Source organism: Evansella vedderi (genome assembly GCF_030813435.1).
Lineage (GTDB): Bacteria > Bacillota > Bacilli > Bacillales > Salisediminibacteriaceae > Evansella > Evansella vedderi.
This window is the reverse complement of record NZ_JAUSUG010000004.1, coordinates 57672-115342: the sequence shown is the minus strand read 5'-3', so window position 1 is coordinate 115342 and position 57671 is coordinate 57672. Positions and strand designations below refer to the sequence as shown.

Below are 57671 nucleotides of genomic sequence, written 5' to 3'. Positions count from 1 at the left end.
GATGGCCGGGGTACCTATTTCTCTTGCAGGAGCAATATTAGGCTGGGAACCTACCATGATGTTTGCCATATACGCCATTACTATATTAGCCTTAGCCTCCTATATAGGCCGGGCCACGGAAAGTTTATCGATCATTGCTGGACCGAGAATTGGAGGACTATTAAATGTTACCTTTGGAAACGCTGTTGAGCTTACCATCTCTATTTTCGCCTTAAAGGCAGGATATTTAACGATTGTACTTGCTTCCTTAACGGGGGCCGTTATAAGTAACTTGCTTTTAGTTGCTGGGTTATCCTTTTTTATAGGGGGACTTAGATATAAAAGGCAGAAATTTAATATTCATGATGCAAGACACAACATGGGCTTATTAATGTTTTCTGTTGTTGTTTCCTTTGTCTTTCCCTATATTTTTTCCTTTCGATTAACAAGTGGGGAAATATTAGCCTTAAGTATCGGGATTGCCATTATTATGCTACTCCTTTATTTTTCAGCCTTGTTTTTCCGACTTGTTACCCATCGAGGGGTTTATGCAGTGGAAAGTGAAGGGGAAGATGACGAAGAGCCTGAATGGGACAAAAGAAGGGCGATACTTATTCTAGCCTTAGCTGCAGTTGCTGTTGCCTTTGTAAGCGATCAATTAGTGGATACATTTGAAAGTATCGCAGAATCCTTTGGATGGAGCGAGGTATTTATAGGTGTTATCCTTGTTGCTATTATTGGGAACTCCGCAGAAAATATTACAGCAATACAAATGGCTGTAAAGAATAAGGTAAACATATCCGTTGAAATTGCGGTAGGTTCTACCTTACAAATAGCGATGTTTGTGACACCTCTTTTAGTTCTATTGTCGCTAATCTTTGCAAATCCAATGCTCCTTCTTTTCACAAGAGAAGCACTCATTGCTATGATACTATCTGTTTTCCTAATCATAATGATTATTAATGATGGTGATACGAATTGGTTTGAAGGTTTAACACTTCTTGCAGCGTATATCATAATGGCAATAGGGTTTTATTTTATGTGAGGTAATATTAGATGTTTTCGGATTTAAATGTCACGGAAGAAATTAATAAAGGTATTGCTTCGCTCGTCGCTCGCCCAACTACGAGAAAACCACTCGTAGTTGGGCTTTTTTAATGATTGCGACGGCTACTCAAATACTTTGATAGGGACTCAAAAGTCACCTTTTGAGTCCCTATTAAAAAAAGTAGACAAGTTTTCCCTACCTGTGTGCATATACATGAAGCGTAAAAGATTCATGGATAGGAAGGGGAGAGAAAATGAACTTCTTAGTAATTAAAAAGAAGACAATTTTAGCATTTTTTGTTTTTGGTTTAGCACTTGTTTCCGTTTGGGTGTCATCTACGATGTTAAGTTCCACTGATGTTCCGGCAATGGGTGGTGGAAATGAAGTAAGGGAGATTCACATGATAACTGGAGAATTCAAGTCCACTACGGAAGATGGGAAGGAAATTGAATCTTATCGCTGGGACCCAGGAACGATTTTTGTGGAAAAAGGGGAACGTGTTAATCTTATCATTTATGGTGTAAATGGAAAGGAGCATCCTTTTATTATTGAAGGAACCGATGTTGAAGGTGTAGTAAGAAAAGGGGAAGAGACGATTGTGCCACTTCAATTTAAAGAAAAAGGAGTATATCGTCTTATTTGTCCGATGCATGCTGATAAGGATAGCGATGGGCCTATGATAGCCTATATCGTAGTAAACTGATTAATAGGTTGCTTTTCCCACTGGAGTCGCCGCCTTCCGCTTCTCCAAGCTTTTTAAAAAGGTTATGAAAATAGCCACTTAAAATGACAAAAAGAGTGATGCATGGGACATCACTCTTTTTGTTCTGACAACGATTTATGTTCATTTGGGAGAACATACAATAGAAAATAAGTTAGATCTTTCAAATTTTAGGCCTTAGCCTTTTTTATTATGAGGAGTGTTCCCTAAATAGCAATTGGGTAGCCTTTAACTCCATTTTTAAATAATCATACGCTTTTTTATATTTACGTTGTTTATATAGGTGCTCACTGAATTCCTTAGTAATATCAAGTAATTCAAACCAATATTTGTTGTTATAGAAATAGTTAATGGATTCTTCTATTAATCTTTCATAATTTTTAATATTACTTGTAACAAGTTCACGTTTGGCTTCTAAAGCCTGTAAAGTGTATTTGTCTAAATCTCCCCTTATAACTTTCTTTGCTTCGGAGAGACAAGTATTACACTTTTCAATTTCGTGTGTTATTAAATAGATTTTTGCAATTGGTATATAAGAGAGAAAGGTTCCTTTTGGATCAAACAAAAGCTTTAATTCTAAGCTCTTTTCAAAGTATCCCAAGCTTGTCTCATAATCTTGTTGGTGAAAGTAGTTCATTCCTAAGTTATGAAGGATCTTTGCTTGGTCTGCTCCCATACCTTGCTCTTTAGCTAGGTTAAGCCCTTTTAATAAAACATCGGATGCCTTAGCATACTCTTTTACTTCCATATGAAGGATCCCTAAAAGTGTATAGGTGCTTACTGTTTCCTTCCAGAAGTGAAGGTCTAAGTAAATATTTTTTGCTTCAATAGCATATTGAAGTCCTTTTTGATTTTCGTTAGTGTTGAAACAGATTAAAGCTAGGTTGAATAGGATTTTCCCTTTATCCTGCTGTGTATTTGTATACAACAGGGATTTTTCGTAGAGCTGAAAGCTTTCCTTGAAAGACCGCTCATAATATTGTAAAAGTGCCGAAACATAATAATATTTAAATTTTGTTTCCTTTGGCAGGGCATCCACATTTTTCTCATGAATGTAGAATCTTACTTCATGATGAAGCTGCTTTGCTTTATCTATTTGTATTAGCTTGAGTTGAAGCTGGCAAGATAATATTAGGTATTCTACTTCCTGATGGATAGAAGGAATGTATTCCAGCTGATGCATATTATTTTCAAGAAATATAGCGGCTTCTTCCACATCTTGGTTTACTTTGTTTTCTAACAAAGCTAGAGTTTCCTTTATACTGTTTGATACTTTATGGATTTCTGTAAGATACCCTTTAGGAACTTCAAGCCTATTAGCGATTAAATCTAGTATATCCTCCGATGCTTCGTATCGTCCACTTTCTATGTTGCTATAATGGGAAGGAGAGACTATTCCTTTGCAAACATCTACTTGTGAAAGCTTTCTCAAACTTCTTATTTTCTTTAACCTATTGCCGATATGCAAAACAAACCACCCTGTTCTCCATTTGTATATTGTTTTTTTATAAAACTTTTATTTTTACTTTAATGGAAATCTGTTATTTAATATTAGAGTTCGAAAAGGGGCTGTTTTCCCCGTTCGAAAAGACTTGAAACAATAAGCGGAGCCGCTGCCGTCTTTTAAAGCCAACTAGGAGTGGTTTTCTCCTAGTTGGCGCGCAGCGAGTGGAGCTATTGCAAGACACTTTTTGAACACGCTCTATTAATATTTTATTTAATCTTATACTACCATATTTTAATCAAATGGATATGTAACATTTGATGAACATAAAAGTAAATAATAGTTTTCGAATACTTTTTAACAATCTGGTGAAAAACATTGTTAGTGGGAACAGAATAGTCAATAATATAGGGAGATTATTATCTTTGTATAGTAAATATTCATGTTTTTTCTACTTGGAGGTTTAGGATGACTAAGCTATTTACGGAAGCAAAAAATTTTATTGAAAAGTGTTATAAAGAATTAGGGAAAGATGAGGATATTCCAAATAGATTAGGGGAAATAAGGGAAGAAATAGAAGTAACAGGCACATATGAACATACTTTTCACGAATTAGAGATTGGTGCTAAAATGGCTTGGCGGAATAGTAATAAGTGTATCGGAAGACTGTTCTGGGACACACTCCACGTAAAGGATGCACGTCATTTGCATGACTCTGATAAAATATTTAAAGCTTTAAACCATCATTTATTAGAAGCTAGTAACGGAGGAAAAATTAGACCAACCATAACGATTTTTGCACCTAGAGGCAGGGGCGGCAAGGATAAATTAAGGATTTGGAATCACCAGCTTATTCGCTATGCAGGCTATGAAACAGAGGATGGTGTCATTGGCGACCCCATGTCTATTCCCTTTACTAAAGTATGTGAGCAATTAGGCTGGAGAGGCGAGAGATCTCATTTCGATATACTTCCCCATGTTATTCAGGTTTATGAAAATGAACCAGTATGGCAGGAGGTTCCTTCAGAATGTGTATTAGAGGTGGATCTTGTACACCCTGAAGTGGCGGGCATACAGGATCTGGGTTTAAAATGGTATGCACTTCCCGCTATATCCGATATGAAACTAGAGATTGGTGGTATTGAATATACGGCAGCCCCTTTTAATGGATGGTATATGGGTACTGAAATTGGTGCCCGAAACTTTGCGGATGCGGACCGTTATAATATGCTTCCTAAAATAGCCTCTATTATAGGCCTGGACACCTCCCGAAATTCTAACCTTTGGAAGGATCGGGCTTTGGTGGAGTTAAATCGATCAGTTTTATATTCATTTCAACAAGCGGGGGTAAGTATTGTTGATCATCATACTGCTGCAGAGCAATTTAAAAAATTTGAAAAAAAAGAGAAGGTCAGTGGCAGAGAATTAACGGGAAGGTGGAGTTGGCTAATTCCTCCCGTGTCTCCTGCAACAACACATATTTTTCATAAAAGGTATAAGGATGAATTAGTAACCCCTAATTACTTTCATCAAGAATATCCATATAGTCTGAGATAGAAATAAAATATAATCCAGGAATTTGCTGCGCAAATACTTAGAGGGGATCTCCAAAGGATAAAAAACATGCCTTTGGAGATCCCCTCATTTACATTTAGTTAGTTCGTTTTTTTGGTTGTATTTCTTCAAATGTGTTTTCTAATGAGGATAGATTGTTTACATCTACGTTAAAATCTTTAAATTTAATTTCATCTGGGTTTAATCCATTTCCTAAAGAACCAATGGATCTATTACCATGAGGATCGACCAATTCGCTATTATTAAAGTATAATCGTGGTGTTTTCCAAAGGGCTGCAAGAGCTTTTGTCATAGGCATTTCATGGTAGCGCTCTGGCCACATTTCTTTAATGTGTTCTTTAACCAATGGATAATATTTAGAACTCATTGCTGGAAATAAATGATGCTCCGTATGATACGAGAAATTAAAGTGTAGTACATCAACCCATTTTGGCACCGTTACTGTAAGGCTGTTTGCTAACGGGTCATTAACAGAAGTCAATGGGTTTAAACGATGGTTCGTTGAAATATAAGCCATAACAATAAAGTTTGCTATTAAAAGTGGCAGTAAATAGGCAAATATCCAATTATTAAATCCTAACACAAAGATGAGTCCAATCCAAGTAGCCCACGGAAGGATTGCTTGTAACCATACCTTTGGCTGTTTCTTGGGCTGAAATTCCCTAATGTATAACCCAAAGCATTTAAGTGAATGGGCTGTAAACTGTATCGCAAGGGATGCAAAGGCACAAGTGGAACGTACAAACAAAGGTAGATTATAAACCCAACGGAACATTTTCATTTTCGAAATTTTATCTAGAGTTGGCCAAGAATCAGGGTCTTTTTCGTCATCTTGGGTGTGAACATGATGGGTCATATTATGCCATTTTCTCCATAACTGTGGTCCGGTGGTTAATGGCCAAAAGGCAATAGCACCCAGCAGATCCCTCAACCAAGGTGTCCTTACAACAGTACCGTGAAGAATTTCATGACCTAAAAAGCCCATTCCTGCAAAACTCATTCCAATGATGACGGAGATGCCAAGGTTAACAATAAGGGGCAGGTTAAATAATCCTATCGCTAAAAATCCTGAGATAACAACAATTAAATAGGCTAGTCCACCTAAGAGGCGGGCAGGAACTGGATTAAAAGCCTCTTTCGGTAAATGCTTTGAAACTCGTGCAGCGTACCACCCAAAGGTATGTAAGTCCTTCATTTATAAAACTCCTTTTCTAATGTTTGAAATTTCTGAACCGGGAAGTTAATTAGTTTATGGAAGAAAGTCAATTTTTGAACATTCCCACAATGGTTACTTATTGATCCTATCAAGGTTATATCCTTAAGTCAATGGCTAATTATAACCAGGTAATAAAAGTAGGTTATAAGGAGGTGGGATTTTTCCTGATGCATGGTGATCAAGAGAGCCTCCACTTGTTATTTCCAATGTTTAACCAAAATATGTGTCCTACCCCGAAAAATTCGAATCAGGTTGTCATTCGCTACGGTCTCCAAGCAATCAGCGAAGCCGTTGCAAGTTTTTAAAGCCTGCTATGAGTGGTTTTTTCATAGCAGGCGCGCAACGCGCGGAGCGATTGCTATTTTCTCGGCGAAAAATATATGACTTTTTCAGTGGCCTCGTCATTCTCCCACAGGAGTCTCACGGACCTTCGCTCATTCCAATGCAGACTAATATTTTCATACTCCATGGTGCGAAATGACTATTGTATTGAGGTCTACGGGAAAATAATAAATTGTTTAAGCCTGAGTCTTTTTGTAAAATAGGTTGGAACATAACTAAAGTGTTTAATCGGAAATACGAACAATACACTACCTTAGGGAAGTATATTTCCAAAGCGGGTAGATTGCACCTACATCAAGTTTATTCGGATTTCTTATTAGTAAAAATACTTTTGTCCCAGCCTCATGAAACTTCTTCGGTGGATTGTTCTTGGATAACGACTCTTATGGCAAAGTAGCTTACTTCTTCTGGAAGTGCTTCCTTTAAAGGTTTAAGTCCCCCTTCTAGCCCCACGTCATTAATGACCTTTATGATTAACGCCTTTGTTTCCTCATCTAGCTCTCTTGTAAAGCTTACCTCTTGTCCTTCTGCTGCTGCACGAAGGAGATGTCCTTCCACTGTTTGGGTGCCAATATTCCGTAGTGCGGCGACTTCCTTAATACTTTTCCCGGCTTTATATAGCTCGAGGCTGAAGATGTGACTAGGTGTTTTATCGTTGCCACTGGTGGTGCTAGTGTCAAAGAACTTCTGATTTACAGTGGATGGGGTTTGATAATTTTCTGGCTTATAGTTTGGATTTTCCCCTAAGAACTCTTTAATCGTTTTTAGAAATTCTTCCCCGTAACGTTCAAATTTTTGTTCTCCCACACCTTTAACAAGGAGCATAGCTGAAGAGGTTGTTGGAAGTTTAGCACACAATTCGTTTAATGTTTTATCTGAAAAAATCATATACGGTGCCACTTTTGACTCTTTGGCTAATCTAGAACGGAGCTCACGGAGTTTCTCAAATAAAGGATGGCTTTTTACAACTTGAATTGGTTGTTTTTCCTGTTTTCGTTCAACTGTTAGTTCACCTTTTAATACATGGATCGCCTTTTCCGTTAACTGAAGAACAGGGAAACTCCCATCACTCAGAGCTAAAAACTGTGAAGCCACGAGATAATCTATAAATTGGCTTACATCCTTTTGGGTGCGATCCTTAAGAAGACCGTACGTTGATAGCTTTTGGAAGCCTAATTCCATAACTTTTTTGTTCCCTGAACCTACTAACACCTGTGCTACCATCGTTTTACCGAACCGTTCCCTCATTCGTTTTACACAGGAAAAAACCATTTGTGCTTCCCTTGTCACATCTTCGGATTCCCTGTCATCTACGCAATGATGACATTTCCCACAGGGAGCTGATCCTTTGTCACCAAAGTAATCAAGGATATACAATTGTAAGCAGCTTTCTGTATGGCAATAGTTTGCCATGGCCTGTAATTTACGATATTCATTTTCCTTTCTACCTTCACTTAAGTTGGATTGTTCTATAAGGAACTGTTGAATTCGTATATCCTGGGCTGAGAATAGTAGAATACACTCGCTTTCATCTCCGTCACGTCCAGCCCTTCCTGCTTCCTGGTAATAGCTTTCGATATTTCTAGGGAGCTGATAGTGGATTACATAGCGTACGTTAGATTTATTAATCCCCATCCCGAAAGCATTGGTTGCTACCATTACTTTAATGTGGTCGTAAACAAAGTCCTCCTGCATGGACTCCCGTTCGTGGCTGGTCATTCCTCCGTGGTATTTTCCAACGGAAATGTCCAAGGACTGTAGGAGCTCGTACAGCTTCTCTACTTCTTTTCGAGTTGCAGCGTAAATGATACCAGAAACATCTTGGTTTTTCTTAATGTATCGTTTTACATAGGCATCCCTGTCTAATCCTTTTAAGACATGGAAGGATAAATTTTCTCGGGCAAAACCTGTCTGGAATACGGACTCAGGGAGGATGTTTAAGGCATCACAAACATCGGCAGTTACTTCGGGAGTGGAAGTGGCCGTTAATGCTAATATCCCTGGGGTGGATTGAAGTCTATTAATCAATTCCGGTATTCGCATATAGCTTGGTCTAAAATCATGTCCCCATTGGGATAAGCAATGGGCTTCATCTACCGCAATTAAGGAAACCTCTAATCCTGACAAAGCATGGAGAAAGGATGGGGCCTCTAGCCTTTCTGGAGCAATATAAACCAGTTGATATTCCCCTAACTGCATTAGTGTTAAACGATCGTTTAAATCTTGTCCTGATAAGCTGCTATTTATATAAGTAGACGATATACCTACTTCGTTCAACTCATCTACTTGATCCTTCATTAAGGAAATAAGTGGCGAAATAACAATGGTTATCCCAGGGAGCATTAACGATGGAATTTGATAACAAACAGATTTCCCTCCCCCAGTAGGCATTATTCCCATCGTACGTTTTCCATTCATTACATTTTGTATTATATCCCCTTGTCCAGGGCGGAAGCTGTCATAGCCATAATGTTGTCGTAAAAGAGATTGGGCTTGGTCGAGCATTACGAATCCCCCTAAATTATCATTCACATATATTCTACCATATAAGAGGGAACAAAAATTAATATGAAAATATTCTATTAAAGTCTGTTCCAAAAGCTAAAAAACTAATCTTTGTTTTAATACATTGTTTATTTTTAAACGAAGTTGATTGAAGCGGAAAGCACGAGACTCCCGCGGGAATAGCAAGAGGCCACTGAAAAAGTCAATATAAACAGTGGCAATGGCTCCGCGCGTTGCGCGCCTGATATGAGAAACCCACTCATATCAGGCTTCGAAACATTGCAACGGCTGAAGCGTAAATCAACTTCAAATTTAGCACAGCCAAAAATAGTTTTCGTTTATCGTTGTGTCTATAAAGACATGGGAGTTTTGAACAGACTTTAAGAGAAATTATAGGGATTTGTATTTCTTTTATTCAGAAAATTATTGAAAACATACTAAAATATCGACATAATGGAATAAAATAACACTTTTAATATGTAGAAAAGGAAGATATTTGTTGGGGGGACTGTGACTATTGCGAAGAAATAAGATATTTGTATTATTTACCCTTTTTCTTCTTACAGTTCTACATGGTTCTACAGTCATAGGGGAGTCCAAGTTCCCTATTCACTTAACGGATAATACAGACGAGATAAAGGTACATAACTATATGAAAATATTAGAGGATCCAGATAAAAGTCTAAGTATAGAAGATATCTTATGGACAGATATTCGAAATTATTTTGAGAAAAGTACAGGTGGTATCCCAAATCATGGCTATACTTCCTCCGTCTATTGGGTAGAGGTAACGGTGTATAATGATTCTTCAAAAAGAAACTGGTTGTTGGAAATTGATAATCCTGCAATGGATTATATCTCTTTATTTTTTCCGAACAATGGAGGGTTTGACGAACGCTTAACAGGCGATTTACATCCTTTTAATCATAGAGATGTAGAACATAGAAGTTTTATTTACCACATGCAATTTCCACCTGGGGAAGCAACGGTCTTTTATCTCCGCTTTGAAACGGAAGGGGCAATGCAGCTTCCATTAAGCCTATGGGACCCCCATGCCTTTATTAAAAAAGTACAGGTGGAGTATTCATTGTTGGGGATATTCTATGGGATTGCTTTTGTAATGGCCTTATATAATTTATTTCTTTATTTTTCACTTCGTTATAATAGCTATTTATTTTACGTTATCTTTATTGTTTCAAACTTTTTTATTCATGTGTCCTTTACAGGCTCGGCCTATCAATATTTATGGCCAGATACACCTTGGTGGAACAATCGCTCTATCGTGTTTTTCATGTCTATTTCTAATATTACAGCCTTTTTATTTGCAAAAAGCTTTTTAAGCCTTAATAAGTATACACCCCGTTTTAATCTAGCATTCAATTATTTAATTGTTTTTAGTCTTTGTATCACTATACTGTTATTTTTCTCGTACAGTATGGCTCTCAACCTAATAGTAGTAAGTTCGTTTATCAATGTCATTGTTATCTTTGTTGCGGCTTTTATCTGTTATCAAAGAGGCTACCACCCGGCTAGGTATTTCCTTCTCGCTTGGACTATTTCAATTGTTGGAACAGCTATATCCCTTGGTGCTGATGCGGGAGTTATTCCCGTAACATTCTTTACGAAGTATGCGTGGCAAATGACGTCCGCCGTAGAATTTGTCCTATTTTCCTTTGCTTTGGCAGATAAGATAAATGTTATGAGAAAGGAAAAGGAACAGGCAGAAGCACAAAAGGATAAAATAAATCAGAGACTTCAGGAAATGAATGATAAGCTTGAGGAGAAGGTAAAAGAACGAACGGGCAAGCTAGAGAAAGCCAATATAGAACTTGAAAAAGCCAATGAACAGTTAAGGAAATGGGAAAAGTCCAGAAAACAACTATTATCGAATATCTCCCATGAACTGGGGACACCCATAACATTTTTACAGGGCTATGTACAATCTGTCCGTACTGGAATAATTGAAGGGAATGACCCAAAATATTTGCAATCTGTTGAAAATAAAATACAACTATTAGATCGATTAATTCAAGATTTATTCGATTTATCCAAGTTTCAAACTGGTACTATGAGATTGAATATAACCATGGTCGACCTTCGTAAATGGATGAATGAAATATATACGCGATTTGAAATGGATGTACCAAAAAAGAATATTACCTTTCATGCCCCTGTAATGGATTTACCAAAGGAAAGTCAAAGGGGATTTATCTATATTGATCAAGAACGAATGGACCAAGTTTTTACCAATTTAATATACAATGCAATGAAGTTTACAGATTCAGGCGGAGAAATTTCCATTTATGTAAAGGCTGTCAAGAAAGATACGAAAGACAGTAATGTGGATTTTGACGGAGAAGTCATGATTGAAGTGAAGGATACTGGACGAGGAATTAAACAGGTAGATTTACCGTATGTTTTTGATCGCTTCTATAAAGGAATAAATACGCGGGATAACAGCGGTTCCGGATTGGGTCTCGCCATTACGCAAGAAATTATTCACTATCATAAAGGGGAAATTTGGGTGGATAGTAAAGAAGGGGAAGGCACTAGCTTTTATTTTTCATTACCAATTTCTTTTGAATGAGAATAACCTTAATGGATGCAAATTTTCTTAAGCTGGGAGATGAGTCAATTATGTCTGACGAAAAACTTTTAATTGTAGAAGATGACATGGATATACGTGAGTTAACAGCCCTTTACTTTAAGAAAAAAGGTTATGATGTTTGGACAGCGGCTGAGGGGTATGAGGCATTAAAACTAGTAAAAAAGGAAAAGCCCCAGTTGATTTTACTAGATGTAATGCTTCCTGGAATTGAAGGGTTTGAGCTATGTAAAAAAATTAGACTGTATACAGATGTACCTGTATTGTTTTTAAGCAGTAAACGAGACCCTGTAGATAAAGTGTTGGGGTTAGAAGTGGGAGCCGATGATTTTATTACAAAACCCTTTGATTTAATGGAGTTAGAAGCTAGAGTACGGGCTAATTTGCGAAGGAATAGTATGGTATTATCGGAACCAAATCGTAAAAAACGAGTATTTACCTATAACCATCTTGTTATTGATTTAGACAGCTATGACGTATTTGTCCGTGGAGAAAAAGTATCCCTTTATACGAAGGAATTACAGCTTCTTATTCTATTAGTAGAAAATCAAAATCAAGTATTTAGTGCGGAACAATTATATGATTTAATTTGGGGGGTTGATAGCTTTGGAGATTTAAAAACGGTGCAAGTTCATGTTAGTAACCTTCGGCGAAAAATAGAGGAGGACCCTTCCAAACCAGCACTAATACAAACGGTTAGGGGGTTTGGTTATAAATTTAACGTTCAAAAGAAGATAGAGTCTCATTAGAAGGCTGATAGGAATGCTTGCTTAGAATAGCGAGTATTCTTTTTTTGGCTCTGTTAAAGGACAAAGTTGATATTTAAATAGCGTTGATTGAAGCGGAAATCAACATCAAAGTTTAACAAAGCTATTTTTTAAAAGCCCCCATACAAATTTCCATAATTTCAAATATATTTTTAAGAATAATGCAAGAGGTTATCATTTTTTTACTAGTATTTAACCTTTATATAGTATATTTTTTATTAGCTTATCTATAGGTTTATGCTTACTAGGGTTTACGGGAAATGATAGAGATTTGATTGATTTTTACTGGAGAGAGGGTAGAGTTATGACTAAGTGGAAGCCGTTAGATTGGAGTGAATATAAAATAGATTTTCATTCAATGTATGGTCCCCATATCTTTCAGTTAAAAACTGGGACTGAATCATTTACTTATTGGAAAAGTAATTCATCATTTGGATTATCAAGCTTTAAGAACAAGATGGTCGGGCTTTTTGTAAATAAAAATTGTATGATTGAAATCGATCAATTAGAAGATTTCGCATTACTTCTCTTTAATAAAGGACAATTTGATTATTTGAAATCTTGGAATCCGTTCGAGAAAGTGGATTTTTCAACAAGCCCTTGTTTGCTGTTTATTTATGTACATCTGCTTTTGTTAGAAGAAGAGTACCAACAAGCAATTGAATTTCTAAGAGCTATAAAGCAGTCAAATGAGTATCTTTTCAACAGAAATAAACTTTTGAGAAACGAAATCTCATTTTTGGAATCTGTACTTTTACATATAGATGGACACCCTACTGGCCCTTTCGAAAGCGTAACTTCCAATAATCAGTTTATGAATAATAATAATAGTCTTTTCAAATTTCCTTCAATTAATGTTGGCCATGCTTCTTTGCTTCAGAGCCCAATATGCTACAAAGGGAATATAGGACAAGCGAAAGATATATATTCAAAACTGCTGTTAAAAGTGGGACTAGCTCGGATTGCAATGTCTTCCATGTCCTACTGTAATATAGCAATGGGTGAAATTTTTTATGAAACAGGTGAAATAAATAAAGCTTTAAAGTTCCTTCCGGTCACTTTATGTTATGCAGAGAGGAATAAAGATTTAGGAAATATTATTCCGATAAAGCTTATTCAAGCTAAAATACTGACAGCACATGGTGATTGCATAGATGCTCTTTCCATACTAAACCAGTTAGAGAGTGATTTAAGGAAAGATAAGCATTCCCACTGGATAACGGTTATTCAAAGCCAAAAAGCTAGGATATTAATGGCGGACGGAAATAAGAAGGAACTCCTTAATTGGTTAACGAGCCAATCAACGGTTATTTCAAAGGCAGCAGTATCAAACCTAACGCTCTTTTCCTTCCTTACTTTAACCCAAGTCTACGTTAGTTTAAAAAAGTTGGAAGAAGCTAACGACTTGTTAACTAAAGTAAGGAATTTCATTGAAAAAAATAATGAAGAAGGTATTGGAATGAAAATAGAGATGTACGTTTTACAAGCAATTTGTAATCGTCATTTAACCAATCCGCTTCAATCAGATGTACAGCTGTTAAAAGCATTATCTTTAGGGAATAAATACGGATATTACCATACCTTCTTAGACATGGGGGAGCTCTTAATTCCATTATTAAAATGTTGGTTAAAGAGAAGTTCCAACACAAAAATTTGTGACAGAAACTTATTGATTTACGGAGAAAAAATACTGTTAGGGTTGTTAAAAAGGCTCTGTTAAAGGTCATTGTTGATTTTTAACAGGGTTGATTGTAGCGAGCGTCCTGAAGTGAAAATCAATATCAAAGTTTAACAGAGCCTAAAATAAAAGGAAAATATAAAAAGGGTGTGATAGAAGGTCATAAAACGATGTTTTATCACACCCTTTTTTATGTTTATGTCGATTAGTGTGGAATTGAGATAGTAAAAGTTTGATTTTGTAAAGAGAAATGTTTAAAAAAATTATGAATTTTAACCTTAATTTAACCTTGATCTCTTATATTAATTCGTAGAGAAAAATGATTATCAACGGTAGAGGATGAACAAAGGGGATGATACATAAGGAAAAAATTGTTCTATATTATGTTTTTATCCATAAACTGTAACGTATTGTTGGGGAAAATGGTGATTTTGGAAAAAATGAGTAGAATGAGCCTTCTTCTAGAAAAGGGTAAACTTACTGAAAGGTAGGGGCGCAAAGCTACGGGTCTAAGGGTATACATTATATCTAAGATAGCCGAGTTTCCTAGAGGCATGATGAGAAAGGGGAAAGTTTGATGTATGGAAAAGGTAATTAAGCTTAAGAAACCTGTAGTTGATGAGGAGTGGGTTCAATTATTGGAGGAAGCTCGCAGTTTAGGTATTAAACCTGAAGAAATTCGCTTATTTTTAGCTAGAAATGAAGCCCAATCGAAGGTTCGATAAAATTACAGCTATAATAATAAAATTATAACGTAAATTAGGGCGCACTCCTTTGGGTGGGCTTTTCATTTTATTTTGAATTTATTACGATGTAAATAATCCTTTCTAATTCTTCTACTATTTGATTTGTTTGATATGTATTTGCATGATTATCATTTGTTAGATTATTTAATTTATAGGCAATTTGAAGAGCTGCAAAGTGGGAATGACTTACGTTTTGACAGACTTCCTCTAATATTGTAACCAATTCCTCTACTGATTTTCTAGTCTCAGATAGTGGGGCGAACGCTTCCTTAGATTTCTGTTTTAATTTAGTCAGTGTTTCCAAAGTATCCTTCGTTTCCCCATTCAAGTCCTTAAGAGTAAACACTAGTTGATTAGCTAGCTTACTAATACGTTTTGTTAAATTACAATGGGAATCTCTCGTTTTGAAATTACATAACGTTTCTGGGGGGAGATGGCTTGTCTTTTCAACAATTTGAGTTAAATAATTAACTATTTGTTCAATATCGTTGGAACGTTGTCGTAAGTCCCTAACTAAAATATCCATTTCATGAATTGTATTGGAAATAACATTCACTACATAACACCCCTTATTAATGAGTGAGTTTTGGCAAAAAAAATGTTATGCCTTATAACATGAGAAGCCCCTAAAATTTAGAAAAGCAACACTTATAAAGTGTACATGAGATACTTAATGGGGGCAAAGAATATGCATAGACCATGGATGATACTCGCCCCCAAACAGAAAGGGGATAGAGTGGATAAAGTACTTAGATATACTTGCACATGAACAAAATTTATTTAACACCTTCAACGCAATCAAATGTTTTGTATTCATTTGCGACAAATTATAAAATAAAGGTACTTACTTTTGGAAAGTTTAGGTTGTATTAATACAATAAATAAAAAGTTTTTCATAGAGGCTGTTTGTATAACTTTGAGAATGAGGAGTGTTAACTATGACGATGAAACATATTTTTAAAAAAGGTGAAGAGGGGAATTCCACCACGTTGCTTCTGCTGCATGGAACCGGTGGAGATGAAAATGACCTGCTGCCATTAGGGGATATGATTGACCCAGGTGCATCTGTCCTTAGTGTGAGGGGAAACGTAGATGAAAACGGAATGAATCGATTTTTTCGCAGGTTAGCTGAAGGGGTTTTTGACGAGGAGGACCTCATATATCGTACGAAGGAACTAAGGGATTTTGTGGATCAAGCAGCAAAGGACTACGGTTTTGATAGAAGTCAGGTAGTAGCCGTTGGATATTCCAATGGTGCGAATATTGCAGGAAGCCTCCTATATCACTATGGAAAGGTGTTGCAAGGGTCAGTTCTTCTTCATCCAATGGTCCCAAGACGGGGAATTGATGTACCTGATTTAAAAGGTGTACCAGTATTCATAGGAGCTGGCGTCAATGATCCTATTTGTCCGGCCCAGGAGACGAAGGATTTAGAAAAGGATCTTACAGGAGCAGGAGCGAACGTGGAAGTATTTTGGGCAAACTTAGGTCATCAACTAACGAGAGAGGAAGTGGAAAATGCTGCTGCTTGGTATAAGAAACAGGTGAAGGGAGAGTAGTGGTTAGTATGCGAGCTATGGATCCGAAAGCATTGTCTAAAAAGGAAAACTATGTACTATTGTCTACGACAATTATGCCCCGTCCTATAGCTTTTGTTACTTCCGAAGGGAAAGATGGGACATTAAATGGTGCTCCCTTTAGCTTTTTTAATGTGGTTTCCGCGGAACCACCCCTTGTGTCCATTTCCATCGGGCGGAGAGGTGACGAGCTGAAGGATACGGCAAAAAATATTTTGGAGCAAGGAGAATTTGTTATTCACATAACAGATGAGAAAAATGTTGAAGCGGTAAATGAAACGGCAGCGAATTTAGCACCTGATGAGAGTGAAATTGAAAAGGTGGGGTTAACTCCCGTTACCAGTGAAGTAGTGAAGGTTCCTGGAATTAAGGAAGCCCCTGTCCGATTTGAATGTACTTTGGAGAAACATTTAACGTTTAAAGAAGGTCCTACAACTACGGACTTTATAATCGGGCGAGTAGTAAAATATCATGTTGCAGAAAATGTTATTGGTACAGATGGAAAAGTGGATTCAAGCCTCCTAAGGCCGATTGCAAGGCTTGGGGGAAAGGAGTACGCAAAACAAGGTGAAGTTTTCGAACTAGAACGACCTGAATAAAAGTCACAGACCAAAAGTCACAGACCGGGTCCCGTACAATTTTGTGAACTTTACGTTACAAAATTGTAGGGACCCGGTCTTTTTCAATGTTTCAATTTGTTCACAAAATGTTCAGGGACCTGGTCTAGAATATTTTTGTTGTCCAGTTTTCGCCGTTCCAGATGTCAGTTACTACTTCTTTGTAGAATTCAGGTTCGTGACTGATGAGAAGGATACTTCCTTGATAAGCTTTTAACGCTCGCTTAAGCTCTTCTTTTGCATCTACGTCTAAATGGTTAGTGGGCTCGTCTAGTACAAGGACATTTGTTCCATTATTAATTAATTTACAAAGGCGTACCTTTGCCTTTTCTCCACCACTTAAAACGGAAACCTTACTTTCAATGTGTTTAGTCATTAAACCGCATTTTGCTAAGGCAGCACGGACCTCTGCTTGGTTCATGCTAGGGAACTCGCTCCAAACTTCCTCGATACAAGTGTTTTGGTTCTCCACTTTAATTTCTTGCTCGAAGTAACCAATTTCAAGAAATTCTCCACGTTCTACCGTACCACTAATAGGTTTAATTTCTCCTAAAAGACTTCGTAGCAATGTTGTTTTACCAATACCATTGGCACCGACAAGGGCGATCTTTTGACCGCGTTCCATTCTTAAGTTCAATGGCTGGGATAACGGCTCATCATAACCAATCACAAGATCTTTTGTTTCAAAAATAGTCTTACTTGGTGTTCGGGCAGTTTTAAAATGGAATTCAGGCTTTGGCTTTTCTTTAGCTAGCTCAATGACATCCATTTTGTCCAGCTTCTTTTGTCGGGACATGGCCATGTTTCGAGTAGCCACGCGGGCTTTGTTTCTTGCAACGAAGTCTTTCAATTCAGAGATTTCCTGCTGTTGTTTTTTGTAGGCAGCTTCTAACTGCTGCTTCTTTACTTCATATACATGCATAAAGTGATCGTAGTCTCCTACATAACGATTTAGCTCTTGATTTTCCATATGATAGATGAGGTTGATCACGCTGTTTAAGAAAGGAATATCGTGGGAGATTAAAATAAACGCATTCTCATAATCCTGTAAATAGCGCTTTAACCATTCAATATGCTGCTCATCTAAATAGTTCGTCGGCTCGTCCAGCAATAGAATATCCGGCTTTTCCAACAACAGCTTAGCTAATAGAATTTTCGTACGTTGACCACCACTTAGATCGTTGACATCACGATCAAGGCCAATTTCGTCGAGACCTAAACCGCGGGCAACCTCTTCTACCTTGGCATCGATGGTGTAAAAATCATTGTTCGTAAGCAAGTCTTGAATGGTTCCTACTTCTTCTAGGAGCCTTTCCATTTCCCCGGGAGATGCTTCCCCCATTTTTTCATACATGCCATTCATATCTGCTTCGAGGTCAAATAGATACTGGAAGGCACTTTTGAGGACGTCACGCATCGTTTGCCCCTTCGCTAATTTCGTATGCTGATCGAGGAAACCTACACGAACATTTTTTGCCCATTCAATTTTTCCTTCATCAGGATCTAATTGGCGGGTAATAATATTCATAAACGTGGACTTTCCTTCTCCATTGGCACCAATTAACCCGATATGCTCCCCCTTTAGGAGGCGGAAAGAGACGTCGTTAAAAATAGCACGGTCCCCGAAGCCATGGCTTAAGTTTTTAACTGTTAATATACTCATAGGATGTCATCCTTTACTTTTTAATTTTGGTTGTTTTCATAACCTTTGTATCTAGTATCAATGTAAGCTAAAATTTAGACTAATTAAATAAATATACATATAACAAAAAAGGAGCATTGAATAAAAATGAGCAATACATGGTCTATCATACCTAGTTTTCAACCATTTTTACAAGAGGGTTGGCAAAAATCAAATTTTACCAATCCAACTGAGATTCAAGAAAAGGCTGTTCCAGCAATTTTAGATGGTAAGGATGTTATTGCGGAATCGCCTACAGGGACAGGGAAAACGTTAGCTTATTTACTTCCAGTTCTAAATAAGGTCGATGTGAGGAAAAAGGAAGGACAAGTTCTTATTTTAGGGTCTTCAAGAGAATTGGTCATGCAAATTCTGGAGGAAATTCGAATTTGGACGGAGGGATCAGGCATTGAGAGGACTGCATTAATTGGTGGGGCCAACGTGAAACGGCAGTTAGATAAATTGAAGAAGAAACCACAAATGATTGTAGGGACACCTGGCAGGGTAGTGGAATTACTAAATATGAAGAAGCTCAAAGTTCATGAAGTGAAAACAGTTGTTTTTGACGAAGGAGATCAGTTGTTTTCTAAAGAGCATCAAAAGGATGTGGACCATATTATTAAATCCACCCTTAAAGAAAGGCAAATCCTCGTTTTTTCCGCAACATTAAGTGAAGAGGTGGAAGAGAAGGCAAAGGCTCGTATGAAGGATCCGGATGTGATTCGGGTAACCACTACCCAGAAGGTTCCAGAAACAGTAGAGCATGTGTATGTTGTCTGTGAGGAAAGGGATAAAATTACAACATTAAGAAAGCTTATGAATATTGGAAATTTACGTGCTTTAGCCTTTTCCAACGATATAAACATGCTTTCTACTTTTGCGGCAAAACTTGAGTACAATGGTATGCCACTAGGAGTGCTTCATCGGGATACGACGAAGCAGGAGAGAGAGACCGCACTCAAACGGTTCCGAGAGGGAAAATATCCACTACTTTTAGCGACGGACGTGGCAGCACGTGGTTTGGACGTAAAAGGGTTGACCCATGTGGTGCAATTAGAGGTACCAAAGGACGAAGAACAGTATATTCACCGGGCTGGACGTACAGGAAGGGCAGGGGAGGCAGGTACTGTAGTCTCCATTATCACAGAGCAGGAAGTAAAAAGATTACAAAAACTAGCGGAGAAATTAGGTATCTCCTTAATGAAAAAAAAGTTATATAAAGGGGAACTAAAGTAACCGTTGAAAGGAAGCAATCCGACTAATGCCTAGTCGAATTGCTTTTTTAAAAGCTTGGAGAAGCGAAAGGTGGCGACTCCAGCGGGGAAAGCAACAACGCTCTTCCGTGCCACGCGTAAACGAAGTGGAGCAGGAGCAATCATTTAGAATCCTGGTGAAAAGTATAAAAAGAATTATTGATTGCACACTATAAAACGAAGCTAACTTTTTAAGGAGGGTGCGTTTCATGAAAAGGTTAAATAAGAATAATACGCCCTTCCTTATTTTATTGGTAGTACATGCCATTATTTTATTCATTACTATTCAAAAGAAAGGAATTAGAAAAACATTACAGTCTTTACTACCTAACATAGGGATAGCTTACCTTTTTGAATATTTTGTCTTAAACTTGTTTCATGCTTATACTTACTACCCTAAATTTATAAGAAACAAATATTTAGATAATGTGTTCGGTGCCATTTTATCTCAAGCAGTTTTCGTACCAATTACAGCAACGTATCTTTCATTATTTAAATTAGGGTGGAGGTACAAACTTTTTTTCACTGCTTATTTTTTTATAGTGGAGCATTTATTTTTACGGTTAAAAATTTATAGACATCAATGGTGGGACGCACTTTATACTAGCATCCTCCTACCAGTTTTTTTTAAAATTAGTGATATTGTGATTAAAAGCATTCGAAACCAAAATCCAATGACACTTTCAAGATATTTAACTTTTGTTGTCATACATGTAAATTGGCTATTTCTTTTAGCTTTGAAAAATAAGTTTCGTTTTGGGTATAAAACATTTAATTGGGATGAACATTTTATCTTAACTCCATTATATTCCTTGTGGGTTTCTGTCTTGTATACAATAAACGATAAGAAAAAAGGGTTAAGTCAATCATTAATTACCATCTCTTCATTGTTATTTACGGACTTTCTGTTAAAGCAGGGAGGACTCTTACAAATACCTAATTGGAAAAAAACCTTTTTACCTGTTCATCTAACCCTTTTTTCCTTAGGGGGAATGGTGAAAAAGCTATTCACAGCTAAAGAAAAACGCTAGCAAATGATCAGCTAGCGTTTTTTTCATGAGTTTTTATTTCTTTTTTAGCTTGTTTTATTGCTTCCTTAAATTCTTTTTGTTGTTCTTTACTTACTTCTATATTCCCGTAACGAACCTTTTGATAATTTTTGATAACCGTTTCCTTTAGGGAATTGCTAATTGGTAACCTCATTACCCAATCTTCCACGGTTTCATTTCCATTCCTTGCCCACTCAGACTTCACTAAACTTTCTTGAAAATGATAGAATTCACGTCTAATTTCATTTTTAGGTACACGGCCTTGTCTGAAAGAGGACCAAAAGGATCCTGTTTTTTTCAGAGAAGATAGCTCTGCTTCCCGTATTTCAGTGAACTCAATTTGTTTTGTCTCCACGTTTCGAACTCTTTTAATAATAAGATACACTACCAAGAGAAGAAGAATGCTACTAATGATCCAAAAGAATTGTTCGAAGCTTAGGAAAGATTCCCCCATCTCTAATGTTTCAAAAGCATCTCTTCTTTCGTCTTCCCCTTCCAAGCTAAGTGAAGAATCACCATAACCTGGGCCATCAGATCTCGGTAATCGTATTAGATATATAATTGGACTCACAATTAATCCAGCTGTATAAAATACCAAACGGGCTAATTGAATAAAAAACCATTGAAGGTAAGGAAAGATTAAGCTTAATACTAATGAAAAACTGGAAACAGTAAGTAGTGCCCCTAAAATCCACTTCAAATGACTCTTTTTTTGCTCTTCACTAACATTGGAGTGTAAGGTCATGGATAATGTCTTTAGTCCCATTGCTAGTAAGAAGTGAGCAAAAATCAAGAATAAGAGCATTTGTCTTCCGTCAAAATCACTGAACCAGAAGAAATAAATGATTCCAGCACCCAAAGTCATTAAAAAGACAGGGAATTCATTTGTTCGATCATATTCTTCAAAATGAACGACTGCTCTCCAGAAGGTCATAACTGCCAAAAATGCAGCCATGAGTAGATTGAAATCTCCAATTCCCCCAACAATCAACACAATGGGAAGACCAATTGCGGAGGTAGAAGTAGACTTTGTTTTATGGAGTAAAAATCCATAAACAATTGCAGATGTAATAATAACGAAAATATATGGCATGACAGGGGGGAAACTGCCGTAAACAGCGTACAATGGAAACACCAATACATAGAAGAAAAGCGCTTCTAAGCTATAATTTGTCCAACGTATAATCTCAATTTGCCATTGCTTCATTTTTTTGCCCCCGAACTGAAGTAAGGTGCACCCCGCTGTCTTCTGTGACTACTCGATAAACACTTGTGTTGTTGCTTTTTGCTTGTATATATTGTTCGTTTTCCTCCTCTGTGAATTCACCAAAGTGAAGGACGAATGAAGGTGTTTTCCCTTGATGGAAGAGAGTAAATAATGTTTGCTCCATGGGAAAGGCTACGGTAGATCTTCGAATACGGGCCAGCATTTCCATTGCCCTTACTAAATGGTTTTTCCCTTGGCCTGCAGGTAAATATAACCCCACCCTTGAAGAAGGCACTCTAATGTTAATGTACATTTCAAAGGAAATTTGGTATCTAGTTGCGAACTGGCAGGCATAAGCTACATTGTTTAATACATCCTCCAACGATGCTATCGTTTGCAATAAGGGATCTTTATTTTGAATGTTCACAACGATTGTCCATTGGGATAAGGTTACTTTCTCAAATAGCTTCGTTTGAAGCTCATCTGTTTTTGCAGAAGCCTTCCAGTTAATACGATTGAAAGGATCCCCATTCATATAATCTCGATTTCCAACCATCATCATGACATCCTCATGAAAGGAAAAACGCTGCGGCTGCTCTCCCCTTTCCTGCTGCAGTACCTTCTCCAGACCTGAGATAGGAGCCGGTGTTGGATAAACGATGGCTTCCCCACGGTAATGTCCTTGATAGGTGAGGCGGACATGGTTAAATTTGAAGAAGTCGTAAAGCTCAAATTGAATAGAGCGTATTTCCGCGGTGCCCCTTTTAACGCCTTGAATATGGACTGGGAATAAACGTCTCGTAAGGGCGGGGACAGATAATGGCTGCTCATAATTTGACTGATATCTCTGAATGTTATTTACTTCTTTCACTTTTATAGCATCATCTGAATCAAATAAAAAGAAGTTCCATCTTCCGCTAAAAACAGGGAGTTTTCCCTTGTTTTCCACAGGAACATGTAAAACTGCTTCATCCCCCTTGAATAATCTTTTGACAACGATTTCATTAGGAATGACAATGTTTTTGGAAATATATCTCAAATAGAGCTCATTTAATACCATGAATAAAATAAGTAAAAAAATAATGCTAAACAGCCAAAATTCATTGGTTAAAAAGGAAATAATCAATAATATAGGAATAATAGAGCCTAAAATATTATACCCCTTTGAATAGATCCGCTCGACATTCCAAAGAATCATTTTCTAATGGCTCCTGCTTCCACAGGGACTTCAATAGTTTTTAATATGTCGTTAAATACATCTTCCTTCGTGCGTCTCATGGAGCTTTCCATTGTTAATACAAGACGGTGGCAAAGGACATGAGGGGCCAATGCTTTAATATCTTCAGGAATAACGTAATCTCTTCCTTGTAAGTAGGCTCTTGCTTGGGCAGCATGCATGAGGGCCAGAGTTCCCCTTGGACTTACCCCAAGCTCCACACTTTCCGATTCTCTTGTGGCACGGATAATTTTAAGCAAGTAAGATTCCACAGGTTCCGAAAGCTGTATTTTCCGTATTTCCTGCTGCATTTCTTTTATCTCATCTAATGTAACAATAGCGGATAAATTCTCAAGTGGCTCCTGCTCCTTGTACATTTTCAGCATCTGTTGTTCTTCTTGCATCGTTGGGTAACCCACTTTAATTTGCATAAGGAAGCGGTCCATTTGAGCTTCAGGCAATGCAAAGGTCCCTTGCTGCGACTCAACAGGGTTTTGTGTGGCAATTACAATAAAAGGAGTAGGTAAGGCCAATGTTTCTCCGTCAATGGTAACTTGTCCTTCTTCCATAACCTCAAGCAAACTGGATTGTGTTCTTGGTGTAGCACGATTAATTTCATCGGCTAAAAGGATGTTTGTCATTACTGGTCCTGGCCGAAGCTCGAAGCTTTGCTCTTTCGGATTAAAAAATTGAATACCAGTAACATCACTTGGTAAAACATCAGGAGTGAACTGAACGCGGCGGAATTTTCCGTCAATTGATTTTGCTAGCGTTTTCGTTAGCATCGTTTTTCCTGTACCAGGAACATCTTCAAGTAAAACATGACCTCGACTTAACAAGGCAATCATAACCAGTTCCGTAACCTCTTCTTTTCCAACAAGGACAGTGGAGATTGATCCCTTTATTTTTTCTAACATTTCCTGCTGCTTCTCCATACGACCGCTCCTTTAATAAAAAGTTTATTGGCATAACAATGAAAGGTCTTATTTTTAAACGATCGTTTAAAAAATACTCGTCCTTAAGCTGTTTTCCAATTAAATTACACTTTTAGACAATAACAAAACTATTATATCAAAAATTCTAAATTATTTCTCCTTTTAAACGACAGGATTTTACTAGATTCTCAATAAAATGGAAATCTAATAAAGTGCAAAAAGAGGCTGGGACATAACTGAAGTGATTAACTGGAAATACGAACAATGTACTACCGTAGCGAAGTATATTTCCGAAGCGATTTATATGCTTCGTTCGGAATTCTCATTGACAAAACGCTTTTGTCCCAGCTTCAGATAAAAGAAATTAATCATTTCTCATAAACATTAAAGGGCTGAACGAGTTGGGTATTTTTATGAAGGTGATCTTTCAGTCCTGAATAATCACGATTTTGAATAAATTGGATTTCATCAGAAGTGAACAATTTCTCCCCAAAGGAAGTAGGTTCCCAATCAAATTCCGTATCTGTAAAGACGGCAAGTTTACCGCTCAAACTTTGAACAAGGAAATTACTATCCTTTAAATCGTGTATATGGTAAGCCACAACTTCCTGTTCTGAAACCTTTACTAAAACAAACATATGGTTTTCCATTGTTATTTTATAAAGATAACCCATTTGCTCGAACCAGTATTCCATAATAGGCTGCAGTCTGTTACCAAATGCCTTTTCATTAACTAATAACATTTCCCGCTCACGCCAGTCCACTTGTTTCAGTTCACTTTCATTTCCCTGTTTCCCACAATTTTTGCATTCGAAGGTATGTGGGAAAACAAAGGGAATCCAAGCAAAAAAGAGTCCAAATGGGATGATGAAAATTAAAATGAGACAAAGAATTACTCGTAATGGAGTGGATGATGTCCTCTGGACAGTATCGCTTTTACATTCTGGACACAATTGCATTTGAGAACGCTCCTCACCTAATTTAAAAATAATACTCCGTTTAACTTTGATGTTGATTTACACTTCAGGCACTCGCTTTAATCAACGCTGTTTCAAATTTGGTTTCAAATTAACATTGTCGTTTTACTGTGCCAAAATTATTAGTCCATACAGCTACCTAATCACTATTAATTGATTACGGGTTGGACGTTGTAGCCGCGGTTATTCAATAGTCCGACGATGCTTTTTTCTCCTACTAAATGCATGGCACCGACTACCACAAAATAAGTCTCTCCAGTATCGTGTAACAGAAACTCCTCTATTTTTTCTGTCATAAGGTAGTCCCGGTCGTCTAGCAAGGCTTTCATATATTCCTCGTAATCTTCTTCATATTCACTTTCCCTAAGCTCCAAAATAGCTTCCGTATCACCATTTCGCCAAATATTCATTAATTGTTCCACTTCTGCAGAAAGCTGATCGAAGTTTTCAATGGAGTCTATAAGATCCTTTGCTTGTGTTTCTTCCGAAAGAATAGTAGATAATAGCAATTGATCCTCCACGGTTTCTAAGCTGATAATTTCTATATCATCTTTATTCGCTCGCTCCATGAAATACAGGTCAATCCCATCATCGGGGTGCAATCCTGCTAGTTCGGCAGCTAGCATAGTAACTAGGTCTTGCACGACAAATGGTTTAAAGAAGTTCAACATGGAAGCTTCGTATCCAAATGGAGCAAGTAAGTCCACTAACTGTTTAAATGCTTTCCCTCCGATAGCTTGCTCCAATGTACTGCCGTCCTCGTAAAAACCGATGGTACCTATTAGTTCCATCATTTCGAAATCACTAATGTCTGTCAGGTCAATCTCTACCGCTAAATAGTCAGCTTCTTCAAAAGCTCCCTCGATGGCAGGGTGTAGAGGGTAAATATCAGCCATACCCACATGTATGGAGCCAAATAGGTAGACCGTATTATTTCCATTCTCTACCTTGTAAAAAACCCCTTCAGCAGGAGGGCCGGTTTCTTCATAAATAAAGGTCTCCTCATAATGTACAACGATTCCATCCTCTTCTAGTTCATGGATAATGGAGAGGGATTGACTTCCCTCCTCTAGGGAAAAAGGGTTGTTGTATAGTAAAACAGTTTCCAAATTTTCTAGATTTAATAATGGTGTCAGATCCTCAATATGGTTATCTTGAAGGTCAAGATGCTTTAATTCCACTAGCGCTTCGATTCCCTTAAGGGAGGATATACCATAATTTTTCCCATCTAATTCTAGTAAGTCCGCTGCATCCTTTTCAGAAATAATCTCTGACTCTTCTAAACTTAAAGCATCTTTTATAGCAAGGGTAAGTTGCGTATCTTCGAATTGTAAGCCTTCCTCACCGTCTGACGTACAACCAGTAGTAAGGACAATGATGGCTGTTAAAAAAATATAAGAAAGTCGTCGTAACATTGTTTTCCTCCAATTAAGATGATTGTTTATGTTCTTCTTGTTTACGATCTGTAGCCTTTGAAGGTTTCGTGCACTTTATTTCAAAAAAAAGTATTACATCATCCCGCATTTTGATTTTAACATACAATTACCATTCCTTTAGCATAGGATAATTGAGGTCGTCAATAAGATGTAAAGGTTATAGATTTACTTTTAAGGCAATTATGTTTAATGACCTTCTTTTTTTATTCATGTTATGATAGTTAGAACGTATTAAGAAGTTGGAGAAGTCAGGTGATAGTGAATGAATAAGTCAAGAAATCATCCTAGATCAGAGGATGTGGATTACTTTGAAAAAATGAAAGCTGATACGATGATTCAATCCTTTCAGCAAATTTATATGAAAAAACAGGAAACATACCATGAGCGGGAAACCCTGCAGGTGGAGTATGTGTTAAAGCTGGAGCCTAAAATGGCAGCCTATCGTACGGCTTCCTTTGAGCTAGAGGTAAAAGTAGGACCGAAACGGACGTATGTAGTCAAGGACTTAAAGGAATTTTTACGGACCGTCCATGAAGACAGGACGATGCGGTTTGCCAAGCATTTTACTTATGACCCTGCCGACTATATTTTTTCCGAAGAGGATAAGGAGATACTTCAGTGGATATGGAGGCTTTTTTATTTAAGGGATGACCATCGAAGAACCTCTTTCTTTTCCAGTAAGGATGAAAGGCGCTCCATAGAGATTCCGGCTCCAATGGTGATGGAGCTATTGAACCTATTAAAGACGAGGGATGTTGTCATCGATATGTACGGCTATCAGTATCGAGGCTATGAATTAAGGGAAGGGGCCTTGCCGCTGCAGTTTTCCATTGGAAGCTCCACTGAGCACGCTGGACAGTTTCATTTTCAATGGATAAATGAAGAGGAGATAGCCTTCTTCGGAGCAGATTTCCCTGTGTTATACCACCGGGGACAGTTTTTTCAACTGGAACAGGCCCAAGGACAGGTGATTGATTTATTAATCGATCAGTTAACGAAATATCACCCAGCGGAAGTAATCATTTCTCAAGACCAGTTGGAGAACTTCGCTTCCCTTGTTTTACCGAAGCTGAAGGAAATTGGTACGGTGGATGTAAGCGAACCGATTCGTGAAAAAATTCATATGGCACCGTTGAAAGGGAAGCTCTATATAGATTATCAGGAGGATCGTCTTACTGCAGAGCTTACCTTTCAGTATGGGGAGGAGAAATATTCTCCCTTTGACCCACCCCAGCCCTATAGTGGGAAGGTAACGGTTCGGGATGTGGAAAAGGAATATTTCCTACTTTCTCATATTGAAAAGGTTCCCTTTAAATATAATGGCCGTGAGCTGTACTTAGAGGATTTCGATGAGATTCTTGACTTTGTCATGGAGGATTTACCTCAGCTGTCCCAATGGTTAGAGGTTTTTGCCACAACGAGGGTGAAGGGATTAATCTATGATCCTATAGAGCGTCCATCTGTTAAAGTTGAAGCAAATGAACGATTAAGTTTATTAGATGTGGAGTTTCAAATGGATGGTATTCCTGAAGAGGAAATCGATGAACTGCTCCAAGCTCTCGTCGCTAATAAAAAATACTATCGTTTGTCCAGCGGTTCCTTTGTTAACCTAGGTAATGAGGAATTTCAAGAGATGAAAGGTATGCTGGAAGAATTGGAACTGGGAATGGGAAATGTTAAGCATCAAACGAAGGTTCCTATGCTTAAAGCCTTTCAATTAGCAGATCATAATGCCTTTGCTGTGAAAAAAGGGAAGGCGTTCCGCAGTCTCCTAGAGCGGATTATGCACCCAGAGGAAATAGAAACGGAGCTCCCTGAAGAGTTAGAACCGGTATTAAGGGACTATCAAAAGATTGGTTACCAATGGCTTCATTCCTTATCCCATTACGGTTTTGGCGGAATACTAGCAGATGATATGGGATTAGGAAAAACGTTGCAAATGATCACCTATTTAGTGGATAAAAAGCGCCGAGGTAATTTTGAACAAACACTCATTATTTGCCCTTCCAGCCTTGTTTATAACTGGCAGAAAGAAATTGAGCGCTTTGCTCCCGATTTAACCACTGTCGTTATTAGTGGAACGGTGGAGGAACGGAAGGAAGCGATGGAGGAAGGGGCGGATCAGGATGTGCTCATTACTTCCTACCCCCTTATTCGTAGAGACTTAGATGCTTATAAGGATAAACTCTTTTCCACGTTGATCTTAGACGAGGCTCAATATGTAAAAAACGATTGGACGAAAACGGCAAAGTCAGTGAAGGCAATAAAGGCGAAGCAAGCCTTTGCCTTAAGTGGAACACCAATTGAAAATTCCTTAGATGAACTTTACTCTATTTTTGACCTGGTTTTACCAGGGTTATTTAAAAATAAAACAGCCTTTAAGGCGATGGAGCAGGAGAAAGTTGCCAAGCGTGTTCGACCATTTGTTTTACGGAGGTTAAAGAAGGATGTATTAACGGAACTTCCTGAGAAAATGGAGGCCGTACAATATACGGAGCTTTCTGATGAGCAAAAGAAACTATATATTGCCCAATTGCGCTTAATTCAAACGGATGTAAAAGCAGCTGTGGACGCGAAGGCTTTCCAAGAAAATCGTATGAAGATATTAGCTGGTTTGACACGCTTGAGACAAATTTGCTGTCACCCGGCCTTATTTTTAAAGGATTATGAAGGGAATTCCGGTAAAATGGATCGTCTATTCGAGTATTTAGAAGAAGCTATGGCTTCTGGCCGAAGGGTTGTTCTCTTTAGCCAATTCACCCAAATGCTTGGTATTATTCAAGAAAGGTTAAAGAATTATGGCTGGGACTATCATTATATCGATGGATCCACCCCTTCGAAGGAACGAATCGAACTAGCAGATCGATTTAACGCTGGGGAAAAGGATATGTTCCTTATTTCCTTAAAGGCTGGAGGTACTGGTTTAAACTTAACTGGGGGAGACACGGTTATATTATTTGACTCTTGGTGGAACCCAGCTGTGGAGGAGCAAGCGGCAGATCGTGTTTACCGATTTGGCCAAAAAAAGGTTGTTCAAGTGACAAAGCTGATTACCACAGGTACTATTGAGGAAAAAATCCATAAACTTCAGGAACAAAAACGGGAGTTGTTGGATCGGGTAATACAACCGGGTGAAAAAATGATTACCTCCTTAACAAGGGAGGACATCGAAGAACTACTAGAAATGACATAAAATAGAATTTAAACGATCGTTTAAAATTGGAAAATGTACTGGAAAAAGGGGAAGTGTCTGCTCCCCTTTCCATTATTTTTCTCTAAAAGTGGCTTTTCTTTATAAAGTGTGATAGAGTTACTAAGTTAATGAACTTAGGTGACTTTATTAGAAAAATAAGGTTTCCTTAAGAAAAGTACTTTTTTATGCGAATAAGGACATCGATACGAAGCTTATTCTCTAGATAGAAGAATAAGCTTTTTTACGTGGATAAATAATATATGAAGGATACATCAAGATATTGAAATTAATTTTATTCTAGTGAAGAAAACATGGATTTCACCATAAAGTTTGGGGGACATTCCGAGTTTTTTGGAGATGTTCGGGTCGTTTAAAAAGTAATAAAGTAAAGGAGATAGAGATTTGGCACAATTTCATGAATTAAACATTGAGCATTCCATTATGCAAGCAATTGACAAAATGGGGTTTGAAGAAGCAACTCCCATTCAAGAAAAGGTTATTCCTTTAGGTAAAGAAGGTCAGGACATTATTGGACAAGCACAGACGGGAACTGGGAAAACAGTTGCCTTTGGTATCCCGTGTGTGGAGCAAGTAGATGTGGAAGAGAAGCATCCCCAAGCATTAGTGTTAACACCGACTCGAGAGCTCGCTATTCAAGTTGCGGAAGAATTAAATAAGTTAGGCCGATTTAAAGGAATTCGTGCTTTACCTATTTATGGCGGTCAAGAAATAACAAGGCAAATTACAGCCTTGAAGAAACGTCCACAAATTATCGTGGCCACACCTGGTCGTTACATGGACCATATGCGTCGGAAAACCATTCGACCTGAATACTTGAAAATCGTTGTTCTGGACGAAGCGGATGAAATGTTAAGTATGGGCTTCATTGAAGATATTGAAACGATTCTTCAAGAAGTTCCTAATGAAAGACAAACATTGCTGTTTTCTGCTACAATGCCTCCAAAATTAAAGGGGATTGCTGACAGGTTTATGAATAATCCTGTTTCAATTGCTGTAAAGGCAAAGCAATTAACGGTGGAGAATATTGATCAACGCTATATTGTTTTACCGGAAAAGGATAAGTTTGACGTTCTTTGTAATTTATTAGATAAGGAAACTCCGGAGCTAGCGATTATTTTCGGAAGAACGAAGCGCCGTGTGGATGAGCTAACAGATTCCTTAAGTATTCGAGGATTTGCCGTTGAAGGTCTTCATGGGGATATGAAACAAGAACGCCGTGACCTAGTAATTAAGAAGTTTAAACGAGGCTCCATCGATGTAATGGTAGCAACAGATGTAGCAGCCCGTGGTCTGGATGTAAATGATGTATCTCACGTTATTAACTTTGACCTGCCACAGGATTCAGAAAGCTATGTTCACCGAATCGGTCGTACCGGTCGTGCGGGGAGAAAGGGTATCTCCTACAGCTTCGTGACACCTAGGGAAAAGGACCATCTTGCTTACATCGAGGAAAGTACAAAGAAGCGAATGACCCAGATCCAACCACCAACTTATGCCGATGCATTAAGTGGCCGCCATGAACAAGCGGTGGAAATGTTAAGGGATGCAGCCATGGATCCATCTGCAGCACAGTTAACGAATGCTGCAAGGGGACTGTTAGAGCAATTTGATGCTGAAACCTTAGTGTCAGCTGCATTAAAAATGGTAACGAAGGAACCTAGCAAGAAGCCTGTTAAAATTACAGGAGAAGCACCAGTTCGCTCGAAGCATAAACCATCAAGGGATGGTCGCGGTGGAGGTGGTGGAAAGCGCCGTAAAGACCGTGGAGGCGGCGGTGGTGGCCTTCGAATCAATGCAAAAAAACGTTCCGGGAAAAAAGAATTTAGTCGAGCTGGCGCCGGTGGAGATGGCGGCAGAGGCAAAAGAGGCCGCGATGACAGACGTGGTCGCGACGATAGACGGGGCGGCAGGAAGAAAAAGTAATTGGATTAGACACAGTTATAAAAAAGCAGTAAACACTTCGCTCACATAAAGGAAGTTATGAAACGGGTAAGGTTTAAGAAAAGGACCTTACCTGTTTTTATTAGGCGTTTATGGAACAGGTAACTTACCTGTCTCATAAAACTACAGTTTATATCCTGGAACTAAAATTGCTTTATTGCAAGAGCTCTTTTTTAGACAAAGTGCCCCTTAAAATCAAAACACATATAATCCACACTTCAAAAATATAGTCTAATAATGGGAAGCTTCTGTATGTACATACTTTGCTTTCAAAAAAGTTAGGGGAGTGGGAAATATGTCTTATCATGCACCTCCAAAAAATCCAGGCTTGGCAGCGGTTTTAAGTGCTCTTTGGACTGGATTGGGGCAAATTTATAATGGTCAAATAGGAAAAGGCGTTCTTTTTATGATCATCCAATTCTTTAATGCAATGCTAATGTTTGTTGTTATTGGATTTATAACTTATCCTATATTTTGGATCTTTGGCATGATTGATGCCTATCGAACAGCAGAGATGATGAACCGTGGGGAAGGGCCACCAAGGCAGATTTAATAAAAAAGCTTTAAGCTCAAGCATCTGTATTACAGGTGCTTTTTTATTTTAAGCTCTGTTTAAACAGCTTGTATTAAAAAACTTTTTCCACATTTTCGGTCATTCGACTATATAGTGAAATGAAAAGTACAAATAAAAAACCACCGGGAATTAGGGGGGGGATGATGGTGCAGAGATCCTTTCTATCGCCCGAAACACGACTGTAGACTATTTTAGGAAACGGAAAATTCAAGATTTTCTCCCCGATTTATTTTTTTCCAAATCCTCTACTTCTCCTTACGAGGAATTATATCTACATAAAAAAACAACTTGGTAGTTGTCCTTCCAAGTTGTTATGAGTAAAGTTTCATTTTTTTACCAAACTTCCTTTAGTTGCTTTGCAGCTTCCCGTGGATCTCCCGCTTGTGATATGGCTGAAATGACGGATAGACCGTCAGCCTTTCCTTCCACAACTTCGCGAGCATTGGTAATAGAAATGCCACCAATGGCTACGATTGGTGCATCAATTCCCTGTCCCCTTAAAGTTGCCACAAACTGGGGGCCGCATACTTCCCTAGTATCGTTCTTAGAAGAAGTGGGAAAAACTGGCCCCACACCTAAATAATCAGCACCGTCTTGAAGGGCTTTTCTAGCCTCCTCCAATGTATGGGCAGAAACTCCTAGGATACGGTCTCCGATTTTTTGACGTACATCCAGGACATTGTCGTCTTCTTGTCCAATATGGACCCCATCTGCACCTAAAGCTAATGCTAGCTCCACATCATCATTAACGATAAAGGGTATGCCCCCTTTATTACACAATTCCTTTAGCTCTTTCCCAAGTGTCACGTAAGCTTCACCAGTAAGGGCTCCATCTCCCTTTTCACGGTATTGAAAAATGGTAATACCGCCGTCTATTGCCTTTTGTAGAACCTCTGGAAGGGGATCGGAAACATTCGTGCTTCCGGCAATAAAATATACTTTTAGGTGTTCTCTCATTTTGCTGCTACTGATTCTTGCCACGTTTTTCCTACCTCCAAATTGTCTTCCTTGTATTGTCTAAGTGCACCGTGATGTGTGGGACCATGTCCGCCTCCGATATTTAAAGAATACTTAATGGCGAGGTGAATAAATTCCTTCGCCCGTTGAATGGCTTCTGCTAATGGTGTACCTTTCGCTAATTCGGCAGTAATGGCAGAGGCGAAGGAACAACCTGTACCGTGAGTGTTTTTCGTGTCCACCCTTGGAAATTCCAGATAATGGTAAGTTTTTCCGTCGAAATAGAGATCCACAGTGGAATCGCTGCCTGAGTCATGTCCACCTTTAATAACAACACTATGTACACCCATTTTTAGAAAATCCTCTGCTGCTTTCTTCCGTTCATCCATTGTTTTAATGGATCGTCCGGTAATAGCTTCTGCTTCTGGGATATTAGGCGTGGCCACGGTAGCAAGAGGGAGAAGGTCATTTATAAGAGCATCCACAGAATTATCTGTTAATAAAGAGGCTCCCCCTTTAGCAATCATAACCGGGTCCACAACCACTCGATCCCAATTGTAGTGGCGAATTTTTTCCGCAACTAAACGGATCCGCTCTTCATCGAATAGCATCCCTGTTTTTACGGCATCTATCCCAATATCCTCTGCTACAGAAGTGATTTGTTGTTCAAGGGCTTTTATCTCTAAAGGGTAAACCCCTTGAACTCCTAATGTATTTTGTGCAGTAATTGCGGTGATAGCTGTCATTCCGAAAACGCCTAATTCTTGAAATGTCTTTAAATCAGCTTGGATCCCAGCACCACCGCCACTATCCGATCCTGCTATTGTCAACGCACGTGCAATCATCATCATCTCACCTTTCGTTCGTTTTTTAATGTAGCTCTTTTCTAAAAGAGTGTAGTTAAATGAGAACCATAGTTTAGCTTGGATACGCTTCAGCCTCCACGGGAAAAACTGTGTCTCTTCTACTCCAAGCTAACTTTTCACAAAAGTGCCAAATTTTTAGAAAACAGTAATATAAAAAAACACCGTTCTATTTTAGGAACGGTGAGTACACTTCCTTTTTCTTTACGAAAAATCGGCCGTTCCACTTTCCTACGCTGGTATGATCCAGATCAGGTACAAAGGGATCAAGGTAATCCTTGTCTCAGCTAATAATAAAGCACCCCTAGTGGATTTTATTAATTAAAATATAAATTAATCGTATCATATCCACTTTCATCGGTCGAATGTTTTCTAAATGAAGCATAATATTAACTGAAATTTACCACTCATTTTTATTGATGAAACAAGTTAGGCAAGCTTTTAAGGTTCACAAGAGATTATATCTTTGTTATCATGATAGCATAAGCTAATAATAGAAAGCTGGGGGTGCCACAAGCAAAATGGCTGAGAGGAGCAATCCGACCCTTTGAACCTGAATTGGTTAATGCCAACGGAGGGAAGCGATTATAGACGTAGGAATATTAGGTCGTTTATAAAAGCTCATCCTTTTGGGTGGGCTTTTTTGATTTGTGAGATCCATGGCTTGATAGCTTATTTACATATAACATGGGGAGGAAATAAAATGAGGGACGTGTTAACAATTGGTGGGAAGGAACTGACGAACCGCTTATTCGTGGGGACAGGAAAGTTTGCGGATCATAAACAGATGGGAGAAGCCATGAGAGCATCTAACTCGGAGGTTGTAACGGTTGCATTGCGCCGTGTAGATATGGATGCGAAGGAAGAAGACATTTTACATGACATTCCAAAAACCATGACGCTGATGCCGAACACATCTGGAGCTCGTAACGCGGAGGAAGCGGTGCGAATCGCCCGTTTAGCAAAAGCAGTAGGAATGGGGAATTGGATAAAAATTGAAGTGATTTCCGATCACAAATACTTGCTTCCTGATAATGAGGAAACAACAAAAGCCACTGAAATTTTGGCCAATGAAGGGTTTGTGGTGTTACCGTATATGAGCCCAGATTTAATGGCAGCAAAACGAATGCGGGATGCTGGGGCAGCGGCAATCATGCCTTTGGGTGCACCAATTGGCTCTAACAAAGGGATCCGTATGAAGGAAATGGTTCAAATTATGATTGATGAAATAGATCTTCCAATAGTGGTGGATGCGGGAATTGGAAAGCCATCGGAAGCTGCAGAAGCAATGGAAATGGGAGCGGATGCGGTACTAGTAAATACAGCCATTGCTACAGCGGCTAATCCAGTGGAAATGGCAAGGGCCTTTGACTATGCAGTGAAAGCTGGTCGAATAGGGTACTTATCAGGTTTAGGCCCAGTATCTACAACAGCGAAGTCATCTTCACCGTTAACAGGATTTTTAGGGTAAAAAATAAAGTGAATTATATAAATTTCGGGCGGAATGTTCCTGTAAAGGGAGCGTGTGCAAGGTTTGGGTAACAATTAAGGCTGAAAAGTTCCCGAAAGGCGAGAACTAACTAGATTTCGGTAACTATCCCATATTACAACGTATATCCTTATCAGAAAAGGAAGGATGTTTCAAATGAGTTTTTATCATAAATTTACGGAAGTGAAGGATTTACCCTTTGATGTTATGTTTGCATCAGTAACAGGTCGAGACGTGGAGCGAGTGCTGCAAAAGGACCGTCTCACAGAGCAAGATTATTTTATGCTGTTATCTCCAGCAGCAGAAAGCTATTTGGAGGAAATGGCACAAAAGGCACATAAATTGACATTGCAGCATTTCGGAAGAACAATGCAGTTATATTTGCCATTATATCTATCCGATTACTGCGTAAACATTTGCAAATACTGCAGCTTTAGTTTTAATAATGACTTTCCACGTCGCCGTTTGACCATAGAGGAAGTGGAGCGTGAGGCAAAGGTTATTGCAGGAATGGGGATTAAACATATTATTCTATTATCAGGGGAATCGAAGCAGCATTCTTCTGTTGAATACTTAAAAAAAAGCTTAGAAGTTTTGAAGAAATATTTCTCTTCCATTGCCATTGAAATTCAGCCTTTGAATAAGGAGGAGTATGAAGAGCTATTTAGGTACGGAGTGGATGGTCTCACAGTTTACCAAGAGGTGTATAACGAAGAGATTTATCGTGATATTCATGTTGCAGGACCGAAGAAGGATTTCCGTTATCGTCTAGATACTCCAGAGCGCGGTGCACAAGCTGGAATGCGCTCCCTTAACGTAGGTGCGTTGTTAGGAATGGATGAGTGGAGAAAGGAAAGTTACATTACTGGTCTTCATGCTAGTTATTTGCAAAATAAGTATTTAGAAACGGAAGTGGGAGTTTCCTTCCCGAGGATGAGACCTCATGCGGGAAGCTTCCAACCGAAGGTAAATGTTACGGATAAAAACTTAGTGCAAGCAATGTTAGCCATACGATTATTCTTACCTAGGGCTGGAATTACCATTTCCACAAGGGAAACGCCGGAATTCCGCGATCAACTAATACCGTTAGGAGTTACGAAAATGTCAGCAGCCTCTTCCACTGTTGTAGGTGGATATTCGGAACCAGATGTAACCCAAAGCCAATTTGAAATCTCTGATGATCGATCAGTAGAAGAGATTAAGCGTTTATTAAAGTCCAAAGGCTACCAACCAGTAGTAAAAGACTGGCAGTTGATTTAGGGACCGGGTCCCGAACAATTTTGTGAACATTTTTGTGGCTGATGGTGAGGAGTAGATATGAATAATTCTTTAGAAATACACGTTATTTCCAATGGGAAGCTTTCGTTACAACAATTTGCACGAAGGGCGGGAAGCATTGAGCCCTTTGTAGATTACTTTCATTTGAGAGAAAAGGCACTGCCAGCCCGCGAATTAGTGGAAGGAGTCCGGCTATTGAAGGAAGCAGGGGTTCCCCTGTCCAAAATAATCATTAATGACCGGGTGGATGTGGCAGCAGTAACGGGAGCTGCTGGGATTCAATTAGCCTTTCACAGTCTCGAGGTGACTCAGGTGAAGATGAAATTCCCTTTGCTAAAAATCGGAAAATCAATCCATTCTATAGAGGAAGCACAACAGGCAGAGAGAGAGGGCGCTAATTATGTACTATATGGTCATATTTTTCCCACTCAATCTAAATCAGGCCTTCCAGCAAGGGGATTAGACAGTTTAAGGGAAATCGTCCAAGGAGTGAACATACCAGTAATTGCAATAGGCGGAATTAAGCCGGATAATAAAGATAAAGTTATGGAAACTGGTGCTACAGGGGTTGCGGTCATGTCAGGTATAATAGAGGCTGAGGCCCCTCTGGCAGCTATTAAGGCGTACAGACAGAAGGAGGATTAAGGTGAAAATTCAAGTAAATGGGAAACAAAGTGAAATCCCTAGTAATGTAACAACTGTGTCCGAGCTATTGAGTTATTATGAATTAGATAATAAAGTAGTTATAGTGGAGTTAAATGAACAAATCGTCGATAAAGAAAGTCATAAGGAGACGACTTTACAAGATGGAGATCGCGTAGAGCTTGTGCACTTTGTCGGTGGTGGATGATAGAAGGGGAGCGTCATCAATGAACAACAATCGTTATTCTAGACAAATATTGTTTCCTTCCATAGGAGAAGCGGGGCAACAAAAAATCCGTGACAAACATGTTTTAGTTATAGGCGCAGGTGCCCTAGGAACAGGGAATGCGGAAAACCTTGTTCGTGCAGGGATTGGTGAACTTACAATTGTTGACCGGGATTATGTAGAGTTCAGTAACCTGCAACGACAGCAGCTTTATAAGGAGCAGGATGCAATTGACCGCTTGCCAAAAGCTGTTGCTGCGAAGGAGCGCCTATCAGAAGTAAATTCAGAAGTTAAAATCAACAGTCATGTTATGGATGTTACCAAGGAAGAAATGGAGCAATTAATTGAAGGAGTTGACCTCATTGTAGACGGAACGGACAACTTTGACACAAGGCTATTAATTAATGATATTGCTCAAAAGTACAATCTTCCGTGGATTTATGGTGCTTGTGTATCCAGCTATGGTCTAAGCTACACTATCATTCCTGGAGAAACGCCTTGTTTAAATTGCTTGTTGGAAACAGTGCCGATGGGTGGAGCAACGTGTGATACGGTGGGTGTTATTGGTCCAGTTGTTCAGATGGTGGTTGCCTTTCAAACAACAGAAGCCTTAAAGATTCTTGTGGAGGATTGGGATTCCCTTAGGAAAAAATTGGTTTCCTTTGACCTTTGGAAAAATGAACAGATGGCCATCAATGTTAGTGCTGTGAAGAAATCCACATGCCAATCCTGTGGTAATGAACCAACTTATCCTTATTTATCCTATGATCAGCAGACGAAATCTACGGTTTTATGTGGAAGAAACACAGTGCAAATCCGACCACCTAAGAAATTGGAGAGAAACTTAGAACAGTTAAGTAAGCTACTTTCTACTTTAGAAGGATCGGTGCAGCAAAATCCTTATTTATTGTCCTATACTCAAGGAGAGCACCGACTTGTATTTTTTAAGGACGGCCGAGTTCTAGTGCATGGAACCAACGACATATCAGAGGCAAAAACCCTGTATCACCGGATAATAGGGTAATACTTTATATACAGAAAACCGTACCTATTAAGAGTAGGTGCGGTTTTTACATTACATGAACACAAGTTACCGAAAACTAAAAAAGTGCCTCATGAACAATTCATGAGACACTTACTTTTTGATCTTTAAAAATCAAGCTCCTCAATGGCTTGAACTTCTTCCCCTGTATCCATAAAGCTTATGGTAATTTCATCACCTGGCTCGATGAACACTGCTCGTGGATAGGCAGATGCATTGACCGTAAAGATACGATCATAACCTTCAATTAGAAGTCTTACCGTTACGTTATCTTCCCGATCCCATTTGTAGACCCGTTCGACAGTTGCCGTAATTTCAACTAGATCTGTTATCTCACCAGGAACCACATTTTCATCTACCCTTGTTGAAAGGGCTAATTGGTAAGCACTAAAGGCTTCCCTTTTTGTTTCTCCGTGACCAAAGACACTTTCGCTGCTACCGTTTACTAACATAATTTGTCTTAAAACGGAGTTTCGGTCCATGAGAGGAACAACCCATGTATATTGACCATAAATATTATATAGGGACGGTGTTCCAGCAACATAGTCATCCCTTACAAAGGTACGCTCTGCAAGATTCATTGCGGTACGCCCATTTAACATTCCACTTGCGTCACGAAAATAATGTAACTCCCCTGTTCTAGCATCAAAGGTAGTGAAACCAACCATGGATTGAGAGATGGTTCCCTCACCTTGAAGTCGCATATGATCCGTAAACCAGCTTAATTGGAGTTCGCGGTTCACAACTCCCACAACGGAGTCTTCAATTCCCCACTGTGTAGGCTCAGTTAATCCTTCACGACCAAAGAAGCGATTGACGATTCCTTGTTTGTATATTCCAAACCAAAGATTTCTTTCTGCCGCAATGTGAGGAGGGTAAATTCTGTTAACCCATTCTGGAGCATCTTCTTTAGCATATTGCTCCATATCCCCAGTTTGTGGATCAACGATAATAATACCATCCACTTCAGCCACACGGCGGAACTCTGTGTAATGTCCGTAGCTCACAATATAATAAGGATTTCCTTCCCCATCTATTTCAAAGGTAGTATCTAACATAAGGACATCTGGGAATGCCATTCGGACATGACGCTCTAAGTTTTCATGGAAAAATCCAGAGGGAACGTAAATCATATCCGTAAGAACTAGCTCCGGTTCTTCACGAGGATTCTCAGCACTTACCATAATATAACCAGGTGCAGCATTACTTCGATACCACCGGAAGAATCCGTCATATTCAATCGGAGTTATCCAATAAAGGGAATCGTTTACCCTTTGAATTCTCGTTTTGCCAAGGTCATAAAATGCAGGGTTATCTAATTGACCCATTAAAATATCGGATCGGTACCTTGCGAAGTTAGGCGGGACAACTGGGATGTTCTGCTCGTTAACAGGGGATAACTCTTCTACTGTCACTTCTTCCCCACCAGCAATGTTAAACTTAGCATCTGCTAAAAATAACGGCTGCATGATCCAAAAGAGGGCAAAGGCTAGTAAAAGGATAAAACCAGTACCTGCACCTACTAAAGCTGGGCGCTTTCGGAACGTTTTTTTGATAGAAAAGACAAGGCTATTATCAATCATGAGACCAATACCGATAATTGGCAAATAAGAAACAATTATAGCGGAGATGGACTGGTCTAATAAACCTAAGTAGAACAATCCCATTCCATAAGCCAATCCAATAAAAAATCGTGGAATGAGCCATTTTCGGAAAAATGGAGCCTTATACCATTCGAGTTGTAATGGTAGAAATAATAATGCTAATAGTGCACTGACGAAAATCATTTGCAGCAAAGTAAATCACCTCTTCGATTTAATGAGTATACTGTTTGTCTAGCTGGATAAAAGGGTTAACTTAATTATATAACGCTTTACGCCCTTATACGTTCTTTAGTTTCATTTTATGAAAAAATAGAATAAGGCCCATAACTACTTTATCATAAAATTGGATTTATATAACGTAAAACAACATTAATAACTGATGAGAATAGATGCTAGGGTCAACCTACTACCGTGAAATCTTTTTTTTCGTTACAATAGATAACAGACTACTATGAAGGATGATTTGAATGAGTATGCTGCGAGTGGAAAATTTATATAAAACATACGGGGAAAAACAATTATTTGACCATATTTCTTTTACAATAGAAGCAAAAGAACGGATAGGCTTGATAGGGGTAAATGGGACAGGGAAATCTACTTTGTTAAAGGTTTTGGCGGGGATAGAAGGAAAAGAAGGGGGAGAAATGATTCATTCTAACGATTTTCAGATGGAGTATCTTCCTCAAGAGCCAGAATTAAATGGGGACTTAACCGTATTAGAACAGGTTTACTATGGTGATGCAACGATTATGCGTGTCATGAGGGAGTATGAATCTGCTCTATTGGATTTGGAAAAAGCCCCAATGAACGAGGCTTATCAAAAGCGACTATCCAATCTTCAACAAAAAATGGATGAAGAAGAAGCTTGGGAAGCAAATACGGTTGCCAAGACAGTCCTTACTAAACTAGGGATTACGGATTTTACGAAACAAGTAAAGTATCTTTCAGGGGGACAAAAAAAGCGGGTAGCCATTGCTAAAGCATTAATTCAACCTGTGGATTTACTGCTCCTTGATGAGCCTACTAACCATTTAGACAACGAAACTATTGAGTGGCTGGAGCAATTTTTGGCCCAATACAAAGGGGCGTTAATTCTTATTACTCACGACCGGTACTTTTTAAATCGGGTTACAAATCGAATTATTGAATTAGATCAAGGAAACTTGTATCAATATGAAGGTAACTATGAAATGTTTTTGGAGAAAAAGGCGGAAAGGGAAGAGGTTGCCCAGCAGCGGGAAGCAAAACGTCAAAATATTCTCCGCCGTGAGCTGGCTTGGTTAAAGCGGGGAGCGAAGGCGAGGACGACGAAGCAAAAGGCGAGAATTCAGCGTGTGGAGAAGCTGCAGGAGGAAAAGCATGTAGCGGAAAAGGGAGATTTAGATTTTGCCATCGGTTCCACTAGGCTCGGGAAAAAGGTCATTGAGCTCCATGAGGTAAGCAAAGCATTCGAGGGAAAGACACTATTCCAGAAGCTCGATTACCTCGTTGTTCCTGGTGAACGTTTAGGAATCATTGGTCCTAACGGAACGGGAAAATCCACGTTATTAAATGTTATCGCAGGCCGGAGAGCTCCCGATGCTGGAGAAGTGGAAGTAGGAGAAACGGTAAAAATAGGTTATTATACACAAGACCACGAGGATTTAGATCCCTCCAAACGTGTTATCGACTATATTAAAGATGTGGCAGAGGTTGTCTATACGATTGATGGACAAGTTATTACTGCGGAGCAGATGCTTGAGAGGTTTATGTTTCCACGAGCACAACAATGGACGTATATAAATCGTTTATCAGGTGGAGAGCGCCGTAGGTTATATTTACTCAAGGTTCTAATGGGAGAGCCAAATGTGTTGTTCCTTGATGAGCCAACAAATGATTTAGATACCCAAACCTTGTCTGTGCTTGAAGATTACTTAGACCAATTTCCGGGAGTTGTTATTACCGTTTCCCACGATCGCTATTTCTTAGACAGGGTAGTGGACAGGCTGCTTGTTTTTGAAGGAAAAGGACGTGTGTCACGTTATTTTGGGACGTACAGCGAGTGGCTAGAGGAAAAAAGGGAAATGCCAACGGAAAAGGAAGGAAAGTCGAAGGAACGGGCCACACTGCAGCAAACGAAACCGAAGAAGTTATCCTATAAAGACCAAAAAGAATGGGATGAAATTGAGGATCGAATTTCAAACTTAGAAGAGAAAAAGGAACAGCTAGATAAAGAAATTGTAGATGCTGGAAGTGACATTGACCGAATTCGTGATTTATATGAGAAACAAAATAAAGTGGAAGCAGAATTGGAAGAGGCTATGGATAGATGGACGGAGCTTTCCATTCTTGTAGAAGAAATAGAAGCAGCTAAAAAATAATGTTTGTGGGAGGGGGACTCAAAAGGTATATTTTTAACTTTTTGAGACTCCCTCATTTTTTAATATTTTGTGAACGAGGGTTAATAGCTGTCATTTTCGGGTAGAGGCAAATAAAGGGAGGCTTTTAGGAATTGTGAAGGAGGTTGCACCGCGATGGTAACAAAAATGGATATCCTTCGACTCATTGATCAATTATCCGAAGATGATCTACGAATTGTGTATACGTTCATTGAAGAATACCAGGCTGCTATTAGAGAAGATGAAAAGCTGTCTTTTAACCAAACCACACATTACTCCAAACCACAGTAAATAAAAATAGTGTTAACAATCCCTCCACATGCTGTTTTTCATGGAATCAGCATGTATTTTTGTGAACAAAAATCTAACGTCCAATACCAGAAAGAACTTATACATGAGCGCCTCGAAGACAACATATATACTAGAATATCTAACTCAGAAAGGGGAAAAGAGCCAAGTGCAATTATTTATTAGTTCAAATAAAGATCTTATTGTTGTTTCCAAAGGGGCTAAAGGGTGGAGCGTAAAACACCAAACCCACCCTGAAGGTGATATTCAGTCAGTGGCAGCAGATCCTGTGAGTAATGCTTTATATGCAGGGACCTTTGATCATGGTTTATGGAAAAGCGATGACGATGGAATATCGTGGGAGAGAATAGGAAAAGATCTTTTACCGAATAGAGTCATGTCTGTTCGAGTCAGCCCAAATCGTCAAAACCTTTCTTATGCACCTTTATACGTAGGAACAGAACCTAGTGAGTTATTTCAATCGTTGGATGGTGGAGATTCATGGAGTAGTTTTCCTGCATTGTTGAACCTTCCTTCGAAATCAACTTGGAGTTTTCCACCTAGGCCTTATACCCATCATGTACGTGATATTGCAATAGGGTATGGTGACGAAAACTTTCTTTTAGCAGGGATTGAGCTTGGTGGTGTAATGCGGAGCTTAGATGGAGGGAGGTCATTTGAGGATAGGAAGGAACATTCTCAATATGATTGTCATACGATTAAACTCCATCCAACTGCAACCGAAAGAATTTATGAAGCAGGTGGCGGTGGTTATGCTCAGAGCACAGATAGAGGGGCAACTTGGGAAACACAGAATGACGGTCTTAGGAATTATTCCTACTTAGTTCATGTTGCAGTTGATCCTGGAAACCCAGATACCGTAGTCGTTTCAGGAGCGGAGGGACCTAGAAGTGCATACAGGCCAGATAACGCTAATACATTTGTTTTTCGGAGAGATAGTTCCAATGAAGCTTGGGAGCGTGTTACGGAAGGACTGCCATCCTCTGAAGGGTCCACTGTTTTGCACCTGCACACCAATCCGAAAGAACCAAATGTTTTTTACGGAATAAATAATAGGGGTGTTTACACTTCCAATGATCAGGGACGCACGTGGGAAAGTGCTCCTATAGAATGGCCTCATTTCTTGGAAAAAAGGAGAATTACAGATGTGGCACTTAAGGCTTAACGTGTAGTCCGGTAATACTACCAAAAAACTGCTGCCAAAAGCAGTTTTTTGGTTAATGTGGACTATGTAAGGCGTTTAAATCACCTGTTTCAAGGTCGTACAAAAAACAGCACCAAGGATTAGAAGGATGCAGGGAATTTAAAACTAGTTGTATATTATCATCAAGGGAAGGACCCTTCCCCTTTTTAGAAGATAAAAATGCCCAGACTTCAACGACATCCGTTTCATGGTTATTTTTTCCGATATATAGATAGACACCATTAATATTTATAACTTCTTTTAACTTGAACGACATAAGTTTTGGCACTAGCTGCAGTATATAATCAACAACCGCAGTCATCTTTAATAAGAATTCCGCTGAGGAAGAAAAAATAGAAGTAACACATGGATGACATTCTTTGTAAAGGATATCGAGGGCTTTCTTGTTATCGCAATTCGATTCATTGATGATTTTCCACATTACTTTATTTATAAACTCTTGAAAGTCTTTTATGTTTGAATGATTTTTAGGTGTTTCTACACTCACTACGTCATAACCAATTGACATCATTGTTATCACCTCACTATGGAACTCAAACTTAATTTTTTAAAAAGGGGCATTTCTCACAGGCGTTGTCACAGGAAACAAGGGTATTGTAGATAGAACACCAGGATCTTCGTGCAAAACAGATTGGGACGTTCTTTTTATTGGCTTTGTCTTTTATTTTCTTTGCTAAGTTGTGATTAATAAAGTCAGTGAGAATGAGAATAAGATCAACATTTTCAGGGATATCACGTTTCACCATTTTCACCTTACGGCCATCTAAGTGAATGACCTCTTGAAACCCCATGTTTAATAAGTTGTTAGGAATGGAACCTAACTTGTCCCCGCCAATAACTAATAGAGAGGCCATGTATCCTCACTCCTTTTACTTTGAAATTGATAATCATTATCAATTAAAGTATAAAAGAAAACGACCTTCACAACAACCATAATTTGTGAAAATCGTTTGACAATTTTTTTATATTTCAATTTTTTGGAGTGGTTTCATCGGCCCATCCATAACGAATGAAATACCATACCGTTTTTCCAACTCCTATATCCTTCAAAATAACAAGGATAACAAGAATGAAAGGACCTAAGAAAACACCAATGATTCCGAAAATCTGATATCCAATGAATAAAGAGACAAGTACCGCTAAGGTGTTTAAGTTCATGCTCGATGACAAGACTTTTGGTTCGATCGATTGTCGGATGGCAACAGTTACACCGTATGTAATAGCAAGTCCAATTCCTAAACTTATGTCACCTGTAATAAAAGAATAGATAAACCATGGTATCAAGATTGTCCCGGACCCAAGGTATGGCAGTATCTCCGCGACCCCTACAATAACTGCAATGGTAAAGGCTTGTTCAATGCCTAATATGGATAATCCAATTAGAACAATCACCGATGCGATTCCCATTAAAATAATTTGTGCCCTTAGAAAACCTAAGACACGATGGCTGAACATTTTGCGAAATTCCCGTCCTTTTTTTACAAAACTTGCAGGAACACTGTGTCTAAGCTTTTTAGCCATGGAATCCCAATCTTTTCCGATGAAGTAAAAGGCTAAGAAAATAAATAAAAATGCAATTAAGAATGGAGGGACCGCCATAATTAGGTGGGTTAGACCGTCCGCAATTTTTTGACCAGCTTCTCCAAACATGGTTGCAAGTTGTGTCCCTAAGGTAGTAATTCCTTCTTGTAATGTTTCTTGTTGCTCAGGGGTTAGGGAATCCATAAATCCTGTTATTCGATGCCACAAAGGTAATACCGTTTGGTTAAACAACAGTTGTATTTGAATGGATGCTTGTTCGATCCATATGGGTACATAAACAGATATTCGTCTTACCCCAATAATGATCAGGAAAACAATACCTGTAATAATAGCAAATATGGTGGTTAAACCAATCAAAAGTGCAAATAGAACAGATAACCCATTTGGCAGTTTTACCTTATTTCTCATAACACGAATTAAAGGAAGGAACATCCAAACAAGGATGGTTGCAATCCAAAATGGATAAGACACGGTAAAAAACCAAGCTAGAAACCAAAGAGAAGCTAGGACTACTATTATAACTAGTGCAAATCTTGCAAATATCCATCCCTGTTCTTTTGTCATGGGATCCCTCCTTTTTATGCATTTACTTTTTTATTTATCATAGCAGATTATTCCAACTTAGAAAATAAATCTGCAGATTTAGTATATGTAAGTCTTAGGAATTACTCGTTAAGCATGTTATATTTTTTTTAGACATTTTATGTAGGGGTGATTGGAAAGTGAATTATGTTATTATAACCGGTGCATCAAAGGGGTTGGGAGAGGCGGTCGTAAAGGAGCTTCTTCAACCAAATTTTCACTTAATATGTGTTTCGAGAAGGGCAGGGGAATTCCCAAACGAACAGGAATTAAATGGGGCAAAGCTTGATTTTATCCCCTATGACTTAAGTAATATTGATAAGATCGACGAGCTCACGGAAACTATTTTTTCAAAGGTAGATAAGGAAGGGGCTACTAGTATTCATTTCATTAATAATGCAGGGGTGCTAACTCCTATGAAGCCGTTGGACCGTTGTGAACCAGGGGAAATCGTTATGAATTTAAATGTGAATTTAGTTGCCCCTATGCTATTAACATCACTATTTATAAAAAACACAAAAGATCTGCCGTTGGACAAGCGGGTTATTAATATCTCCTCAGGTGCGGGAAAACACCCTATATATGGCTGGAGCTGTTATGGAGCATCGAAAGCAGGGATTAATTTAATGAGTCAAACAGGGGCACTTGAGCAGGAAGAGGTACAAAACCCGGTAAAAATAGTCTCCTTTGCCCCTGGGATCATCGACACACAAATGCAGCAGCAAATTCGTTCTTCAAAGAAAGAGGATTTTGCCCAAGTAGACAGGTTTATTGACTATAAAAACGAGGGTCAATTACTTCAGCCGGAGACGGTAGCACGGGTTGTTGGGGAACTGTTAACCATGGAGGCATTTCCAAATGGCCAAGTAGTTTCTGTAAACGAATATCTTTAAAGTATGTTTCTCTTCTCTTCCTCTACAAGCTTTTAAAAAAACAAGTTTACTTTACCTCCTTAAACATAAGCTAAAAATTTATGGTATGAAGCGGGGGATTTTACTATATATTTTGTAATACAGATTATTTAAAATAGTATAACAACAAGAATTATACCTCACTAATGCTGATGAATAGTGAGGTATAAATATTTTTTGTGTTTTTTCTCTTTTTGTAATAGAATAATACTAAATATTTAAATTTTTCAAACTAATATAAAAAATCACTTTTTTTTTATAGGGTGTTTTCCGTAGTGGGTTAGAGAACTTCACCATAGAAGAATGAAAACGCAAACAGAATCATTTGTTTCTCTCCCGCTTTTATAAATATTAAATTATCGAAGGAGGTTAATAGTGTGAGGAACTCTATTGAATGGATGGTAGGAGGACAGCAAGGTGAAGGGGTAGATTCCACTGGAGAATTATTTGCAAAAACACTAGTACGTTATGGATACTCCGTCTCTACTTATAAGCAATTTATGTCCCGTATTAAAGGTGGCCATACGAACTACAAAATTAAGGCTACAAAGGATCGAAATTACTATTCAGGGGATGGCATTGATATTTTATTATGCTTAGACAAGGAAACATTACCTAACAGTTTGGATTCTTTAAACGAAGGGGCATTGGTAATTCAAGAAGGGAAAGAAGCGCAAGTGGAAGGGAGTCAAACTTCCGAGGGTACGGTCTACACCGTTTTTACAGTCCCACTAAAGCAGATTGCAAAGGACTTAGGAAACCCAATGTCAAAGAATATGATTGCCTTAGGAGTAAGTGCTGCACTTTTAGAGCTTCCTATCGATATTTTACATGGATTTATAGAAGAGATTTTTGCGAAAAAAGGGGAAGAAGTAATTACCTCTAATAAACAAGCCGTATTAAAGGGATATGAGTTAACAAACGCTCATGTGACAAATCAAGTTAATGCCCTTGAGGTCCCGAAGGAATCTAAGCGTTTGTTTATTTCAGGAAATGAAGCTACCGCATTCGGAAGCTTAATGGCAGGTTGCAGATATTTAAGCGCCTATCCAATTACACCAGCTAGTGAGATTATGGAATGGTTAGCGGACGAATTGCCAAAGGTTGGCGGTACTGTCATGCAGGTAGAGGATGAAATCGCCGGCTTGTGTTTTGCTATAGGGGCTAGCTACAGTGGTACAAGGGCCATGACTTCCACTTCAGGGCCTGGATTAAGCTTAAAAACAGAAGCCCTTGGCATGGCAGGGATGAGTGAGGTTCCTATCGTTATTGTCAATTCTCAGCGGGGAGGCCCATCAACAGGTTTGCCAACAAAGCATGAGCAAAGTGATTTAAATCAAATGATTTATGGTACTCACGGAGAAATTCCAAGGATTGTACTATATCCAGCGACGATAGAGGATGCCTTCTATGTTGCTGCAGAAGCCTTTAATTTGGCAGATATCTATCAATGCCCAGTTGTGGTGGGCTTGGATTTAGGCTTGTCCATGAACAAAATGACTATTCCTTCCTTCGATCCAAACCGAGTAGCCATTGACCGTGGAAAGCTGTTAACGAATGAGGAAGCGAAGAATTTCAACGAGACACATTTCAAACGATACCGCTTTACGGAAGATGGCATATCGCCACGTCCAATACCTGGGATGCCGAATGCCGTTCACACTACTAGCTCCAACGAGCATGACGAGAGTGGATACATTTCCGAAGATCCGGAAAACCGTACAAATATGATGAAGAAACGATTGGAAAAAATCAAGGGTGCTATTATTCAAGAACCGTTTAAATTCCAGACAACAGCAGATTCCTCTGACATGGTCTTAGTTGGAATGGGATCCACATACGGAATGATTCAAGAGGCAGCAGAGCAATTGAACAAAGAGGGAATGAAAGTTTCTCACTTGCACATTCAGCAGTTGTATCCACTGCCAATTGATAAACTGGAGCCACTTCTACAAGGGAAACAAATTGTAACTGTGGAAAATAATTATAACGGACAATTATTACAGTTATTAAAGCAAAATACACCAATTCACGATAGAGCGAAGGCTATTACTCAATATGATGGGAATCCATTTACAGTTAAATCCATAGTTAAACAAGTGAAGGAGTTGATTTCATGGCAACTTTAAAGGATTTGAGAGGGGACCAACCAACCTGGTGTCCAGGCTGCGGACATTTCAGTATCATGGCAGGGATTCAGAAATCTATCATTTCATTAGGGTATGAACCTCATGAGTTTGCGATCATTTCAGGGATAGGCTGTTCCGGTAAGGTATCCGAGTACGTTCGGACCAATGGGTATCATACGATCCATGGTCGCTCTATTCCAGTAGCACAAGGTGCTAAAATGGGGAACCCAGATTTAAAGATCATTGCCTCCGGCGGTGATGGTGATGGTTATGGTATCGGTTTAGGTCACTTTGTTCATGCGTCCAGAAGAAATATTGATATGACTTATATAGTGATGGATAACAATATTTATGGTCTTACAAAAGGGCAAACCTCTCCTCGTAGTGAGCATGGGTTTGTTACGAAGACAACGAAGGACGGAAATAAGGAATATCCTGTTGATCCTATTTCTACATCCATTGCCAATGGAGCAACCTTTGTGGCCCAAGGCTTTGCAGGTGACATTAAACAAATGAACGATATTATTGCAAGGGCCATCGAACATAAAGGATTTGCCCATGTTAACATCTTCAGTCCTTGTGTAACCTTTAATAAGGTGAATACTTATGATTTTTACAAAGAGCACTTAACAAAGATTGAGAAACCATTTACGGATCGAAATGAAGCGCTAGCAACAGTTCGATCCCATCAAGGAATGGTAACTGGAGTCTTATATGAGGAAGAAAGGGCACATTATCAAGAAAAACTCGGAATTGACTTTGATATGCAGTCCTGTGTCTCCGGAAAAATGAATGAAGAATTACTCCGAGAGCTTGAACTGAAGTTTCAATAGTGAAAGAGGGAGAGGTAAAAGGTTGATTTTTAACCTTTTGCCTCTCCCTCTTCTTTTATAAAGGAGATGCTTTATTTTACAAATGGCCTTCAACCTGTGTAGAATATAAGAATTCTAAGGAATTTTTATAGAAAGAGGGATGTCCTTTGGATTGGAAAATAAAACGCTATGAGGAGCTTTCCAATGATGAGCTTTATAATATTATAAAAGAACGAATTAATATTTTTGTTGTAGAGCAAGACTGTCCCTATCCTGAACTGGATGGTAAGGACAACTTAGCCTTCCATTTGTTTAAAGAAAATGATAATGGGGAAGTCATTGCCTATGCCAGAATTTTCCATAATGGTTTATATTATGACGAAGCTTCATTTGGTCGAGTTATTGTAAAGGAAGCCTATAGGAGAGAAGGACTAGGGAGAGAACTCCTTGAACGGGCAATAACCTTCCTTCACGGTGAATTAAAGGAAACCACCATTAAAATACAAGCTCAGGATTATCTTAGGGAATTCTACGGATCATTCGGATTCGAACCTATCTCTGAAGTGTATTTAGAAGACAATATCCCCCATGTGGATATGTTACTGACGAAATAAGCCGGTGCTACTAAGGAGATATGGTAACGGGAGTTCCAATGGGGATGATGCTTGCCAATTCCTCCACGTCTCTATTATGCATTCGAACACATCCCCTTGAGACATATTTACCAATGGAGGAAGGGTCATTGGTTCCGTGGATTCCATAATGTTTTTTGGACAAGCTCATCCACATTGTCCCGTATGGTCCCCCAGGATTAGGCGCCTTATTAATGATGATAAAATTGCCAGTAGGTGTTTCGTGCAACATCCTTCCTACCCCTACTGGATAAACCTTTTGGATCTGATTATTATGTTTTAACGTTAATGTTCTGTTTGTAAGATTAACATGTATGGAATAAGGGATGGTCTCTATTGGAGGGAAACCAGGTATAACTAAAGGTTGGCCCACGATAATAACATCTGGATTAATGCTGGGATTAGCCTGTATGATGGAATGGATCGGAGTTCGGTAATCCTCTGATATGCTCCACAAGGTTTCTCCAGCTTTCACGATATGAATCATTAACAGTCGCCCTTTCGTGAAGTGATATAAACACTATATGATTTCCACAAAAAGTTGTTAACGACGAGACATAAGGAAAATATTACAACAAAAATTATCTGATTATTCATGTAAAATGGAATTATCGTATAAATCGGATTGAAGATCCTGTTTAATCAGGGGAAATTTTTGTGAGTAAGGGGGCTTCCTTATGTCTTATCGAATGTTTCTTATTATAAGCATTAGTTTTTTATTCTTAGTTTCCTCCTATTACGTACACGGTTTTATAAAAGGGCAATACACATGGAATTCTGTTCAAGATGCTTTTTTAGTAAATGACAAAATGATAACGGTTGCAACCTATAACATTCAATATGGTAAAGGGCAAGACGGTAGAGTGGATATTGGCAGAACCATTGAGAAATTAAAATCTTTAGATGCACAGGTCATTAGATTGCAGGAGGTGGAAAGATTTAGTGTGCGATCTGGTTTCAATGACCAAGTAAAATGGATGGCAGAAGCGTTGGACATGTATGCAACTTTTTATTCTAGTTTATCTTTCCCAGGATTATATTATGGAAATGCCATTCTTTCCGTTTTTCCTATTGAGGATACTAAGGTACTTCATTTTAATAATCGAGTAGAAGATCGTTCAGCAATCATTTCCACTTTAAAAGTTTCAGAGAATGAGAGAATTACTGTTATTAATACCCATTTAGGGTTAAATTATAATGAACGTGAAAAGGCCATAATGCAAATAAAAGAAAAACTAGCAGGACTTGAGGATCCAGTGTTACTAATGGGGGACTTAAACTCTACACCCTCTATGAAAGAATATAAAATATGGGCTAAATGGGTAACCAAGAGTAACAAAGGAATACCGATGGTTACGTACTATAAGCATGACTGGCAAATTGATTATATTTTTCATAGCGATCAATTTGCAGTGGAAGATATAAGAGTAATGGAAAGTGAGACATCAGATCATTACCCATTGATAGGAGTCTTTTATCTTTCAGGAAAATAAAGGAATATCCTGTGGTGATCTATGTTAAATAAAATTTAAACGATCGTTTAAAAAATGCTGAGGCTTAGGGCCACATAAGTTTTAGCTAATCAATATTAAAAATTCATTAGGGGGATGACGATGGATCAAATTAAAAATATTTTTTGTATTGGAAGAAATTACGCTAATCATGCAAAGGAGCTAGGGAACGAAATTCCCTCATCTCCTATTCTATTTTCTAAGCCGACACACTCCTTGGTGAAAGCAGATGGAAAATCAATTTCCTTTCCGAAAAACCGGGGGGAAATTCATCATGAGCTTGAAATAGTTCTCTACATAGAAACAGAGGTTCCTGAAATTTTTGAGGTAGAAGAGGTTGTTAGTAAAATGGCTTTAGGCATTGACTTCACCTTAAGGGACGAACAAGCAGTGTTAAAGGAGAAAGGGCATCCATGGCTAAAGGCGAAGGGGTTTAGAAATTCATCAGTTATTACGGAATTTTGGAGTTTTCCAGGAATAGATGCCTGCACAAAAACAGATTTCTCCCTTTTGAAAAATGGACATACGGTCCAAATTGGGAACATAACAGATATGATGTTTGACTTTAAAGAAATTATTAAGCAATGTAATCAGTATTTTGGCTTAGGTAAAGGTGATATTCTTTATACAGGAACACCTGAAGGAGTAGGAGCCATTAAACATGGGGATACGCTTGCTTTAAGGTGGGGGAACGAAGAAAAGGGAAGATTTTCAGTTACTATGGAACAAAACTGTTTTTAGGTCCTCCATGAATACATACATTACAGGCCAAACACTAGTAGTAGATGGAGGACTAACAAGAGCTTACTAAAAAAATTCACGGACCGGGTCGATGAACTTTTGTTCATCGACCCGGTCCGTGACAATATTGTGACTTTACTGATTTTATTTCGCCTTTTGAAGTCGGTGAATAAAGTTTAAGGAACGGCCTGTCCCAATGGCAACTGCTTCTAATGGATTGGGAGCCACATGAACGGGAACAGAAATCTCTTCACTTAACCATTGATGTAGACCATTTATTAAAGCTCCACCACCTGTTAATGTGACACCCCTGTCCACAATGTCACCACTAAGCTCTGGAGGACAGTCTTCTAATGTGTCACGGATGGTAGCAAGGATTGCTAATAATGGTTCCCGTAAAGCTTCCTGAATTTCATAAGAATTCAAAGTAATTGTTTTCGGTAATCCTGTGACTAAATCTCTACCACGAATATCCATGAACATTTTTTCGTGTTCCACTAATGCATACCCTATTTCCATTTTTATGTTCTCAGCTGTACGATACCCGATTAACAAATTGTATTTCTTTCGAACATATTGAACGATATCATTATCTAATTGGTCTCCCCCAACTCGAATGGAGCGGGAGGTGACAATACCACCGAAAGAAATAATGGCCACTTCTGTTGTACCACCGCCGATATCTACAACCACATTGGCAACAGGCTCCGAAACAGGAAGATCCGCACCTATAGCTGCTGCAATTGGTTCCTCAATTAAATCTACATTTTTCGCACCAAAATTTTTGACAGCATCATGGATAGCACGCCGCTCGACAGATGTTGCACCGGAAGGAGTACAAACCACCACATTTGGTTTACGTATGGACATACCAATCTTTTTATTTACTTTTTTCATGATTTGTTTAAGCATATCGATCGTTACTTGATAATCTGCAATGACCCCATCCTTTAAAGGTCTAATTGCTACAATATTTCCAGGAGTTTTTCCGACCATCATCTTTGCCTCCTGTCCAATAGCTAATACTTCTTTCGAATGAATATCAATGGCTACAACGGAAGGTTCATTTAGGATGATTCCTTTATTTTTTGTATAAACAAGAATATTGGCAGTACCTAGGTCTATCCCAATATTTGCATTTGAAAACATGAAGCATTCCTCCAACATCTGATTGAGTTTATCTCTCTTATTAGTCATTCTACTTTTCCTGTCGATTTATTGGGGTTCTCTTGAATAAAAATATTGGGAAAATATGAGAAGATTCATCATTTCCTGGGAAAAGATTTTGTAGATTTATAAAAGAAATGTTGTTTATTAGTCAAATTCCAGTTTTATTTTTTCTTTAAAACATAATATTTATAATAGAAAAAAAGAACCGTATTAACTAGTGGATGTTTTTTCCTGTCAAAAAAACAAAATTATTGGATGTTAAACTAAAACTACTGCTATGAAAAGTATTTTGACCTTTAATATAGTAGCATATTTATCGACAAATTATATGTGAATTTTGGTGAATTGAATAAAAAATAGAGAAGGTGTCCCATAAGGTAATGAGCCCTTTTGGGACACCTATTCACGGGAAGGGAATCGCTAGTTGCTATGGGTAAGCACCACCGATTTTTTTACGAGCAACACAAAACAGAACAAGTTGAAGGCACATGCCTATAGCTTGCTCTCGGAGGAGTCAGTGGAATGCCCGTAACCCTCTCTTATAGAGGGGTAATGTATAATATGTCGAAAAAATAAAGAAGTATGGTTACAAGACTTAGGAAAAATAAAATTAGTTATTTATTTTATAACAAAGCCATAAAGCAACTAATTACAGTTATGAAAATAAAAATGATAAAGTATTGTTAAAGATAAACAGATAAAGGAGAAGAAATGCTGTGGATCCTAATACATTAAGTTTTATCAAAACGGAGAAACAAGAACGACTTTGGAACAAAGCTAATGATTTGGTTAAAAGTTTTCAAGGAAGAGCCGCTGTATATGATCAAGATGCTTTATTCCCTATAGAGAACTTCCACGACCTAAAAAACAATGGGTTAACCGCTTTAACGGTCCCTCAAAAATATGGCGGGGAAGAAATTAATTTGTATGAGTTTTTGCTTATACAGGAAACGATTGCTAAGGGGGATGCAGCAACTGCTTTATCCCTTGGTTGGCATAATGGCACAATTATGCAGTTAAGGGATACTAAAAAGTGGGAGGAAGCTGTCTTTCAGAAGGTGGCTAATAGTGTGGTGGATGAGCATAAAATCATTAATACTGCTGCTACGGAGCCAAGTACTGGCAGTCCAGCCCGTGGAGGAAAGCCAGAGACAACAGCAGTTAAAAATAAGGATGGGTGGCTCATTAACGGGAAAAAAACGTTCACCTCATTAGCGCCAGTGTTAGATTGGATCATTATCACTGCTACAGCTCATGATGGAGAAACGGAATTTTTCGGTGAATTTTTGTTACAAAGGGAAACACCTGGGATTCACTTTGAAGAAACATGGGACACATTAGGGATGAGAGCTACAAGAAGTGATGATTTAATCTTGACGAATCTTCAAGTACCCTCAAGTGCATTAGTGGCTACGAAGGACCCAGGACATGGAAGGACACCACAAGGGTGGCTACTGCACATACCGGCATGTTATCTCGGAATTGCCCTTGCAGCAAGAAACGATGCTATTGAGTTTGCAAAGAGTTATCAACCGAACACCTTGCCCCATCCTATTTCAGAGGTTCCTGAAGTTCGCAGGAAAATAGCGACAATGGATTTGGGATTAATGAAAGCTAGGCATTTTATGTATCATGTAGCTTCTATTTGGGATGAGTATCCAGAAAAACGGAATACATTAGGGGCTGAACTTGCAGCGGTGAAAACGGTAGGAACTAATACTGCAATTGAAGTTGTTGATTTAGCAATGAGAATTGTAGGAGGACAAAGCTTACATAGAAGTAAAGCTTTTGAACGTTATTATCGTGATGTAAGGGCGGGATTACACAACCCTCCATCCGATGACTTAACGATGATGGCCTTAGGAAAAAAGGCAGTAGAAGAATATCAATAAGCATGATTTATTAAATATAAAGCGATTTACCCTCAAAAAGGTTTTGAGAAAATCGAACAATAGTATAGAAATAGTGATTTTATCCATTACCGAAAAAGAAAGGAAGTGAAGCGGTTTGAAACGACTAAAGGCCAACTTAATTTCAGTTAATATTGGACAACCACAACCTTTAGTAGGACTAGGTAAAACAGTTATTACTTCCATTAATAAGACTTCTGTAGATGGAGAAATTTTTTTAAGCAAGTTAAACCTTGAAGGTGATGAACAGGCTGATAAGAAGAATCACGGTGGGCTAGATAAAGCTGTTTGTGCATATCCTTACGAGCACTACCCCTTTTGGGAGCAAGAATTAGGGAATAAGCTTCCTTTAGGAGCCTTTGGTGAAAACTTAACTTTAAAAGGATTGGAAGAAAATAATGTTCATATAGGTGATGTATTTCAATGGGGTCAAGCCGTTATACAGGTAAGTCAGCCACGAATTCCTTGTCATAAGCTAGCCAAACGTTTAGGAAATGAGGATACCCCTCAATGTGTAATAGATAAGAGTTATACTGGTTTTTATTTTAGAGTCCTAAAGGAAGGGACAGTATCCGTAACTACCCCACTTCATTTTTTAAAACGTTGCACAGATTATTCGGTCTCCTTTGTTAACAATAACTTTCATCATGACAGATATAATGAAAAAGTTATTGAAGAGTTATTAGCTGTGGAAGAACTAGCAGCAAGCTGGCGAAGTATGCTTCGGGGACATTTAGAAAAAATTCTAGAAAAACAATAATAAAAATTAGACTGTTTTCGCAAATTTTTATAAAGCTTGGAGAAGGGAAAGGCGGCGACTCCAGCTACGAGCGATGCTACATGAATCAGCTACGAGTTATCTCGACGCAAATTACTACAGACGCTATTTGAAGCGTTGCCCATGGGGAACCAGGACGGTGATTTTACGCCGTTGCCCACAAGCGGAGCCTGAGACGCTTCCTCGAGTAGTTTGCGTCGAGTAATCGCAATTCTAAAATAAAGAAGGCTGATGAGTAAGGTAATGACCTACCTGACTTATCAGCCTTTCTTTTTAGCCCAATAATGTGGCTAACCAATAATAAAAAGGTATACCTACAATTAAGTTAAAAGGTAATGTAATTCCTAAAGCAGATCCTAATGATAATCCAGAATTGGCTTTAGGGATGGCTTGGCTGATGGCTGCTGGTGCCGCAATATAAGAAGCACTGCCGCTTAACACAGCCAGTATGGTTGTCCCGCCGACAGATAGACCAACGATAGATCCAGTTACTACTCCCAATATCCCACCAATAATAGGTAAAATAATAGCAAATAAGAAGGAAACTGGTTTTACATTTTTCATTTTTACCATACTTAATGTAGCAATCATCCCCATATGAAGTAGGAAGATACATAGTATTCCATAGAACAAGTCTCCGAATAATGGTTGAATTAGC

Annotated in this window: 49 protein-coding genes and 3 riboswitches (2 of these 52 cut by a window edge); of the genes, 30 read left to right on the top strand and 19 right to left on the bottom strand. The window is 38.6% G+C overall.

Going from position 1 to position 57671, the window contains the following annotated elements:
• Together cax and J2S74_RS06815 are read left to right on the top strand one after the other, a co-directional pair.
• Positions 1–1024, top strand: the 3' portion of a protein-coding gene (gene cax, locus J2S74_RS06820; protein WP_307323397.1) for a calcium/proton exchanger. 26 nt of this gene lie to the left of the window's left edge; 1024 of the gene's 1050 nt are visible here — the last part of the coding sequence; its start codon lies off the left edge, out of view; the stop codon is at positions 1022–1024.
• Positions 1025–1280: 256 nt separating this feature from the next.
• Positions 1281–1730, top strand: a complete 450-nt coding sequence (locus J2S74_RS06815; RefSeq protein WP_307323394.1) for a cupredoxin domain-containing protein — start codon at positions 1281–1283, stop codon at positions 1728–1730.
• Positions 1731–1938: 208 nt separating this feature from the next.
• Here J2S74_RS06815 and J2S74_RS06810 read toward each other — a convergent pair whose 3' ends face one another.
• Positions 1939–3216 carry a helix-turn-helix transcriptional regulator gene (locus J2S74_RS06810; RefSeq protein WP_307323391.1) on the bottom strand — a complete coding sequence of 426 codons (1278 nt, stop codon included), beginning with the start codon at positions 3214–3216 and terminating at the stop codon, positions 1939–1941.
• A 444-nt stretch (positions 3217–3660) separates the two neighbouring features.
• Between J2S74_RS06810 and J2S74_RS06805 the strand changes: the two genes are divergently transcribed.
• Entirely contained in the window at positions 3661–4749 is a 1089-nt protein-coding gene (locus J2S74_RS06805; RefSeq protein ID WP_307323388.1) for a nitric oxide synthase oxygenase, read from the top strand.
• A 94-nt stretch (positions 4750–4843) separates the two neighbouring features.
• Here the strand turns inward: J2S74_RS06805 and desB are convergent, their stop codons facing one another.
• Positions 4844–5962: a Delta(10) desaturase DesB gene (gene desB, locus J2S74_RS06800; RefSeq protein ID WP_307323386.1), complete on the bottom strand. Its 1119-nt coding sequence runs from the start codon at positions 5960–5962 to the stop codon at positions 4844–4846.
• 705 nt (positions 5963–6667) lie between these two features.
• The gene (gene recQ, locus J2S74_RS06795; protein WP_307323384.1) at positions 6668–8830 is read right to left on the bottom strand and encodes a DNA helicase RecQ; all 2163 of its coding nucleotides are present in this window, start codon (positions 8828–8830) and stop codon (positions 6668–6670) included.
• A 517-nt stretch (positions 8831–9347) separates the two neighbouring features.
• On the opposite strand from recQ, the gene J2S74_RS06790 reads away from it, so the two are divergent.
• The 4 genes from J2S74_RS06790 (at position 9348) to J2S74_RS06775 (ending at position 14605) form a co-directional block, all read left to right on the top strand.
• On the top strand, positions 9348–11417 hold the full coding sequence (locus J2S74_RS06790; protein ID WP_307323381.1) for a sensor histidine kinase: 2070 nt from the start codon (positions 9348–9350) through the stop codon (positions 11415–11417).
• 50 nt (positions 11418–11467) lie between these two features.
• Complete coding sequence (locus J2S74_RS06785) at positions 11468–12184, top strand: response regulator transcription factor (RefSeq protein ID WP_307323378.1); 717 nt, start codon at positions 11468–11470, stop codon at positions 12182–12184.
• Positions 12185–12506: 322 nt separating this feature from the next.
• Entirely contained in the window at positions 12507–13922 is a 1416-nt protein-coding gene (locus J2S74_RS06780) for a tetratricopeptide repeat protein (RefSeq protein WP_307323376.1), read from the top strand.
• Between the two features lie 418 nt (positions 13923–14340).
• A riboswitch (cyclic di-GMP riboswitch) is annotated at positions 14341–14430 on the top strand.
• Positions 14431–14461: 31 nt separating this feature from the next.
• Positions 14462–14605: an anti-repressor SinI family protein gene (locus tag J2S74_RS06775; RefSeq protein WP_307323374.1), complete on the top strand. Its 144-nt coding sequence runs from the start codon at positions 14462–14464 to the stop codon at positions 14603–14605.
• A 67-nt stretch (positions 14606–14672) separates the two neighbouring features.
• Here the strand turns inward: J2S74_RS06775 and J2S74_RS06770 are convergent, their stop codons facing one another.
• Complete coding sequence (locus J2S74_RS06770) at positions 14673–15182, bottom strand: hypothetical protein (protein ID WP_307323371.1); 510 nt, start codon at positions 15180–15182, stop codon at positions 14673–14675.
• A gap of 382 nt (positions 15183–15564) precedes the next feature.
• Between J2S74_RS06770 and J2S74_RS06765 the strand changes: the two genes are divergently transcribed.
• Together J2S74_RS06765 and J2S74_RS06760 are read left to right on the top strand one after the other, a co-directional pair.
• Positions 15565–16185, top strand: coding sequence for an alpha/beta hydrolase (locus tag J2S74_RS06765; protein WP_307323369.1), 621 nt, complete (start codon positions 15565–15567; stop codon positions 16183–16185).
• Between the two features lie 8 nt (positions 16186–16193).
• Positions 16194–16802: a flavin reductase family protein gene (locus J2S74_RS06760; RefSeq protein WP_307323732.1), complete on the top strand. Its 609-nt coding sequence runs from the start codon at positions 16194–16196 to the stop codon at positions 16800–16802.
• Between the two features lie 124 nt (positions 16803–16926).
• Here the strand turns inward: J2S74_RS06760 and J2S74_RS06755 are convergent, their stop codons facing one another.
• Complete coding sequence (locus J2S74_RS06755; protein WP_307323367.1) at positions 16927–18483, bottom strand: ABC-F family ATP-binding cassette domain-containing protein; 1557 nt, start codon at positions 18481–18483, stop codon at positions 16927–16929.
• A gap of 126 nt (positions 18484–18609) precedes the next feature.
• Between J2S74_RS06755 and J2S74_RS06750 the strand changes: the two genes are divergently transcribed.
• Both J2S74_RS06750 and J2S74_RS06745 read left to right on the top strand, forming a co-directional pair.
• On the top strand, positions 18610–19737 hold the full coding sequence (locus tag J2S74_RS06750; RefSeq protein ID WP_307323365.1) for a DEAD/DEAH box helicase: 1128 nt from the start codon (positions 18610–18612) through the stop codon (positions 19735–19737).
• A gap of 226 nt (positions 19738–19963) precedes the next feature.
• A complete protein-coding gene (locus J2S74_RS06745; RefSeq protein ID WP_307323363.1) occupies positions 19964–20785 on the top strand; it encodes a hypothetical protein in 822 nt (273 codons plus the stop codon).
• 7 nt (positions 20786–20792) lie between these two features.
• On the opposite strand, the gene J2S74_RS06740 is transcribed toward J2S74_RS06745, so the two are convergent.
• From J2S74_RS06740 to J2S74_RS06720, 5 genes are all read right to left on the bottom strand, one after another.
• Positions 20793–22010, bottom strand: coding sequence for a hypothetical protein (locus J2S74_RS06740; RefSeq protein ID WP_307323361.1), 1218 nt, complete (start codon positions 22008–22010; stop codon positions 20793–20795).
• Complete coding sequence (locus J2S74_RS06735; RefSeq protein ID WP_307323358.1) at positions 21991–23208, bottom strand: DUF58 domain-containing protein; 1218 nt, start codon at positions 23206–23208, stop codon at positions 21991–21993. Before J2S74_RS06735 ends, J2S74_RS06740 begins: the two co-directional genes overlap by 20 nt.
• Entirely contained in the window at positions 23205–24161 is a 957-nt protein-coding gene (locus J2S74_RS06730) for an AAA family ATPase (protein ID WP_307323357.1), read from the bottom strand. Before J2S74_RS06730 ends, J2S74_RS06735 begins: the two co-directional genes overlap by 4 nt.
• 368 nt (positions 24162–24529) lie before the next feature.
• A complete protein-coding gene (locus J2S74_RS06725; RefSeq protein ID WP_307323354.1) occupies positions 24530–24925 on the bottom strand; it encodes a hypothetical protein in 396 nt (131 codons plus the stop codon).
• 362 nt (positions 24926–25287) lie between these two features.
• Positions 25288–26553 carry a TraB/GumN family protein gene (locus tag J2S74_RS06720; RefSeq protein ID WP_307323352.1) on the bottom strand — a complete coding sequence of 422 codons (1266 nt, stop codon included), beginning with the start codon at positions 26551–26553 and terminating at the stop codon, positions 25288–25290.
• A gap of 283 nt (positions 26554–26836) precedes the next feature.
• Here J2S74_RS06720 and J2S74_RS06715 point away from each other — a divergent pair, with 283 nt between their 5' ends.
• The 3 genes from J2S74_RS06715 to J2S74_RS06705 all read left to right on the top strand — a co-directional run bounded on the left by J2S74_RS06715 (position 26837) and on the right by J2S74_RS06705 (position 32282).
• Positions 26837–29767: a DEAD/DEAH box helicase gene (locus J2S74_RS06715; RefSeq protein ID WP_307323350.1), complete on the top strand. Its 2931-nt coding sequence runs from the start codon at positions 26837–26839 to the stop codon at positions 29765–29767.
• A gap of 402 nt (positions 29768–30169) precedes the next feature.
• Positions 30170–31711 (top strand): degradosome RNA helicase CshA, encoded by a 1542-nt coding sequence (gene cshA / locus J2S74_RS06710; RefSeq protein ID WP_307323348.1) that lies wholly within the window; start codon positions 30170–30172, stop codon positions 31709–31711.
• 313 nt (positions 31712–32024) lie between these two features.
• Entirely contained in the window at positions 32025–32282 is a 258-nt protein-coding gene (locus J2S74_RS06705; RefSeq protein ID WP_307323346.1) for a hypothetical protein, read from the top strand.
• 354 nt (positions 32283–32636) lie between these two features.
• Here the strand turns inward: J2S74_RS06705 and thiE are convergent, their stop codons facing one another.
• Both thiE and thiD read right to left on the bottom strand, forming a co-directional pair.
• Positions 32637–33284: a thiamine phosphate synthase gene (gene thiE, locus J2S74_RS06700; protein WP_307323344.1), complete on the bottom strand. Its 648-nt coding sequence runs from the start codon at positions 33282–33284 to the stop codon at positions 32637–32639.
• Positions 33257–34105 (bottom strand): bifunctional hydroxymethylpyrimidine kinase/phosphomethylpyrimidine kinase, encoded by an 849-nt coding sequence (gene thiD, locus J2S74_RS06695; protein ID WP_307323729.1) that lies wholly within the window; start codon positions 34103–34105, stop codon positions 33257–33259. The genes thiE and thiD overlap by 28 nt, the downstream gene beginning before the upstream one ends.
• Positions 34106–34334: 229 nt before the next feature.
• Positions 34335–34439, bottom strand: a riboswitch (TPP riboswitch).
• A gap of 177 nt (positions 34440–34616) precedes the next feature.
• Positions 34617–34720: riboswitch (TPP riboswitch) on the top strand.
• Between the two features lie 106 nt (positions 34721–34826).
• Here thiD and J2S74_RS06690 point away from each other — a divergent pair.
• From J2S74_RS06690 to J2S74_RS06670, 5 genes are all read left to right on the top strand, one after another.
• Positions 34827–35594: a thiazole synthase gene (locus J2S74_RS06690; RefSeq protein WP_307323342.1), complete on the top strand. Its 768-nt coding sequence runs from the start codon at positions 34827–34829 to the stop codon at positions 35592–35594.
• Between the two features lie 174 nt (positions 35595–35768).
• The gene (gene thiH / locus J2S74_RS06685) at positions 35769–36872 is read left to right on the top strand and encodes a 2-iminoacetate synthase ThiH (protein WP_307323341.1); all 1104 of its coding nucleotides are present in this window, start codon (positions 35769–35771) and stop codon (positions 36870–36872) included.
• A 57-nt stretch (positions 36873–36929) separates the two neighbouring features.
• A complete protein-coding gene (gene tenI / locus J2S74_RS06680; protein ID WP_307323339.1) occupies positions 36930–37535 on the top strand; it encodes a thiazole tautomerase TenI in 606 nt (201 codons plus the stop codon).
• Position 37536: 1 nt separating this feature from the next.
• Positions 37537–37740, top strand: coding sequence for a sulfur carrier protein ThiS (gene thiS, locus J2S74_RS06675; protein WP_307323337.1), 204 nt, complete (start codon positions 37537–37539; stop codon positions 37738–37740).
• Positions 37741–37759: 19 nt separating this feature from the next.
• Positions 37760–38782 (top strand): thiazole biosynthesis adenylyltransferase ThiF, encoded by a 1023-nt coding sequence (locus J2S74_RS06670; RefSeq protein WP_307323335.1) that lies wholly within the window; start codon positions 37760–37762, stop codon positions 38780–38782.
• Between the two features lie 125 nt (positions 38783–38907).
• Here J2S74_RS06670 and J2S74_RS06665 read toward each other — a convergent pair whose 3' ends face one another.
• Complete coding sequence (locus J2S74_RS06665; RefSeq protein ID WP_307323726.1) at positions 38908–40587, bottom strand: hypothetical protein; 1680 nt, start codon at positions 40585–40587, stop codon at positions 38908–38910.
• Between the two features lie 284 nt (positions 40588–40871).
• Here J2S74_RS06665 and J2S74_RS06660 point away from each other — a divergent pair, with 284 nt between their 5' ends.
• The 3 genes from J2S74_RS06660 to J2S74_RS06650 all read left to right on the top strand — a co-directional run bounded on the left by J2S74_RS06660 (position 40872) and on the right by J2S74_RS06650 (position 44256).
• Complete coding sequence (locus J2S74_RS06660) at positions 40872–42764, top strand: ABC-F family ATP-binding cassette domain-containing protein (RefSeq protein WP_307323333.1); 1893 nt, start codon at positions 40872–40874, stop codon at positions 42762–42764.
• 153 nt (positions 42765–42917) lie between these two features.
• Entirely contained in the window at positions 42918–43073 is a 156-nt protein-coding gene (locus J2S74_RS06655; protein WP_307323330.1) for a hypothetical protein, read from the top strand.
• Between the two features lie 166 nt (positions 43074–43239).
• Positions 43240–44256, top strand: a complete 1017-nt coding sequence (locus J2S74_RS06650; RefSeq protein WP_307323327.1) for a WD40/YVTN/BNR-like repeat-containing protein — start codon at positions 43240–43242, stop codon at positions 44254–44256.
• Positions 44257–44308: 52 nt separating this feature from the next.
• On the opposite strand, the gene J2S74_RS06645 is transcribed toward J2S74_RS06650, so the two are convergent.
• The 3 genes from J2S74_RS06645 to ytvI form a co-directional block, all read right to left on the bottom strand.
• Positions 44309–44803 carry a hypothetical protein gene (locus tag J2S74_RS06645; protein ID WP_307323324.1) on the bottom strand — a complete coding sequence of 165 codons (495 nt, stop codon included), beginning with the start codon at positions 44801–44803 and terminating at the stop codon, positions 44309–44311.
• A gap of 31 nt (positions 44804–44834) precedes the next feature.
• Positions 44835–45149: a DUF2325 domain-containing protein gene (locus J2S74_RS06640; protein WP_307323321.1), complete on the bottom strand. Its 315-nt coding sequence runs from the start codon at positions 45147–45149 to the stop codon at positions 44835–44837.
• A gap of 115 nt (positions 45150–45264) precedes the next feature.
• Positions 45265–46401, bottom strand: coding sequence for a sporulation integral membrane protein YtvI (ytvI, locus tag J2S74_RS06635; RefSeq protein ID WP_307323320.1), 1137 nt, complete (start codon positions 46399–46401; stop codon positions 45265–45267).
• A gap of 158 nt (positions 46402–46559) precedes the next feature.
• Between ytvI and J2S74_RS06630 the strand changes: the two genes are divergently transcribed.
• From J2S74_RS06630 to J2S74_RS06615, 4 genes are all read left to right on the top strand, one after another.
• Entirely contained in the window at positions 46560–47312 is a 753-nt protein-coding gene (locus J2S74_RS06630; RefSeq protein WP_307323318.1) for a (S)-benzoin forming benzil reductase, read from the top strand.
• 395 nt (positions 47313–47707) lie between these two features.
• Entirely contained in the window at positions 47708–49459 is a 1752-nt protein-coding gene (locus J2S74_RS06625) for a 2-oxoacid:acceptor oxidoreductase subunit alpha (protein ID WP_307323315.1), read from the top strand.
• On the top strand, positions 49447–50292 hold the full coding sequence (locus tag J2S74_RS06620; protein ID WP_307323313.1) for a 2-oxoacid:ferredoxin oxidoreductase subunit beta: 846 nt from the start codon (positions 49447–49449) through the stop codon (positions 50290–50292). The genes J2S74_RS06625 and J2S74_RS06620 overlap by 13 nt, the downstream gene beginning before the upstream one ends.
• Before the next feature lie 146 nt (positions 50293–50438).
• Positions 50439–50885, top strand: coding sequence for a GNAT family N-acetyltransferase (locus tag J2S74_RS06615; RefSeq protein WP_307323311.1), 447 nt, complete (start codon positions 50439–50441; stop codon positions 50883–50885).
• Between the two features lie 10 nt (positions 50886–50895).
• On the opposite strand, the gene J2S74_RS06610 is transcribed toward J2S74_RS06615, so the two are convergent.
• Complete coding sequence (locus J2S74_RS06610; protein WP_307323309.1) at positions 50896–51390, bottom strand: L,D-transpeptidase family protein; 495 nt, start codon at positions 51388–51390, stop codon at positions 50896–50898.
• Positions 51391–51580: 190 nt separating this feature from the next.
• Between J2S74_RS06610 and J2S74_RS06605 the strand changes: the two genes are divergently transcribed.
• Positions 51581–52396 (top strand): endonuclease/exonuclease/phosphatase family protein, encoded by an 816-nt coding sequence (locus tag J2S74_RS06605; RefSeq protein ID WP_307323307.1) that lies wholly within the window; start codon positions 51581–51583, stop codon positions 52394–52396.
• A gap of 120 nt (positions 52397–52516) precedes the next feature.
• The gene (locus J2S74_RS06600) at positions 52517–53155 is read left to right on the top strand and encodes a fumarylacetoacetate hydrolase family protein (RefSeq protein ID WP_307323305.1); all 639 of its coding nucleotides are present in this window, start codon (positions 52517–52519) and stop codon (positions 53153–53155) included.
• A 144-nt stretch (positions 53156–53299) separates the two neighbouring features.
• Here the strand turns inward: J2S74_RS06600 and mreBH are convergent, their stop codons facing one another.
• Positions 53300–54304, bottom strand: coding sequence for a rod-share determining protein MreBH (gene mreBH, locus J2S74_RS06595; RefSeq protein ID WP_307323303.1), 1005 nt, complete (start codon positions 54302–54304; stop codon positions 53300–53302).
• A 737-nt stretch (positions 54305–55041) separates the two neighbouring features.
• On the opposite strand from mreBH, the gene J2S74_RS06590 reads away from it, so the two are divergent.
• Complete coding sequence (locus J2S74_RS06590; protein WP_307323300.1) at positions 55042–56217, top strand: acyl-CoA dehydrogenase family protein; 1176 nt, start codon at positions 55042–55044, stop codon at positions 56215–56217.
• Between the two features lie 115 nt (positions 56218–56332).
• Positions 56333–56995: an MOSC domain-containing protein gene (locus tag J2S74_RS06585; protein WP_307323296.1), complete on the top strand. Its 663-nt coding sequence runs from the start codon at positions 56333–56335 to the stop codon at positions 56993–56995.
• 291 nt (positions 56996–57286) lie between these two features.
• Here J2S74_RS06585 and J2S74_RS06580 read toward each other — a convergent pair whose 3' ends face one another.
• Positions 57287–57671, bottom strand: partial view of a sodium-dependent bicarbonate transport family permease gene (locus tag J2S74_RS06580; RefSeq protein WP_307323293.1) — the 3' portion only. It continues 605 nt past the right edge of the window; only the last 385 of its 990 coding nucleotides appear in the window; the start codon falls outside the window, past its right edge; its stop codon occupies positions 57287–57289.

What these genes read in the sequence shown, in the direction of transcription:
- J2S74_RS06605 (WP_307323307.1), top strand. Translation starts at nt 51,581, where the DNA reads ATGTCTTATCGAATGTTTCTTATTATAAGCATTAGTTTTTTATTCTTA.
- recQ (WP_307323384.1), bottom strand. Translation starts at nt 8,830, where the DNA reads ATGCTCGACCAAGCCCAATCTCTTTTACGACAACATTATGGCTATGAC.
- ytvI (WP_307323320.1), bottom strand. Translation starts at nt 46,401, where the DNA reads ATGACAAAAGAACAGGGATGGATATTTGCAAGATTTGCACTAGTTATA.
- J2S74_RS06730 (WP_307323357.1), bottom strand. Translation starts at nt 24,161, where the DNA reads ATGGAGAAGCAGCAGGAAATGTTAGAAAAAATAAAGGGATCAATCTCC.
- J2S74_RS06785 (WP_307323378.1), top strand. Translation starts at nt 11,468, where the DNA reads ATGTCTGACGAAAAACTTTTAATTGTAGAAGATGACATGGATATACGT.
- desB (WP_307323386.1), bottom strand. Translation starts at nt 5,962, where the DNA reads ATGAAGGACTTACATACCTTTGGGTGGTACGCTGCACGAGTTTCAAAG.
- J2S74_RS06740 (WP_307323361.1), bottom strand. Translation starts at nt 22,010, where the DNA reads ATGAAGCAATGGCAAATTGAGATTATACGTTGGACAAATTATAGCTTA.
- J2S74_RS06760 (WP_307323732.1), top strand. Translation starts at nt 16,194, where the DNA reads ATGCGAGCTATGGATCCGAAAGCATTGTCTAAAAAGGAAAACTATGTA.
- tenI (WP_307323339.1), top strand. Translation starts at nt 36,930, where the DNA reads ATGAATAATTCTTTAGAAATACACGTTATTTCCAATGGGAAGCTTTCG.
- J2S74_RS06780 (WP_307323376.1), top strand. Translation starts at nt 12,507, where the DNA reads ATGACTAAGTGGAAGCCGTTAGATTGGAGTGAATATAAAATAGATTTT.
- J2S74_RS06655 (WP_307323330.1), top strand. Translation starts at nt 42,918, where the DNA reads ATGGTAACAAAAATGGATATCCTTCGACTCATTGATCAATTATCCGAA.
- J2S74_RS06765 (WP_307323369.1), top strand. Translation starts at nt 15,565, where the DNA reads ATGACGATGAAACATATTTTTAAAAAAGGTGAAGAGGGGAATTCCACC.
- J2S74_RS06660 (WP_307323333.1), top strand. Translation starts at nt 40,872, where the DNA reads ATGAGTATGCTGCGAGTGGAAAATTTATATAAAACATACGGGGAAAAA.
- J2S74_RS06755 (WP_307323367.1), bottom strand. Translation starts at nt 18,483, where the DNA reads ATGAGTATATTAACAGTTAAAAACTTAAGCCATGGCTTCGGGGACCGT.
- J2S74_RS06720 (WP_307323352.1), bottom strand. Translation starts at nt 26,553, where the DNA reads ATGTTACGACGACTTTCTTATATTTTTTTAACAGCCATCATTGTCCTT.
- thiH (WP_307323341.1), top strand. Translation starts at nt 35,769, where the DNA reads ATGAGTTTTTATCATAAATTTACGGAAGTGAAGGATTTACCCTTTGAT.
- J2S74_RS06690 (WP_307323342.1), top strand. Translation starts at nt 34,827, where the DNA reads ATGAGGGACGTGTTAACAATTGGTGGGAAGGAACTGACGAACCGCTTA.
- J2S74_RS06610 (WP_307323309.1), bottom strand. Translation starts at nt 51,390, where the DNA reads ATGATTCATATCGTGAAAGCTGGAGAAACCTTGTGGAGCATATCAGAG.
- J2S74_RS06715 (WP_307323350.1), top strand. Translation starts at nt 26,837, where the DNA reads ATGAATAAGTCAAGAAATCATCCTAGATCAGAGGATGTGGATTACTTT.
- thiD (WP_307323729.1), bottom strand. Translation starts at nt 34,105, where the DNA reads ATGATTGCACGTGCGTTGACAATAGCAGGATCGGATAGTGGCGGTGGT.
- J2S74_RS06640 (WP_307323321.1), bottom strand. Translation starts at nt 45,149, where the DNA reads ATGGCCTCTCTATTAGTTATTGGCGGGGACAAGTTAGGTTCCATTCCT.
- mreBH (WP_307323303.1), bottom strand. Translation starts at nt 54,304, where the DNA reads ATGTTTTCAAATGCAAATATTGGGATAGACCTAGGTACTGCCAATATT.
- J2S74_RS06775 (WP_307323374.1), top strand. Translation starts at nt 14,462, where the DNA reads ATGGAAAAGGTAATTAAGCTTAAGAAACCTGTAGTTGATGAGGAGTGG.
- J2S74_RS06665 (WP_307323726.1), bottom strand. Translation starts at nt 40,587, where the DNA reads ATGATTTTCGTCAGTGCACTATTAGCATTATTATTTCTACCATTACAA.
- J2S74_RS06750 (WP_307323365.1), top strand. Translation starts at nt 18,610, where the DNA reads ATGAGCAATACATGGTCTATCATACCTAGTTTTCAACCATTTTTACAA.
- J2S74_RS06705 (WP_307323346.1), top strand. Translation starts at nt 32,025, where the DNA reads ATGTCTTATCATGCACCTCCAAAAAATCCAGGCTTGGCAGCGGTTTTA.
- J2S74_RS06805 (WP_307323388.1), top strand. Translation starts at nt 3,661, where the DNA reads ATGACTAAGCTATTTACGGAAGCAAAAAATTTTATTGAAAAGTGTTAT.
- J2S74_RS06670 (WP_307323335.1), top strand. Translation starts at nt 37,760, where the DNA reads ATGAACAACAATCGTTATTCTAGACAAATATTGTTTCCTTCCATAGGA.
- J2S74_RS06645 (WP_307323324.1), bottom strand. Translation starts at nt 44,803, where the DNA reads ATGTCAATTGGTTATGACGTAGTGAGTGTAGAAACACCTAAAAATCAT.
- J2S74_RS06620 (WP_307323313.1), top strand. Translation starts at nt 49,447, where the DNA reads ATGGCAACTTTAAAGGATTTGAGAGGGGACCAACCAACCTGGTGTCCA.
- J2S74_RS06600 (WP_307323305.1), top strand. Translation starts at nt 52,517, where the DNA reads ATGGATCAAATTAAAAATATTTTTTGTATTGGAAGAAATTACGCTAAT.
- J2S74_RS06735 (WP_307323358.1), bottom strand. Translation starts at nt 23,208, where the DNA reads ATGATTCTTTGGAATGTCGAGCGGATCTATTCAAAGGGGTATAATATT.
- J2S74_RS06745 (WP_307323363.1), top strand. Translation starts at nt 19,964, where the DNA reads ATGAAAAGGTTAAATAAGAATAATACGCCCTTCCTTATTTTATTGGTA.
- J2S74_RS06815 (WP_307323394.1), top strand. Translation starts at nt 1,281, where the DNA reads ATGAACTTCTTAGTAATTAAAAAGAAGACAATTTTAGCATTTTTTGTT.